At 60.8% G+C, this 57,133-nt stretch carries 54 protein-coding genes (2 of these 54 cut by a window edge); 20 read left to right on the top strand and 34 right to left on the bottom strand.

All coding sequences use genetic code 11. The features are described from left to right. A protein-coding gene (locus EK369_RS05900; RefSeq protein ID WP_127112773.1) for a LysR family transcriptional regulator crosses the window boundary here: on the top strand, positions 1–804 show its 3' portion. It extends 69 nt beyond the left edge of the window; the window shows 804 of its 873 coding nt (coding positions 70–873); its start codon lies beyond the left edge, outside the window; it ends in the stop codon at positions 802–804. Here EK369_RS05900 and deoD read toward each other — a convergent pair. Next, complete coding sequence (gene deoD / locus EK369_RS05895; protein WP_127112772.1) at positions 784–1,488, bottom strand: purine-nucleoside phosphorylase; 705 nt, start codon at positions 1,486–1,488, stop codon at positions 784–786. The genes EK369_RS05900 and deoD overlap by 21 nt on opposite strands. Before the next feature lie 147 nt (positions 1,489–1,635). Beyond that, positions 1,636–3,630 (bottom strand): protein meaA, encoded by a 1,995-nt coding sequence (locus tag EK369_RS05890; protein ID WP_268920606.1) that lies wholly within the window; start codon positions 3,628–3,630, stop codon positions 1,636–1,638. 298 nt (positions 3,631–3,928) lie between these two features. On the opposite strand from EK369_RS05890, the gene EK369_RS05885 reads away from it, so the two are divergent. The 6 genes from EK369_RS05885 (at position 3,929) to EK369_RS05855 (ending at position 10,863) form a co-directional block, all read left to right on the top strand. Then, positions 3,929–5,287, top strand: a complete 1,359-nt coding sequence (locus tag EK369_RS05885; RefSeq protein ID WP_127112770.1) for a 1-acyl-sn-glycerol-3-phosphate acyltransferase — start codon at positions 3,929–3,931, stop codon at positions 5,285–5,287. A gap of 153 nt (positions 5,288–5,440) precedes the next feature. After that, positions 5,441–6,727, top strand: a complete 1,287-nt coding sequence (gene ccrA / locus EK369_RS05880; protein ID WP_127112769.1) for a crotonyl-CoA carboxylase/reductase — start codon at positions 5,441–5,443, stop codon at positions 6,725–6,727. A gap of 386 nt (positions 6,728–7,113) precedes the next feature. Then, positions 7,114–7,833: a helix-turn-helix transcriptional regulator gene (locus tag EK369_RS05870; protein WP_438672157.1), complete on the top strand. Its 720-nt coding sequence runs from the start codon at positions 7,114–7,116 to the stop codon at positions 7,831–7,833. A gap of 88 nt (positions 7,834–7,921) precedes the next feature. Beyond that, entirely contained in the window at positions 7,922–8,572 is a 651-nt protein-coding gene (locus EK369_RS05865; RefSeq protein WP_127112766.1) for an acyl-homoserine-lactone synthase, read from the top strand. A 42-nt stretch (positions 8,573–8,614) separates the two neighbouring features. Continuing rightward, positions 8,615–10,138 (top strand): ATP-dependent DNA helicase, encoded by a 1,524-nt coding sequence (locus EK369_RS05860; RefSeq protein ID WP_127112765.1) that lies wholly within the window; start codon positions 8,615–8,617, stop codon positions 10,136–10,138. Next, positions 10,135–10,863 carry an SDR family oxidoreductase gene (locus EK369_RS05855; protein ID WP_127112764.1) on the top strand — a complete coding sequence of 243 codons (729 nt, stop codon included), beginning with the start codon at positions 10,135–10,137 and terminating at the stop codon, positions 10,861–10,863. The genes EK369_RS05860 and EK369_RS05855 overlap by 4 nt, the downstream gene beginning before the upstream one ends. A 7-nt stretch (positions 10,864–10,870) precedes the next feature. On the opposite strand, the gene EK369_RS05850 is transcribed toward EK369_RS05855, so the two are convergent. From EK369_RS05850 to trpS, 16 genes are all read right to left on the bottom strand, one after another. Continuing rightward, a complete protein-coding gene (locus EK369_RS05850) occupies positions 10,871–11,635 on the bottom strand; it encodes a TIGR02186 family protein (protein WP_127112763.1) in 765 nt (254 codons plus the stop codon). 1 nt (position 11,636) lies between these two features. Next, the gene (locus tag EK369_RS05845) at positions 11,637–12,554 is read right to left on the bottom strand and encodes a sulfite exporter TauE/SafE family protein (protein ID WP_127112762.1); all 918 of its coding nucleotides are present in this window, start codon (positions 12,552–12,554) and stop codon (positions 11,637–11,639) included. Between the two features lie 206 nt (positions 12,555–12,760). Then, on the bottom strand, positions 12,761–13,729 hold the full coding sequence (locus EK369_RS05840) for an ABC transporter permease (protein WP_127112761.1): 969 nt from the start codon (positions 13,727–13,729) through the stop codon (positions 12,761–12,763). Beyond that, on the bottom strand, positions 13,729–14,826 hold the full coding sequence (locus tag EK369_RS05835) for an ABC transporter permease (RefSeq protein ID WP_127112760.1): 1,098 nt from the start codon (positions 14,824–14,826) through the stop codon (positions 13,729–13,731). Before EK369_RS05835 ends, EK369_RS05840 begins: the two co-directional genes overlap by 1 nt. Before the next feature lies 1 nt (position 14,827). Then, positions 14,828–16,420 carry an ABC transporter ATP-binding protein gene (locus EK369_RS05830; RefSeq protein WP_127112759.1) on the bottom strand — a complete coding sequence of 531 codons (1,593 nt, stop codon included), beginning with the start codon at positions 16,418–16,420 and terminating at the stop codon, positions 14,828–14,830. After that, a complete protein-coding gene (locus EK369_RS05825) occupies positions 16,417–16,776 on the bottom strand; it encodes a molecular chaperone GroEL (RefSeq protein WP_127112758.1) in 360 nt (119 codons plus the stop codon). Before EK369_RS05825 ends, EK369_RS05830 begins: the two co-directional genes overlap by 4 nt. 81 nt (positions 16,777–16,857) lie before the next feature. Further along, a complete protein-coding gene (locus tag EK369_RS05820) occupies positions 16,858–17,862 on the bottom strand; it encodes a BMP family lipoprotein (protein ID WP_127112757.1) in 1,005 nt (334 codons plus the stop codon). A gap of 161 nt (positions 17,863–18,023) precedes the next feature. Further along, positions 18,024–18,437, bottom strand: a complete 414-nt coding sequence (locus tag EK369_RS05815; RefSeq protein WP_127112756.1) for a GNAT family N-acetyltransferase — start codon at positions 18,435–18,437, stop codon at positions 18,024–18,026. Next, on the bottom strand, positions 18,434–19,018 hold the full coding sequence (gene tsaB / locus EK369_RS05810; protein ID WP_127112755.1) for a tRNA (adenosine(37)-N6)-threonylcarbamoyltransferase complex dimerization subunit type 1 TsaB: 585 nt from the start codon (positions 19,016–19,018) through the stop codon (positions 18,434–18,436). Before tsaB ends, EK369_RS05815 begins: the two co-directional genes overlap by 4 nt. After that, on the bottom strand, positions 19,015–19,452 hold the full coding sequence (locus EK369_RS05805) for a GFA family protein (protein WP_127112754.1): 438 nt from the start codon (positions 19,450–19,452) through the stop codon (positions 19,015–19,017). The genes tsaB and EK369_RS05805 overlap by 4 nt, the downstream gene beginning before the upstream one ends. 11 nt (positions 19,453–19,463) lie before the next feature. Further along, entirely contained in the window at positions 19,464–20,027 is a 564-nt protein-coding gene (locus EK369_RS05800; RefSeq protein ID WP_127112753.1) for a NifU family protein, read from the bottom strand. Positions 20,028–20,104: 77 nt separating this feature from the next. Beyond that, on the bottom strand, positions 20,105–21,193 hold the full coding sequence (locus EK369_RS05795) for a COG3904 family protein (protein WP_127112752.1): 1,089 nt from the start codon (positions 21,191–21,193) through the stop codon (positions 20,105–20,107). Position 21,194: 1 nt separating this feature from the next. Then, positions 21,195–21,650, bottom strand: a complete 456-nt coding sequence (locus tag EK369_RS05790) for a universal stress protein (RefSeq protein ID WP_127112751.1) — start codon at positions 21,648–21,650, stop codon at positions 21,195–21,197. A gap of 70 nt (positions 21,651–21,720) precedes the next feature. After that, the gene (locus EK369_RS05785) at positions 21,721–22,590 is read right to left on the bottom strand and encodes a branched-chain amino acid aminotransferase (protein WP_127112750.1); all 870 of its coding nucleotides are present in this window, start codon (positions 22,588–22,590) and stop codon (positions 21,721–21,723) included. A 146-nt stretch (positions 22,591–22,736) separates the two neighbouring features. Then, a complete protein-coding gene (locus EK369_RS05780) occupies positions 22,737–24,632 on the bottom strand; it encodes a PhoX family protein (RefSeq protein WP_127112749.1) in 1,896 nt (631 codons plus the stop codon). Positions 24,633–24,916: 284 nt separating this feature from the next. Continuing rightward, entirely contained in the window at positions 24,917–25,954 is a 1,038-nt protein-coding gene (trpS, locus tag EK369_RS05775; protein ID WP_127112748.1) for a tryptophan--tRNA ligase, read from the bottom strand. Positions 25,955–26,028: 74 nt separating this feature from the next. Between trpS and EK369_RS05770 the strand changes: the two genes are divergently transcribed. Continuing rightward, positions 26,029–26,715, top strand: a complete 687-nt coding sequence (locus tag EK369_RS05770) for a rhomboid family intramembrane serine protease (protein WP_127112747.1) — start codon at positions 26,029–26,031, stop codon at positions 26,713–26,715. 54 nt (positions 26,716–26,769) lie between these two features. On the opposite strand, the gene EK369_RS05765 is transcribed toward EK369_RS05770, so the two are convergent. The 4 genes from EK369_RS05765 to EK369_RS05750 all read right to left on the bottom strand — a co-directional run bounded on the left by EK369_RS05765 (position 26,770) and on the right by EK369_RS05750 (position 32,856). Then, complete coding sequence (locus tag EK369_RS05765; protein ID WP_164726892.1) at positions 26,770–27,297, bottom strand: HdeD family acid-resistance protein; 528 nt, start codon at positions 27,295–27,297, stop codon at positions 26,770–26,772. A gap of 87 nt (positions 27,298–27,384) precedes the next feature. Next, entirely contained in the window at positions 27,385–28,929 is a 1,545-nt protein-coding gene (gene murJ, locus EK369_RS05760) for a murein biosynthesis integral membrane protein MurJ (protein WP_127112745.1), read from the bottom strand. Then, positions 28,926–31,685 carry a [protein-PII] uridylyltransferase gene (locus EK369_RS05755; RefSeq protein ID WP_206198039.1) on the bottom strand — a complete coding sequence of 920 codons (2,760 nt, stop codon included), beginning with the start codon at positions 31,683–31,685 and terminating at the stop codon, positions 28,926–28,928. Before EK369_RS05755 ends, murJ begins: the two co-directional genes overlap by 4 nt. A gap of 10 nt (positions 31,686–31,695) precedes the next feature. Next, complete coding sequence (locus tag EK369_RS05750) at positions 31,696–32,856, bottom strand: penicillin-binding protein activator (RefSeq protein WP_127112743.1); 1,161 nt, start codon at positions 32,854–32,856, stop codon at positions 31,696–31,698. 89 nt (positions 32,857–32,945) lie between these two features. Here EK369_RS05750 and rsmI point away from each other — a divergent pair, with 89 nt between their 5' ends. The 3 genes from rsmI to gshB all read left to right on the top strand — a co-directional run bounded on the left by rsmI (position 32,946) and on the right by gshB (position 35,299). After that, on the top strand, positions 32,946–33,806 hold the full coding sequence (gene rsmI, locus EK369_RS05745; protein ID WP_127112742.1) for a 16S rRNA (cytidine(1402)-2'-O)-methyltransferase: 861 nt from the start codon (positions 32,946–32,948) through the stop codon (positions 33,804–33,806). Positions 33,807–33,844: 38 nt separating this feature from the next. After that, positions 33,845–34,237, top strand: a complete 393-nt coding sequence (locus tag EK369_RS05740; RefSeq protein ID WP_127112741.1) for a YraN family protein — start codon at positions 33,845–33,847, stop codon at positions 34,235–34,237. A 126-nt stretch (positions 34,238–34,363) separates the two neighbouring features. Next, a complete protein-coding gene (gene gshB, locus EK369_RS05735) occupies positions 34,364–35,299 on the top strand; it encodes a glutathione synthase (protein ID WP_127112740.1) in 936 nt (311 codons plus the stop codon). Here gshB and EK369_RS05730 read toward each other — a convergent pair. From EK369_RS05730 to cobU, 4 genes are all read right to left on the bottom strand, one after another. Continuing rightward, complete coding sequence (locus EK369_RS05730) at positions 35,296–36,804, bottom strand: YifB family Mg chelatase-like AAA ATPase (protein ID WP_127112739.1); 1,509 nt, start codon at positions 36,802–36,804, stop codon at positions 35,296–35,298. The two genes, gshB and EK369_RS05730, sit on opposite strands and share 4 nt — an antisense overlap. Positions 36,805–37,007: 203 nt before the next feature. Next, complete coding sequence (locus EK369_RS05725; RefSeq protein WP_127112738.1) at positions 37,008–37,880, bottom strand: glutathione S-transferase; 873 nt, start codon at positions 37,878–37,880, stop codon at positions 37,008–37,010. A gap of 59 nt (positions 37,881–37,939) precedes the next feature. Further along, a complete protein-coding gene (locus tag EK369_RS05720) occupies positions 37,940–38,515 on the bottom strand; it encodes a histidine phosphatase family protein (RefSeq protein ID WP_127112737.1) in 576 nt (191 codons plus the stop codon). Beyond that, a complete protein-coding gene (cobU, locus tag EK369_RS05715) occupies positions 38,512–39,033 on the bottom strand; it encodes a bifunctional adenosylcobinamide kinase/adenosylcobinamide-phosphate guanylyltransferase (RefSeq protein ID WP_127112736.1) in 522 nt (173 codons plus the stop codon). The genes EK369_RS05720 and cobU overlap by 4 nt, the downstream gene beginning before the upstream one ends. 96 nt (positions 39,034–39,129) lie before the next feature. Between cobU and EK369_RS05710 the strand changes: the two genes are divergently transcribed. The 5 genes from EK369_RS05710 to EK369_RS05690 all read left to right on the top strand — a co-directional run bounded on the left by EK369_RS05710 (position 39,130) and on the right by EK369_RS05690 (position 43,599). Next, entirely contained in the window at positions 39,130–40,008 is an 879-nt protein-coding gene (locus EK369_RS05710; RefSeq protein ID WP_127112735.1) for an RNA polymerase factor sigma-32, read from the top strand. After that, positions 40,005–40,805: a ChaN family lipoprotein gene (locus EK369_RS05705; RefSeq protein ID WP_127112734.1), complete on the top strand. Its 801-nt coding sequence runs from the start codon at positions 40,005–40,007 to the stop codon at positions 40,803–40,805. Before EK369_RS05710 ends, EK369_RS05705 begins: the two co-directional genes overlap by 4 nt. Before the next feature lie 64 nt (positions 40,806–40,869). Further along, a complete protein-coding gene (coaBC, locus tag EK369_RS05700) occupies positions 40,870–42,063 on the top strand; it encodes a bifunctional phosphopantothenoylcysteine decarboxylase/phosphopantothenate--cysteine ligase CoaBC (RefSeq protein WP_127112733.1) in 1,194 nt (397 codons plus the stop codon). 22 nt (positions 42,064–42,085) lie between these two features. Beyond that, positions 42,086–42,562 carry a dUTP diphosphatase gene (gene dut / locus EK369_RS05695; protein ID WP_127112732.1) on the top strand — a complete coding sequence of 159 codons (477 nt, stop codon included), beginning with the start codon at positions 42,086–42,088 and terminating at the stop codon, positions 42,560–42,562. Further along, a complete protein-coding gene (locus tag EK369_RS05690) occupies positions 42,562–43,599 on the top strand; it encodes a HesA/MoeB/ThiF family protein (protein WP_127112731.1) in 1,038 nt (345 codons plus the stop codon). Before dut ends, EK369_RS05690 begins: the two co-directional genes overlap by 1 nt. Before the next feature lie 55 nt (positions 43,600–43,654). On the opposite strand, the gene EK369_RS05685 is transcribed toward EK369_RS05690, so the two are convergent. Continuing rightward, entirely contained in the window at positions 43,655–44,866 is a 1,212-nt protein-coding gene (locus tag EK369_RS05685) for a trans-sulfuration enzyme family protein (RefSeq protein ID WP_127112730.1), read from the bottom strand. A gap of 129 nt (positions 44,867–44,995) precedes the next feature. Between EK369_RS05685 and EK369_RS05680 the strand changes: the two genes are divergently transcribed. Continuing rightward, complete coding sequence (locus tag EK369_RS05680; RefSeq protein ID WP_127112729.1) at positions 44,996–47,008, top strand: M3 family metallopeptidase; 2,013 nt, start codon at positions 44,996–44,998, stop codon at positions 47,006–47,008. A 225-nt stretch (positions 47,009–47,233) separates the two neighbouring features. On the opposite strand, the gene EK369_RS05675 is transcribed toward EK369_RS05680, so the two are convergent. The 7 genes from EK369_RS05675 to EK369_RS05645 all read right to left on the bottom strand — a co-directional run bounded on the left by EK369_RS05675 (position 47,234) and on the right by EK369_RS05645 (position 54,849). Beyond that, a complete protein-coding gene (locus EK369_RS05675) occupies positions 47,234–48,730 on the bottom strand; it encodes a phosphomannomutase/phosphoglucomutase (RefSeq protein ID WP_127112728.1) in 1,497 nt (498 codons plus the stop codon). Between the two features lie 25 nt (positions 48,731–48,755). Continuing rightward, positions 48,756–49,589 carry a 3-deoxy-8-phosphooctulonate synthase gene (gene kdsA, locus EK369_RS05670; RefSeq protein ID WP_127112727.1) on the bottom strand — a complete coding sequence of 278 codons (834 nt, stop codon included), beginning with the start codon at positions 49,587–49,589 and terminating at the stop codon, positions 48,756–48,758. Between the two features lie 2 nt (positions 49,590–49,591). Continuing rightward, positions 49,592–51,265: a KpsE/RkpR family capsule polysaccharide export protein gene (locus tag EK369_RS05665; protein WP_127112726.1), complete on the bottom strand. Its 1,674-nt coding sequence runs from the start codon at positions 51,263–51,265 to the stop codon at positions 49,592–49,594. Continuing rightward, positions 51,243–51,902, bottom strand: coding sequence for an ABC transporter ATP-binding protein (locus tag EK369_RS05660; RefSeq protein ID WP_127112725.1), 660 nt, complete (start codon positions 51,900–51,902; stop codon positions 51,243–51,245). The genes EK369_RS05665 and EK369_RS05660 overlap by 23 nt, the downstream gene beginning before the upstream one ends. Before the next feature lie 190 nt (positions 51,903–52,092). After that, complete coding sequence (locus EK369_RS05655; protein WP_127112724.1) at positions 52,093–53,340, bottom strand: Na+/H+ antiporter NhaA; 1,248 nt, start codon at positions 53,338–53,340, stop codon at positions 52,093–52,095. A 137-nt stretch (positions 53,341–53,477) separates the two neighbouring features. Further along, a complete protein-coding gene (locus EK369_RS05650) occupies positions 53,478–54,512 on the bottom strand; it encodes a permease (protein WP_127112723.1) in 1,035 nt (344 codons plus the stop codon). Next, complete coding sequence (locus EK369_RS05645; protein WP_127112722.1) at positions 54,505–54,849, bottom strand: ArsR/SmtB family transcription factor; 345 nt, start codon at positions 54,847–54,849, stop codon at positions 54,505–54,507. The genes EK369_RS05650 and EK369_RS05645 overlap by 8 nt, the downstream gene beginning before the upstream one ends. A gap of 104 nt (positions 54,850–54,953) precedes the next feature. Here EK369_RS05645 and EK369_RS05640 point away from each other — a divergent pair, with 104 nt between their 5' ends. The 3 genes from EK369_RS05640 to EK369_RS05630 form a co-directional block, all read left to right on the top strand. Beyond that, positions 54,954–55,535: a uracil-DNA glycosylase family protein gene (locus EK369_RS05640; protein ID WP_127112721.1), complete on the top strand. Its 582-nt coding sequence runs from the start codon at positions 54,954–54,956 to the stop codon at positions 55,533–55,535. Beyond that, complete coding sequence (locus EK369_RS05635) at positions 55,532–56,314, top strand: SseB family protein (RefSeq protein WP_127112720.1); 783 nt, start codon at positions 55,532–55,534, stop codon at positions 56,312–56,314. The genes EK369_RS05640 and EK369_RS05635 overlap by 4 nt, the downstream gene beginning before the upstream one ends. 62 nt (positions 56,315–56,376) lie before the next feature. After that, positions 56,377–57,133, top strand: the 5' portion of a protein-coding gene (locus EK369_RS05630; protein WP_206198037.1) for a benzoate/H(+) symporter BenE family transporter. The gene runs 416 nt beyond the window's last position; the window shows 757 of its 1,173 coding nt (coding positions 1–757); the start codon lies at positions 56,377–56,379; the stop codon falls past the right edge of the window.

The following is a 57,133-nucleotide window of genomic DNA, read 5'->3' as shown; positions in this document are numbered from 1 at the left end:
CGGCTCGGGGGGTTCAAACGCGCAGCCGAGGAACTGTGCGTGACCCCTGGGGCCGTGGCACAGCAGGTCAAGCAACTTGAAGCCTGGGCAGGGGCGCCCCTGTTCGAAAGACGTGTGCATGGGGTCGCGTTGACCAAAGCAGGGCTTGCAACGCTAGCACCATTGACCGAGGCCTTCGATCAGGTGGCGGCATCGGTACAGGTGTTGCGACAGGCAACCGCGCCCAATCAGGTACATATTGCGGCGCTACCGGCGATTGCCCAGCTGTGGCTCGCGCCGCGTATGCCTGCCTTGCGCCAACTATTGCCCGATCTGACGCTCTCCGTCACAGCCATGGAAACGCCACCCAACCTCGCGCGTGAGCCTTATGATCTGGCGATTTTTTATGGGGATGAGGGCGATGTCGTACTGGACGACGATGTGATTTTTCCCGTTTGCACAGCTGAACTCGCCAAGCGTCTATCCACGCCCCATGACCTCGCTAGGGTGCCCTGCATCAGTGATGCGGTTTGGTCCGGCGATTGGCGCTTGTGGCTCGACCATGTCGGTGCTTCTCAGGTGGTGCCACAGGGGCCGGTTCTGTCTCTCTATGCGCTTGCGGTTGAGGATGCGCTAAGTGGGGCAGGCGTGTTGATGGCGCATGCCTCGCTTGTCCGACCGCATCTGGAAAAGGGCACGCTTATCGCGCCCTTTCCACAACACCTCAAACTTGCCCGCCAGATGTACCTGACCGCCCGTTCCGGGCCACAATCGCAGGCCCTGCGCCAGCTTGTTTCGACCCTGTCAGGCGAAAGCAGCCTCTAGCGCGATTTCGACCATGTCCCCAAAGCTGCGCTCACGATCTTCCGAGGGCAGCGCTTCTCCGGTCAACAGATGGTCGCTCACGGTCAATACAGCGAGCGCGCGGCGGTCATAGCGGGCGGCAAGATTGTAAAGTTCGGCGGCTTCCATCTCGACCCCGAGCACACCATGGCGGGTCATTTGTTCGTTGAGGTCGGGGCGTTCATCATAGAACACGTCCCCTGAGTATATACCGCCAACGTGGGTGGGAGTCCCTTTGGCTTCTGCTGCCGCGACCGCTGCCTTCAACAGGCCCCAATCGGCGCAGGGCGCAAAGTTGACTTCTTTGAAAATCCCTAAGGAAGGCGTCGAAATACTGGAGGCGGTCATGGCAATGATCACATCCCGCACTTTGACGCTGTCTTGCATGCCGCCACAGGATCCAATGCGGATCAGGGTCTGTGCGCCATAATCACGGATCAGCTCATTGGCATAGATCGACAGCGACGGCATACCCATGCCTGAACCATGAATGGTTACACGGTTGCCCTTCCACGTGCCGGTAAAGCCCAGCATGCCGCGCACTTCATTGACGCAGACGGCATTCTCAAGAAACGTCTCTGCCGCCCATTTCGCACGATAGGGATCGCCAGGCATAAGGACGGTTTCGGCGATGTCGCCGGGTTTGGCTCCGATATGAACTGTCATGGCTCGCTCCGATTAAACAGAGGGCCAGAATATCACTGCTTTACGCCTGCACAACGCCAAGTCTTCGTATTGCCAAAAATACTCTCGCCGAAGGCAAAAGCCCCGGAGCTCAGGCTTCGGGGCTTTTTCAGTCTCGAGTTGCTTGGATTATTCAGCTGCGACAGCCTTGGGATCCACCAGCGCTACAACGTCCATCATGATCGTGTTCAGCTCGAAATCCTTGGGCGTGTAAACCCGCGCCACACCCATGGCGCGCAGGCGCTCGGCGTCATCGTCGGGAATGATACCACCCACAATCACCGGAACATCGCCAAGCCCGGCTTCGCGCATGCGGTTCATCATGTCTTGGACCAACGGGATATGGCTACCCGACAGGATCGACAGACCTACGACATGCGCCTTGGTCTCGATGGCCGAAGCCACGATTTCTTCCGGGGTCAGGCGAATGCCGTCGTATTCGATGTCCATGCCGCAATCGCGGGCGCGAAAGGCAATCTGCTCTGACCCGTTAGAGTGACCATCAAGGCCGGGTTTACCGATCACAAACTTGAGACGACGGCCCAGACGATCAGACACGGCGTCCACGGCATCACGAATGTCATCAAGGCCTTCGGTCTTGTTCGAGGGCGAAGCCGACACGCCGGTTGGTCCCCGATATTCCCCGTGAATGGTGCGCATCTGCGCGGCCCATTCACCGGTGGTGACTCCGGCCTTGGCTGCCGCGATTGAGGCGGGCATGACATTTTCCCCTGCCTTGGCAGCCGCGCGCAGATGCGCAAGGGCCTTTTCCACCGCATCATTATCGCGCTCGTCGCGCCATGCGTTCAGGCGGTCAATCTGCTCCTGTTCCACGGCAGGGTCCACAACCATGATACCGCCATCGCCCGTCATCAACGGCGAGGCTTCGCCTTGCTGGTACTTGTTCACGCCAACCACAACGGTTTCGCCTGCCTCGATACGGTTCAGACGTTCGGCATTTGATTCCACCAGACGCGCCTTCATATAGTCGATCGCGCCAATGGCGCCGCCCATGGAGCCAAGGTTGGCCAACTCGTGACGCGCACCCTCTTTCAGCTCTTCCACCTTGCGATCAACGGCCGGGTTGCCATCGAACAGGTCGTCATATTCCAAGAGGTCGGTTTCAAAGGCCATGATCTGCTGCATGCGCATGGACCACTGTTGATCCCATGGCCGCGGCAGGCCAAGCGCTTCGTTCCATGCAGGCAGCTGGACAGCGCGCGCGCGAGCCTTTTTCGACAGCGTCACGGCCAGCATCTCGATCAGGATGCGGTAGACGTTGTTCTCCGGCTGCTGTTCGGTCAATCCCAGCGAGTTCACCTGCACGCCATAGCGGAAGCGGCGGTGTTTCGGGTCCGTGACGCCATAGCGTTCCTGACAGATTTCATCCCACAGATCGACAAAAGCGCGCATCTTGCACATCTCGGTGACAAACCGGATGCCCGCGTTCACAAAGAACGAAATCCGCGCCACCATCGGGCCAAAATCTTCGGCAGGAACCCGCGGTTTCAATTCGTCCAGAACCGCAATCCCGGTGGCCAGCGCAAAGGCCAGTTCCTGCTCGGGCGTCGCACCGGCCTCTTGCAGGTGATAGGAACAGACGTTCATCGGGTTCCATTTCGGCACGTTGGTGTAGCAATACTCGGCCACATCCGCGATCATCTTGAGCGAGGGTTTCGGCGGGCAGATATAGGTGCCGCGGCTCAGGTATTCCTTGATCAGGTCGTTCTGAACTGTGCCCTGCAGCTTGGAAACATCCGCGCCCTGTTCCTCGGCTGCCGCAATGTACAGCGACAGCAGCCAGGGGGCCGTGGCGTTGATCGTCATCGAGGTGTTCATCTGATCCAGGGGGATCTGATCGAACAAGGTGCGCATATCACCCAGGTGGCAGACGGGCACACCGACCTTGCCCACTTCACCCCGGCTCAGAACATGATCGCTGTCATAGCCTGTCTGGGTTGGCAGATCGAAAGCCACAGACAGACCCGTCTGACCTTTTTCCAGATTTGACCGATACAGCGCGTTTGAGGCCTTTGCGGTCGAGTGGCCAGCGTAGGTCCGGATCAGCCAGGGGCGGTCTTTCTGCGTCTGCGACATGGGTGTCCTCGTGAATCGGTTGGGCAATTTTGTTGCGTCAGAGCGTAGATATGCGAAATATCATGTGCAAGTCAATTCGCTGCGTCGCGGCGTATTTCTTTTGCAGGCACAGCATATCGCATGGCAACGCTCGAAGAAAAGCCAAAGACGCGCTTCAGCGGTCTCAGGTTTTCGGTCTCACCGGCCACAAAGCTTCGCAACCGCATCAACCTGCTCTGCGGAAAACCCGCGTTCGACCGTTATGGATGTCATACGAAGCCCCGTATTGCGGTGGTCATTACACTTTTATATTTACCCGGCACGCCGCTCCTGCAAGGTTTGCATAATGACATCGACGGTCGAACTCCCTCTGTGGCTCTTTGTGCTGATCCTGCTGTTCGCGGCGGTGACGGCCGCCAGCCACCTGTTGTTCCCTTCGGTGCGCTGGTTCTTCCGTCGGCGCATGGAACGCGCGGTCAAACGGCTCAACCAACGGCTAGAGCGCCCGATTGAGCCGTTCAAGCTGGCCCGACGTCACGACATGATCCAGCGCCTGATGTATTCGCCCGAGGTCACCGCCGCGATTGTGGAACACGCCCGCGAAGAGGGCATCCCCGAAAATGTCGCTTTTGAAGAGGCTAAGTCTTATGCGCGCGAGATCGTGCCGTCGTTCAGCGCCTCAGCTTACTTCGGTTTTGCCATTCGCGCTGCCAAGATGCTCAGCCGTGCGCTGTATCGCGTCCGCCTGGCCCATTTCGATGAACGCGGATTGCAGAATATCCCGCGGGATTCAACCGTCGTCTTTGTCATGAACCACCGCTCGAACATGGACTATGTGTTGGTGACCTATCTTGCGGCTGAGCGCTCTGCGCTGGCTTATGCCGTCGGAGAGTGGGCGCGGGTCTGGCCCTTGTCGCGCCTGATCAAGGCCATGGGGGCCTACTTTATCCGGCGCAAATCCCGCAATGCCCTTTATCGCAAGGTGCTGGCGCGCTACGTCCGCCTGGCCACTGACGGCGGTGTCACGCAGGCGATGTTTCCCGAGGGTGGCTTATCCCTCGACGGATCCCCTCAACCACCCAAACTGGGTTTGCTGAAATACATTACCGACGGATTTGACCCAGAGACCCGCGATGTGGTCTTTGTGCCCGTCGCCCTGAACTATGACCGCGTGCTCGAAGACCGCATTCTGCTTGAGGCTCTGGCTCGGGGTGGGCGTGGGTTTCGTGCACGGATCAACGTCATCGTTGGCTTTCTGACCAAACAGATTTGGCTGCGTCTGCGTGGCCGCTATCACAAGTTTGGGTATGCCGCCGTCAGCTTTGGCCACCCCTTGTCCTTGACCGAGTTCAGCGCTGGGTCCAAGGGCGACGTGACAAAATCTCTGGCTCGTGAACTGATGCGCCGTATCGAAAGCGTCGTTCCAGTGCTGCCAGTGCCCATGATCGCGGCAATAATCGAAGGCGCGGACAAGCCGATTTCCCGTGCCGCCATTGAAGCCCAGTTTGCTACCTGGATTGTGAAGCTCGATCAGGCCCACATCCACCTGCCGCGCGATGATCTGAGCTACGCCACCGAGGTTGGTCTGAGGACTCTGATGGAGCGGCGTATCATTGCCAAAGATATGGGGTATTACGCGCCAAACCCGGAGCAATCCGACGCGTTGGCTTTCTACGCGAATTCGATCCGGCATCTGTTGCGCTGATTTTGCAACTGCAGAAAGTTTTTCTGCGTTTGCAGAGTCATAAAATTACAAAATGCCTCCAATTGTGGTTGCATTATTACAAGGCCGCCAATATCACAACATCAGACGCGCGATTCTGCATCGCGGCAAAACCCGTAACAAAAGGAGACGAAAATGGCTCTGGATACCGAAATTGCCATCGCCCCCTACGAGGCGCCCGAGAAAGACCTGTATGAAGTCGGCGAAATGCCGCCCCTGGGGTATGTGCCCAAGAAAATGTATGCATGGGCGATCCGCCGCGACCGCCATGGCGAGCCCGAGCAGTCGTTCCAACAAGAGGTGGTCGACACCTGGGACATCGACAGCCACGAAGTGTTGGTGCTCGTGATGGCCGCAGGCGTGAACTACAACGGTGTCTGGGCGGGCCTCGGTCAGCCGATCTCGCCGTTTGACGTGCACGGTCAGGATTTCCATATTGCCGGCTCCGATGCCTCGGGCATCGTCTGGAAAGTGGGCGACAAGGTCAAAAACTGGAAAGTGGGCGACGAGGTCGTGATCCACTGTAACCAGGACGATGGTGACGACGAAGAATGTAACGGCGGTGATCCGATGTTCTCGCCGACCCAGCGTATCTGGGGTTACGAGACCGGGGATGGCTCGTTCGCTCAGTTCACCAAGGTACAGGCCCAGCAGCTGATGCCGCGCCCCAAACACCTGACTTGGGAAGAGGCAGCCTGCTACACCCTGACGCTCGCCACCGCATACCGCATGCTGTTTGGCCACCACCCGCATGAACTGCGTCCGGGTCAGAACGTTCTGGTTTGGGGCGCCTCGGGCGGTCTGGGGTCCTACGCGATCCAGCTGGCCAACACCGCAGGCGCCAACGCGATTGGTGTGATCTCGGACGAAAGCAAACGCCAGTTCGTGATGGATCAAGGCGCCAAAGGCGTCATCAACCGCAAGGACTTTGACTGCTGGGGGCAACTGCCCACCGTGAACTCGCCAGAGTATAACGCCTGGCTGAAAGAGGCACGAAAGTTCGGCAAGGCGATCTGGGACATCACCGGCAAAGGCGTCAGCGTTGACATGGTGTTCGAACACCCTGGCGAAGCGACTTTCCCGGTTTCGACCCTGGTCGTGAAAAAGGGCGGCATCGTTGTGATCTGCGCGGGCACCTCGGGATTCAACACCACCTTTGACGTGCGCTACATGTGGATGCACCAAAAGCGTCTGCAGGGGTCGCACTTTGCCAACCTGAAGCAGGCCGCCAGCGCCAATCGCCTGATGTGCGAACGTCGTCTTGATCCCTGCATGTCCGAAGTGTTCGCCTGGGACGAGATTCCCGCCGCGCACACCAAGATGCTGCGCAACGAGCACAAGCCCGGCAACATGGCAGTGCTGGTTCAGGCCCCCAAAACCGGCCTGCGCACCGTCGAGGACGTGCTCGAAGCCGGTAAATGAATCGTTAACGGGCGCTTAACGCTTCCGAAAGGTTAACGACCGAATCACCCGCGAATCCACACCGGATTTGCGGGTGTTTTCTTTGTTTTCAGGTGTTTTCTTGTGTTTCAGACCCTTGCCGGGACACCCCCTCGCTATTTTAGGGGAGGGTAATTGTGCGAATTTATGAATAAAAGACACTCGTGCTATACTTGTATTAACCTTTCATTAACCACTGAAAACGAGAGTTAATATGAAATATGATTGGATACTCGACGTTCTCTCTGATCTGAAGACTTTTGCACAGTCAAACGACCTCAAGGTTCTGGCAGATCAGCTGGAAGAAACCCGACAGGTCGCCGCGATCGAAATCGTCAGTGTCTCCGATATGACGGGTTTGGTGGCTCATGGGGATGATCGCACGGCGGGAAGTTATTCTGGAAGCACTCGGGCAAGCGCACGAGCTTGAGGCGCTTCAGGACTCTATCGTAAGGCTTCGCGATCATTTTCGTGTCGATCACCTTGTCTATCATTGGGTCAGCTCTAACGGAGAGCAATACGGCTGCGGCACCTATCCCGACGCTTGGGTGCAGCGCTATCTCGACAAGGATTATCTGCGCGTCGATCCCGTCATAATTGGCTGTTTTCAAAGGTTTCATCCCGTGGATTGGAAGCGTTTGGACTGGTCGTCCAAGGCCGCCCGCGGGTTTCAGGCCGATGCCATTGCGCATGGTATCGGCAATCAGGGGTTCTCGGTGCCGATCCGCGGTCCTATCGGACAGTTTGCCCTCTTCACGGCGAGCCATCATTGCTCGGACGAAGACTGGGCCCGGTTCACTGCCAGCAATCGCCGTGACCTGATCCTGATCGCCCATGAGTTCAATCAAAAAGCGCTCGAACTCGAACCCGGTCGCAGCCAGGAACAATCCCGCGCGCTATCCCCGCGTGAGATCGATGCAATGACACTCGTGGCCATGGGATACAGCCGGGCGCAGATCGCCGATACCTTGTCGATTTCCGAGCACACTTTGCGGGTCTATATCGAGTCCGCGCGTTCGAAATTGGGGGCGCTCAACACAACCCATGCGGTAGCAAAGGCACTCAGCAGGGGGCTGATCGTGGTCTGAAATGGTTAACGGTCGTACGGGCCGTTAGGAGCCGATTAACTCTGCCTGACTAGCACTTTCCCTGTTTCAAACGGGAAGAGATGCCAGAATGATCCGTTACATTTATGCCAACGACCTCCACCAGTACCCCAAGCTGCGCCGCTCGATGTTTCATGACAGGGCGGATCAGTTCAAAATCCGCCTGGGCTGGGAGGTCCAGGTGGACGACCAGGGTGAAGAGCACGACGAATATGACGCCCTGAATCCGCTGTATGTCATCTGGGAAAAACCCGATGGAACCCATGGCGGGTCCATGCGGCTTTTGCCCACGACTGGCCCCTGCATGGTTAACGACCACTTTCTGGACCTTACCGATGGTGTTCGTATTTCCAGCCCTCTGATTTGGGAGTGCACCCGTTTCTGCCTTGCCCGCGATGCCGAGCCACGCACCGCAGCCGCGCTGATGCTGGCGGGCGGCGAGGTCATGACCGGATTTGGGGTCGAGCACTATGTTGGCGTGTTTGACGCACGCATGGTTCGGATTTACCGCATGATTGGCTCCTCCCCCGAGGTGCTGGGCAGTGTTGGTGAGGGGCGCGACCGGATCAGCGTCGGCCTCTGGAGCTTCTCTGACGAAGCGCGCAAAGCCGTGGGCGAGCGGGCGGGCATCCCGCTGGAAACCTCGCGCCTGTGGTTTGATATGGCCTTTGGTGGCGGGGCTTCCTCGGACGTCACTCCGCAAGTTGCGCAAAGCGCCTAAAAGCACATGGCGCTTCCCTTGGGGCGGTTGTAGGGTCGCCCCATGGACAGCGCGCTCACCCTTTCCCAAGACCAGGCTGCGGCCTTTGATAACATCACCGAGATGCTGCGTGCGGCCGGTGTGAACCTCGAAGACAGCCTTCTGACACCACCGCGTGACGGCAAATCTTCGGTGGCTGCGGTCGTTGGCAAGGCCGGATCAGGCAAAACGCTTTTGCTGGCCGAATTGGTGAAAGACCTCGAAGCCGCGGGTGTGCATATTGTTTCCGGTGATTACGAAGGCAAACGCACCAAGGATCGGCGCACCCTTGCCATCCTCGCCCCCACCAACAAGGCTGCCAGTGTTCTGCGTATGCGCGGCGTGCCCGCCACCACGATCCACCGCATTCTTTACACGCCAGTTTATGACCCCGAGTACGAACGTATCGCCGAGTGGCTTGCAGGGCAGGGGGATCGCCCCGAGATCGAGGGGCTGACAGAAGAGGCGCTGAACCGCGCTTTTGCATTCTATCAGACTCACAAATCCATTCCCGGTGCCCTGGCGGCGGCAGGGCTGCGCGGGTCGGATTTCATCACAGGATGGAAACGCCGTGACGAGCCGTTGGATATTGGCTTTGTCGACGAGGGGTCCATGCTCGATGATCGCCAATACGAGGACCTTAAGGAAATCTTCCCCACGCTCCTGTTGTTCGGTGATCCGGCTCAGCTGGCCCCGGTGAACCAATCCGGCGCCATGATTTTTGACACCATGCCGGAACAGTCCAAGTTCGAACTGCACCGCATCCACCGTCAGGATGCCGACAACCCGATCCTCGATCTCGCCCATGCGCTGGCTGATCCGCAGCTTGATTTTCACAGCTTCGAACAGATGGTTGAAGAAACCGCCAAACGGGATGACCGGGTGATCTGGGGACAGCGGGTCGAGGTCGACCTGATGGCGCGCAGCCCTGTGCTGGTCTGGCGCAATGCCACCCGCATTCGTTTGATCAACGCTTTTCGCGCCGTCTATGACGCGCCCGAAGACAGAATGCTCGAAGGCGAGCCACTGATCTGTGACGGCATCGAATTGCCTCTCAAGCACCGCAAAAAGCGTCTCGACCTCGAGGCGCGCGGTCTGATCAAGGGCGCGCAGGTGATCTACCTTGGCCCCGGCCGCAAACCCGGATTCTCTCGCCTGCATGTGATCGGCGCCGAAGATCCACAGGTCTCGGCGGCCTCTATCGTCAAGATCGAGAAACCGGATGAGGAAGAACCCTTTATCCCCTTTGCCGCCCGCATGGGGGCCACGTTTCTGCATGGTGCTGCCGTGACCATCCACAAGGCCCAGGGCTCCCAGTGGGAGGATGTTCAGGTCTTTGCTCCCGATCTTTATGTCGCGGCCAAAATGGGTCGGGTCGAAGCCGGGCAACCGCTTTGGAAACGATTGGCCTATGTGGCGATCACCCGGGCCCAGGAACGTTTGCATTGGGTGGTGCGCAACCGGCTGTCGCGCCCATCAGGGCCACTGCGTGTCGATGATTTGCAGGTCGCGCCCGCGCCTTTGAAGCTTGAGGAGGAAATTCAGTGACATCCATCATCATCACAGGGGCCAGCTCGGGTATCGGCGAAGCCACTGCGCGCGCTTTTCTGGATGCAGGTTGGACCGTGGGCCTTATTGCGCGCCGTGCGGACAGGCTCCAGGCCGTGGCCGATGGGCACGAACGCGCGATCTGTCTGCCCGGCGATGTCACGGACCCTGCGGCCATGGCCCAAGCCTTTGACCGTTTCGCCGAACACACCGGACGGCTTGATGCCCTGTTCAACAACGCTGGTATGTTTGGGGTGCCGGGGCCGATTGACGAGGTGCCGCTGGACAGCTTCGAAGAGGTGTTGAACGTCAACATCCGGGGCATGTTCATCTGTGCGCAACTGGCCTTTAAACAGATGCGCCATCAGTCGCCTCAGGGCGGCAGGATCATCAACAACGGTTCGCTCTCGGCGCATAATCCGCGTCCGGGGTCGATCAGCTACACCACGTCCAAGCATGCCATCACCGGGATGACGCGGACTTTGTCGCTCGACGGGCGGGCCTTTGACATTGCTTGCGGTCAGATTGACATCGGCAATGCGGAAACCGATATGGTGCGCGATCTCAATGCCCGACTGATCGCAGATGGCAGCCCACCGAACCCGACAATGGATGTACAAGACGCTGCGCGGTCCGTGCTGCACATGGCGCAAATGCCGCTAACGTCGAATGTGCAATTCATGACCGTGATGGCAACAAAAATGCCTTACATCGGGCGCGGATAATCGCGACTTACCCGCCCTGGCGTATGAACTGGAAGGCTGCCGAAGCTCCCCAGCCTGCAATGATTGCAATGGCCAGCGACAAGAAGCCATAGGCCAATGGCTGTTGGCGTGACAGGTTGAAAAGCCAACGCTCCAACCCAACCTTGCGCACGTCGATGGTGGTTTCATAGTGCGACACCACCTCGCCACCTCGGGTGAGGAATATCCGGGTAGAGTAATCGCCTTCGGTCAGGTTCGCAGGCAGCTTGATCGAGGTGCGGAATAGGGTCTGCTGATCCACATCCACGGCGCCTTCCAGCATCTGATACAGCCCGTTGTCAGTGCGAATGCGTACCACCGCGTCCGAGAACCGCTGTGCGTTCTGTACGTCCATCGGAGCACCGACCGAACGGATCAACCGCGAGATAGACACCTTGTGGCGCAGGTCTTCCACATGGCTCATGATCTCGTCAAAGGGACCGCTGGTGGCCACGGCATAAAAGCTGGGGGCAAGATCGACATCGACGCTTTCGGTGTTGACCCAAATGCCCAGCTTTTTGGACTTCTTGCGCACTGTGACCGGCTGAGAGGGGCCGGAAATCGCCACAACAACCTCAAGCGGCGGCGAAGACTGAATCTGTTCTTCGCGTTTGACAGCGCCGAACAACAGGATTTCCGAGCCATCGAAATTCGCGGTGATGGCGATGCGGTTCTGGCTCATGCCCAGCACGACCTCTTCCGCCATCAGCGGGCTGGCGAGGAATAGGATCAGGGCGAACAGACGTGCCATCATCTTAATGCCCTCCTGCCGCGCCAAGCGAATACAGCTCGGTTGGCATCAACAGAAGATCCAGCGCCAGTTTACCGCAAACCACCAGCACCATCAGCGCCAGCAGGACGCGCAACTGTTCGGCCTTGAGACGGGTGCCAATGCGTGTGCCGATCTGTGCGCCGATCACGCCCCCTATCAGCAACAAAACCGCCAGCGCCATGTCCACCGTGTAGTTCGTTGTGGCATGCAACAGCGTGGTAAAGGCGGTGACAAAAATGATCTGGAACAGCGACGTGCCAACCACAACCTTGGTCGGCATGCCCAAGAGATAGATCATCGCGGGCACCATGATAAAACCGCCGCCCACGCCCATGATCGCCGCCAGCACACCGACGCACAGACCAACCAGCAACGGTGGGATGACCGAGATGTAAAGGCCGGAAACCCGGAACCGCATCTTGAACGGCAACCCGTGAATCCAGTTGTGGTTCTTGCGTTTTCCGGTCGGAGCGTTGCGTTTTGCGCGCCGGATGGCGTTCAGGCTCTCGATGAACATCAATCCGCCGATGACGCCCAGGAATACGACATAGCAAAGCTTGACCAACAGATCGACCTGGCCCAGCGATTTCAGGTAGTTGAACAGCAAAACCCCCAGTGCTGCCCCGACGAGTCCCCCGATCAGCAGCACCACGCCCATCTTGAGATCGACGGTCTTTCGCCTGAGATGCGCTAACACGCCGGAGAAGGACGAGGCGACAATCTGGTTGGCTTCGGTCGCAACGGCCACGGCGGGGGGGATGCCGATAAAGAACAAAAGCGGCGTCATCAGAAAGCCGCCGCCGACACCAAACATTCCCGACAGGATCCCCACGATTCCGCCCAGCCCCAGAAGGAGAAAGGCATTCACGGAGACTTCGGCAATCGGGAGGTATATCTGCATGTCCTCCTTTAGCGTGTCGCAATGCAGCATTGCAACCTGTCCGACCGGGCTGGACAGCTGAAAAAGGACCGTTTGGACTTAGAAAGCTCGGAAAACTGGCTTCGGGAGACCATTTAGGAAGTTAAGACACCCCTTGGGCCCGCCTAACCCCATGGGGCTATAGCTCAGAAGGTGCGTTCGGCAACCCGAAGGTTGCCGAAACAGAATCAGCGCTCTTTGACGTAGGGCTCGCCACCTGCGCGGGGCGGGATTGCCTTGCCGACAAACCCGGCGAGGATGACAACCGTCAGTACATAGGGCAACGCGCCCAGCACCTGTACCTGCACCTTGATCCCGATGACGGTCTCGATCAGGTCGGGGCGCAGTTCCAGCGCCTGGAACAGACCGAACAACAATGTTGCCCATAGCGCATACCAGGGTCGCCATTTGGCAAAGATCAGAGCCGCCAGCGCGATATAGCCGCGGCCTGCGGTCATATCCTTGACGAACCCGGCCTGCAGGGCGGTGGCCAGATAGGCACCGGCAAGACCACAGAGTACGCCACAGATCATCACCGCCGCATAGCGCAGGCCCACCACCGAAACACCGGCCGTGTCGACCGAGGCCGGGTTTTCGCCCACGGCGCGCAGCCGCAGCCCGAACCGGGTGCGGAACAGCACCCACCATGTGATCGGCACCAGCGCAAAGGCGATGTAAACCAGGATCGGGTGACCCGAAATCAGCTCGTAATACAGCGGTCCAAAGAATGGCACGCCCTGAAGGCTCTCGGCAAAGGGCAGGGTGATCGGCTCAAAACGTGCAGCACCCACCAACTGTGGCGTTCGGCCACCCTGTTTGAACCAGTCCTGCGCGATCAGCACGGTCATACCGCCCGCGAGCATGGTGATCGCCAACCCCGAGATCAGCTGATTGCCCCGGAACGTGATCGAGGCCAGCCCGTGTATGCCCGACAAAACCAGCGAGACGCCGACCCCTGCCAGCAAACCCAGCCAGACTGACCCGGTGCTATAGGCAAAAGCCGCCGAGAAAAACGCCGCTGCCAGCATCTTGCCTTCCAGGCCGATGTCGAAAATCCCGGCGCGTTCAGAGTATAGCCCCGCCAGACAGGCCAGCAAAAGCGGCGTGGCCAGCCGGACCGTGGTGTCCAAAAGTTGCAGAAGGGTCAGGAAATCCATCAGGCGTCTCCCTTCTTGCGCAACGCGAGGAACAGTTTCTCAAGCGGCATGCGCACCATATTGTCGAGCGCCCCGGTGAACAGGATCACCAGCGCCTGAATGACCACGATCAACTCGCGGGGAATATTCGTCCACAATGCCAGTTCCGCACCGCCCTGATAGAGAAAGCCGAACAGGATCGCGGCGAGGAATACGCCAAACGGATGGCTGCGCCCCATCAGCGCCACGGCAATCCCGATAAAGCCTGCGCCCTCGGTCGAGTTCAGCACCAGCCGCTCGCTTTCGCCCATGGTGGTGTTGACCGACATCAGGCCCGCCAGAGCACCCGAGATCAGCATCGAGATTACGGTGATCCGCACCGGTGAAATACCGGCGTATTTCGCGCCGCTTTCCGAATGCCCAAAGGCGCGGATTTCATAGCCCAGCTTGGTGCGCCAGATCAGGAACCAGACCAGCACGCAGGCCGCCAGCGCGATAAAGAACGTGACGTTCGCAGGCGCGCCGCGGAACATGATGGTCTCAGCGGTCGAGAACATGTCGCGGAACGACGGCAGGTGCGTGGCATCCGGAAAGGTCTTGGTCGCCGGGTCCATGGACCGAGGCGGGCGCAGCACGTTCACCAGGAAATAGTTCAGCACTGCGGCGGCGATAAAGTTGAACATGATCGTGGTGATCACGATATGGCTGCCGCGCTTGGCCTGCAGATAGGCCGGGATCAGCGCCCAGAGCGCCCCGAACATGGCCGCCCCCAGGCTCGCCCCGATCAGCGCCAGCGACCAATGTGGCCACGGGATGAACAGGCACACATAGGCCACGCCCAGTCCCCCCAGCATCGCCTGACCTTCGCCGCCGATGTTGAACATCCGCGCGTGAAACGCCACGGCGACGGCCAGCCCTGTGAACATGAAGTTTGTGGCGTAATAGAGCGTGTACCCCCAGCCGGAGGATCGCATCAGCGCGCCATCCACCATCAGCTTGAACGCCGCCCAGGGGTTCTCTCCGATTGCCAGAATGACCAGCGCTGACAGGATGGCTGCCAGAAACAGCGAGATCAGCGGGATCAGGACGATATCCGCCCAATGTGGCATCTTTTCCATGTTATGCGCCCCCCCGCTCTTCGTCTTGCAAGGCAAATTGTTGGTCCACGACCTTGGCTGCATCCGCCGCAGGTTCCTGCGTCACGCCCGCCATCAGCAGGCCCAGCTCTTTCTCGTTGGTTTGGTCGGGCACGCGTTCACCCATGATGTGCCCATCGAACATCACCGCGATACGGTCGCTCAGCGACAGGATTTCGTCCAGTTCCACACTCACCAACAGGATCGCCTTGCCCTGATCGCGCAGCGCAATGATCTGCTGGTGTATGAATTCGATGGCGCCGATATCGACACCGCGCGTGGGTTGGCCGATCAGCAACAGGTCCGGGTTGCGCTCGATCTCGCGCGCCAGGACGATCTTTTGCTGGTTGCCGCCGGAAAAGTTCTTGGCCGCCAGCTTGGGATGTGGCGGACGCACGTCGAAACGGTCCATCTTTTCCTGCGCAATCGCCTGAATCCCGGCGTTGTCCATCAGGATACCCGACTGGTACTCGGGATCGAGGTGATAGCCAAACACCACGTTCTCCCACGCGGTGTACTCCATGATCAACCCTTCGCGCTGGCGGTCTTCCGGCACATGGGCGATGCCTGCATGACGGCGCGATTGCCCGTCCGCACCCTTGCCCATCAGTGGAAGGGTCACGCCATTCATGCGGATGGTACCGGTGCCGTCGGCAAAGCCGCCCAGCACTTCCAGCAACTCTGACTGGCCATTGCCAGCAACGCCCGCGATGCCCAGTATCTCGCCCTTGCGTACGGTAAGGTCGATGCCCTTGACGCGCTCGACCCCTTTTTCGTCGATGACCCGCAGCCCTTCGACTTCCAGCACGACGTCGCCCGGAGTTGCGGGCTTCTTGTCAACACGCAGCAACACCTTGCGGCCCACCATCAGCTCGGCCAGATGTTCCGGGCTGGTCTCAGAGGTTTTGACCGTCGCGGTCATCTCGCCCCGGCGCATCACACTCACCGTGTTGGTGATTTCCATGATTTCACGCAGCTTGTGGGTGATCAGGATAATGGTTTTGCCTTCTTCCCGCAGGCGATCAAGAATGCGGAACAGCTGATCCGCCTCAGCCGGGGTCAGCACGCCCGTCGGTTCATCCAGGATCAGAATCTCGGCACGCCGATACAGCGCCTTGAGGATTTCGACACGTTGCTGGTGGCCGACGCTCAGGTTTTCGATCACCGCATCCGGATCAATGTTCAGCTCATACTCCTGCGCCAGATGCTTCAGCTCGCTGCGCGCCTTGGCCAGCGACGGGCGCAACAATGCACCGTCCTCGGCCCCAAGGATGATGTTTTCCAGAACCGTAAAGTTTTCGACCAGCTTGAAATGCTGGAATACCATGCCAATCCCGGCGGCAATCGCGGCCTGGCTGTCGGGAATGGCGGTCTTTTGACCTTTGATAAATATCTCGCCTTTGTCGGCCTTGTAGAAACCGTAGAGGATCGACATCAACGTCGACTTCCCGGCGCCGTTTTCTCCGATAATGCCGTGGATCGTACCCGGCTGGACAGAAATCGAGATATCCTTGTTGGCCTGGACAGGGCCAAAAGCCTTGGAGATACCTTTGAGCTCGATGGCAGGTGCGGTCATGCAGAATCTCCCTGATCGACAAAGCCGACCAGCCGCCTCAGGCGGCATTCATCGTCGATTTCAATAAAGTACTGGCCCTGTTGTTCCACCCCTTCCGGTGGCGCGAACGCAACCGTGGCAAGGAACGCGCGGCCTGTCTGGTTCAGGTTTACAACCCGGACAGTGCTTCCCGGCGATCTGTCTAAAAACATCGAAACATAGTCGATCAGTTCACCAACGTCCGACATCGGTCTGGGGAACATGGGGTCGGAATAGGTAAATGTATCGCCAATCGCGTCGCGCAAGGCGGCAGCACGAGCCTCGGCATCAGGTTCACACCAGGCGGCAAAAAACGGTTCTATGTATTTGTCTAGCATGGGCAATCCTGATCAGAGGGCCGAAACAGCAAAGGGCCGCGCCGCAATGGCACGGCCCTCGTTATTCAAACTCGGTTCTGATTAAAACTCGTGAACCGGGCAAGAGTCGTTGGTGTAGTAAGCAGTGACTTCCAGATCGCCTGCGATAATGGCGTCACGTGCTTTGTTCACGTCACGCTTCATCTCGGCCGAAATCAGCGACTCGTTGTGCTCGTCCAGCGCCCAGCCAACACCATCTTCGGCAAGACCCAGGGTGGTGAAGCCACCGGTGTCGAGGTTTTCACCATCCTTCATCGCGTTGTAAACGGCGACGTCCACGCGCTTCAGCATCGAGGTCAGAACCTTGCCCGAATGCAGGTGGTTCTGGTTGCTGTCCACGCCGATCGACAGGATACCTTCGTCGGCTGCGGTCTGCAGAACGCCAACGCCGGTACCACCAGCAGCGGCATAAACAACGTCAGCCCCTTGCGCGATCTGCGCCTTGGTCAGCTCCGAACCTTTCACCGGATCGTTCCAGGCCGCCGGCGTGGTGCCGGTCATGTTGGCAACGATTTTGATGTCCGGGTTCACAGCCTTGGCACCCTGTGCATAGCCACAGCCAAAGTGACGGATCAGCGGAATATCCATACCGCCGATAAAGCCAACGGTGCCGGTTTTTGACGCCATCGCCGCCAGCATACCTACCAGGTACGACCCCTGGTGCTCCTGAAAGTTGATCAGCTGCACGTTTGGCGGCACTTCGGGCATCCAGCCGTCAATGTTGACGAACTTGGTGTCCGGGTAATCCGGGGCCACAGCCTCAACCGGCGTGGCAAAGGCAAAGCCGGTGGTGATCACCGGGTTGGCGCCCGCTTCGGCGAAACGGCGCAGCGCCTGTTCGCGCTGGGCTTCCGACTGCAGTTCGATTTCCAGGAACGACTTGCCAAACTCACCGGCCCAACGTGTGGCACCGTTAAAGGCTGCTTCGTTGAACGATTTGTCGAACTTGCCGCCAAGGTCGAAAATCAGCGCCGGTTCAGCAAAGGCCGTGCCAGCAGTGACAGCCACAGCAGCCGCAGCGCCGAGAAGTTTCTTCATCAGGGTCATGTATCTCTCCCAAGTGGTTTCCGGGCCATTTTTGGTCTTAATGCCGGCCCGTCGGACTCATTGATCCAGTCAGATCATCTGCAAGTAAGGCCGCAGAGAGAGGGTAGGGTCAAGGGAGATTTGACGATTTGGTCAGGATTCTGCGATTTCGGCGCCTGACCCTAGGTCAGTGATTTGTGCATGAGCACCGCATCCACCGGTGGTCCCGAGGGGCGCGCGTAATACCCTTTGCGCAGGCCGGTTCGGTGCCAATCTTCCGACTCGTAAAGGTGGATGGCCAGCCTGTTGTCCGCTGCCACCTCCAGAAAGGCGCTGGTTGCACCGCGCCGACGCGCCTCGCCCTGAAAACCCTGCAGGCATCGACGCCCCAGACCCTGGCCCTGATGGTTCGGATGGGTGGCAATCGTGATCAATTCGACCTCGTCCACAATCACACGACCCAGGGCAAAGGCGTCTTGAAAAGACACCATAAAACAATGGGATGAGGCCAAAAGTGCTGTGAATTCCTCTGCCGACCATCCCCGCGATGCGGGAAAGGCGGCGGCATGGATCACCGCCAGCGCCTCGGGTGTCATGACAGGATCACGGGCGCGGGATCGCGCGGTGGCGCAGCGTCCGCGGCCTTGATGTACAGCGGCGCCGGGCGCGCTGTTTTTTCGCGTCGGGTCGCCGCGACTCGGGCGATATTTACGGCCAACCTGTCAGGGTCCGGCGGCAGAACAAGCCTTGGGCCATCGGTCGGGGCCTCGGGCTCCAGACTGGGCGTGCCACCGGGCGGGCAGGTGTAAACCTGTCCTCGCGGCGCCTCGACCCCGGCGATATGCGGGCCCTCAATATCCAGCGAGGTGGCCTCAAAACTCGATACCCCCACCGCAGGGACATCCAGCGCCAGCGCCAACCCCCGTGCCGCCGAGACCGAAATGCGAATCCCGGTGAAGTTTCCGGGGCCGACCCCTACGCCGATCACATTCAGATCATCCCAGGTCACGCCCGCTTCAGCCAGAACCTCTTCCAGCAGCGGCATCAACCGCTCGGCCTGACCCCGCGCCATCTCTTCGCTGCGCTGCACCAAAACCGTGTCGCCACGCATCAGGGCAGCCGCACAATGACGGGCCGAGGTATCAAACCCCAGTACCAAAAGTCCGGTGTCGCTCATCTGTCCTGTGCCTCGTTCAACTGGTCACGGCCCGAGCGCTCTGCCCGATCCAGCCCGTCTTCAATCCTGAGCCACGAATAACACGATCCCGCGTGGCAATGCAGCTGTGGCGGCAGGTCTTCAGCCTGATCCAGAACCCCCAACGGCACATAAACCTGACCCGGCAGGTAATCAAACCGCGCCATCAGCGGCGACCCGCACTCCGCGCAGTTCCACCGCGAGACTCCGGGGGTATGCGAAACGCCATCACCCTGATCCGGCGTTGCCATCAAGTCGTTTTCGCGAAACGCGGCAAAAGCCCCCACCGGACCGCCGGTCCAGCGGCGACAATCGTCACAATGGCAATAGGCCACAGTCAGCGGCGCAGTCCCGGAACGCAAAGAGACGGCGCCACAATAGCACCGTCCCGTAATCTCTTTGGGTGTGGTCGTCATGGCGCGGTGGCTCAAACGGCGACCGGGCGCACCTCGGTCACTTCCGGAATGTAATGGCGCAGCAGGTTCTCAATGCCCATTTTCAACGTCAGCGTCGACGATGGGCAGCCCGCACAGGCGCCTTGCATGTGCAGATACACAACGCCCCGGTCAAATCCGTGGAACGTGATGTCGCCACCGTCCTGCGCCACGGCAGGACGCACGCGGGTGTCCAGCAGCTCTTTGATCTGGCCGACAATTTCACCGTCTTCACCATGGTGTTCCGCGTGACCCGACGGCGCGCCGCCTTCGCCTGCCATCACCGGTTGGCCCGACTGGAAATGCTCCATGATCGCGCCAAGGATGGCTGGCTTGATGTGGTCCCATTCAACGTCATCGGCCTTGGTCACGGTGACAAAGTCCGTGCCAAAGAACACGCCCTTTACGCCCTTGACAGCGAAGATGCGCGTGGCCAGAGGCGAAGCTTCGGCCCCATCCGCCGTCGGAAAATCCGCAGTACCCATCTCCAGCACGGTCTGACCGGGCAGGAACTTCAGCGTCGCGGGGTTCGGTGTGGATTCGGTTTGAATAAACATTGGCGGACCTTTCTTGTCAGGAATGGATATGCGCCTCTGACCTCAAACTGTCAAGGTTTGGAATGATTCTAAACCTTTCAGTCGATACAGAACTTCCACGCCGCCGCCATGGCCTGCCGGTCTGCGGTGGTCGGCACAAGCTCCAGATCCAGGGGCCCGCCATCCACCGGCGCCACGCCAAAGGACAGGTGAATATCCTCTGCGCTTAACATCGCTGCGGCGATCTCATCGCTCAGTTCGGCCGTCAGGGTATAGTCCACATCCGTTTCCGACACCGTGACCGCGGTTGCGTCGATCTCAAAGTCCTGCTGGAATTCAAAGGCCTCCGGGTCCATGCCCACACCGGTGAAAAAGGACACATAACTCCCGTCCTCAAGGTATAGCTCAGAACTGGACATGCTCACCATCGGCGTGCCTCCACTGCAAAACAGCGTCACCCTCTCGGCAATATCATAGAGCTGGATCGGGCTTTGACGCTCAGACCGGGCAATGACGCCCTCGTCCTTGGCAAAAAGCGCAAAGGCGGCAAAGCCGGACGGGGTCACAAGATCATAGCCCGAGGCCTGCGTGCCATCGAGGTGAAACATCGAATGGCTGTCTTCTGCGCTGGCCACCACGAAGACCCGCGCATCAACGCCCATCTCCAGAATATAGGAAATCAACTGACCGGATATCGCCTGGGCCGAGTCACCGTCGATCACCTTGCCCGGCGCCTGAAAACGGTGGAACCCCAGCAGGCTGCCCTTGCCCATGATCCGGTTGACGCCCCCCATAAAGGCGTAGGCACAGGCGCTTTCACAACGCCCGCCTTGCGGATAGTCATCAGCCCCGTGCATATCCAGAGAGCCGTCCGAGGTGCGGAACCACCCTTCGCTGCTACCGACATGGGTGGTCCATTCCCAATCGCGCAACAGGCGACCCAATTTCAGGGCCTCGGCCAGATTGCCGCCAGGACTGTTGAGGATCAGCCGCGCGCCCTCAACACCTTCTTCCTCGACATAAGCCTCAAACCGCTCGGTCAATCCCTTTTCGATGGGCCCTTCAAACAGCACAAAGCAGGTGGCTGCACTGCCCCGCAAACAGGTGAAATCGAGAAAGGATTGCGCGCTGCCGCGCGTACTCAGCCCCAGCGTACAAAGCACGACAAGAGCAGCCAGGCGCAGCATATCAGGTGATCGCTTCCAGCCGTTCCTTGGACAAATCTCCCGGAACAATCGTGATCGGGATCGGCAGGCTGCCCGAGTTGCGTGACATCTGTGTCACCAGCGGGCCGGGACCCTTCTTGTCGTCACCGGCACCCAGGACCAGAACGCCAATCTCGGCATCTTCCCGGATTTGCGCCAGGATTTCGGTCACGGGTTCGCCCTCGCGGATTGCCAGCTCGGGGTCGACCCCCTGCTTGTCCCGCATCCACTTGGCGAAGACTTCGAAATGCGCCACGATCCTCTCGCGGGCCTCTTCGCGCATGATGTCTCCGACACCAATCCAGTGGTTGAATTCATCTGGTGGGATTACCGACAGGATTTGCACGCCCCCCTGCGTATGCGCCGCCCGCATCGCGGCAAAACGCATGGCATTCAGGCATTCACGGCTATCGTCCAACACGACAAGAAACTTACGCATCAGGGTCCTCCATTGCTTGACGACAATGGCGGGAAGCTGGGGCCAGAGCAAGGGCCGAATTGGGTGCCCCCTACTTTTCCGACAGTGCCCAGTCCCAATACATCTCGCGCGCCCGGCGGGTCACGGGACCCACCTGATACTGACGATCATCAAAGGCCGTGACCGGTGTCACCTTGGCCATATTCCCCGACAGGAACACCTCGTCCGCCGCTGCGAAATCTTCGAAACTCAGCACGGTTTCATGCACGGCCATGCCGTCGTCACGCATGTTTTTCAGGTGTCGCGCGCGGGTGATCCCGGCGAGGAACGTGCCATTCGCGATGGGGGTAAAGACTTCGCCATCCTTGACCATAAACACATTCGCTGTCGCGGTTTCGGCCACGTTGCCCATGGCATCTGCCACCAGCGCGTTGCCAAACCCCTTGCTGCGGGCCTCCACCAACATGCGGGCATTGTTGGGGTACAGGCACCCTGCCTTGGCGTTGACCACCGCATCCTCCAGAACCGGGCGGCGGAACCGCGTGCGCGTCAACGTGGTCGAGGCATCGGACGTCGCCATGGGGATCGCCTCGAGACAAATGGCAAAGCCGGTTTCCTCGCGCGATGGCGCAATGGCGCTCGTCTCCATGTTGGCATCAATGCCCCAGTACATCGGGCGGATATAGACGGCCTCATCAGGAGCAAACATCTTCAACCCTTCGCGGGTGATCTCCAGCATGTCCTCAACCGCCATGGTGGCCCGCATCATCAGCGCTTCGGCCGACCGGTTGACCCGCGCCAGATGCGGCTCGAGATCCGGCGTCATGCCCTCAAAGCAACGCGCCCCGTCAAACACGGTGGTGCCCAGCCAGCTGCCATGATCTGCCGCGCGCATGACCGGTACGTCACCGTCATGCCAAGTGCCGTTGAAATAGGTCTTCACAGTCTTGCTGACAGCCATGTCTTTCCCCTCATACTCGCATACGCCGGGATGCTAGTCCTGCCTTTGGACAAGGTCCATCCCAAATGAACACCCCCGGCTGCGGGGACAACCGGGGGTGTAGGGACAGGGTTTGCAAAGCGACTTGCGGACAAGGCTTTCCAGTTTTAGCCGATCAGGCCGCCATCTTCGCGACGGATCGCAAACACACCGGAACGCGGCACACTGGTACCGCCGCGCGGAAAGTGCGAATTGCCTTTTTCGCCCGGGTGCTGGATGCCCACAAACATGGTGCGACGATCCGGCGACCAGCAGATCCCGGTGACTTCGCACTCTTTCGGACCCACCAGAAAGCGGCGGATTTCGCCGGTCACAGTGTCACCGCAGAGCATCTGGTTGTTGCCCATCCCGGCAAAGTCACCCTCGTTCGAGTATTTGCCATCGGTCTGGATCCACAACAGGCCAGTCTGGTCAAAGGCCATCCCGTCGGGCGCGTTGAACATGTTGCCCGCGTTGATGTTTTCCGACCCGGCATAGGCGTCCGAATGTACCTCGGGGTTTCCGGCCAGCGCAAACAGGTCCCAGGCAAAGCCTGTGGCGGTGTGATCTTCGTTGTCCGGCATCCAGCGGGCGATCTGGCCATAGTTGTTGCCAACCCGCGGGTTTGGTCCGTTGACCGAGGTGTCATCCCCTCCGGCGTTCGGCTTTTTGCCGCGGTTCTTGTTGTTGGTCAGCGCCACATGCACTTCTGCCCGGGTCGGGTTCACCGCCACCCACTCGGGGCGGTCCATGGTGGTTGCGCCCACTTTCGACGCCGCCTGACGGGTGTGGATGCGGATCTCTGCATCGCTCATGCCGGTGGTATCCGGGGTCAGCGCCAGCCACTCGCCGCGCATGTCGTCGTGGAACTTGGCGACAAACAGATCACCCTCGGCCAAAAGGTCCGAGTTATCGCCTGTGGCCGAATAGATGCCCGCCGAGACGAACTTGTACAGGAACTCACCGCGCTCATCGTCACCCAGATAGACAACAGCCTTGCCGTTGGCCGCGATCACCACCGCCGCATTCTCATGCTTGAAACGGCCCAGAGCGGTGCGCTTTTTCGGGGTGGCCGTGGGATCAAACGGGTCGATCTCAACCACGTACCCGGCGCGGTTCGGCTCATTGGGGTTCTTGGCCACGTCAAAGCGGTCATCCACCTTGGCCCAGCCATAGCCCCAGTCCTTCGACGACACGCCATAACGCTTCAACTCGGCGCTGACCTCGTGGGCTTCGTCCGCAGCCGAGAAATACCCGTTAAAGTTCTCTTCGCAGGTCAGGTAAGTGCCCCAGGGGGTCTCGCCGTTGCCGCAGTTGTTCCAGGTGCCAAGAGATTTGGTGCCGGATGGGTCAGCGTCAGTCTTCATCAGGTCGTGACCAGCGGCGGGGCCAGTCAGGTCCATCTCGCTGCGCGGCGTGATGCGGCGGTTCAGATCGCTGTCTTTCACCACCTGCCAGTTGCCCGCATCGTCGCGTGCCACCTCAAAGACCGACACACCATGGGCCATCATACCCTTTTCGATGTCATCGGCTTCCGCAGGTTTGCCTTCAGGCCGGTTGCCCCAGATGATCTTGCGGTTGGTGTATTCGTTGTTGATCGCCATGACGGTGCGGCCGTTCTTGGTAAAGATCGACATGCCGTCATTGTTGTCGCCAAAAGCGCGCGCCTGGCTGGCGGCGGTCCCGCGGGTGGCATCGTCAAACTCCGGCACATCCGACCACAGCGGGTCACCCCATTGCACCACCGGCTCCCAGGTAAAGCCCTCGGGCACGGTGATGGTGTCTTCAACATTGGCCGCCACCTGGGCAAAGCCAAATCGATCAGGCGATATCTGCATGGCTACAGAGTCACGGGTCAGCGCCGTGGTGCCAACCAGGAACGAGCCCAGGCCAAAGGTCATCACCCCACCAAGGAACCCCCGGCGCGACAATGCGCTTTCAACCACACGGTCGAAATCAGTTTCTTCTGCGCGCGGATTGATCCGCTCATCATGTTCGTCAAAGGACAGCTCGTCTTGGCTCATTCTTGGCTCCGAAGGTTCGTGGTCTCAGACCTATTACGTTTCGCCGCAATTGCTAGGGCCACAACGAGTCAGATTCGCGACAACCAGATGAAAGCTGTGTAACAGGTCAAAGACGCCCCCGGCTTCATCTTGCCAGAAATACTCCGGGGTGAATGGGCCTTCAGGCCCAGAGGGGCAGCGCCCCTCAGCAGGCTCAGCTCTGCTGAGCTATGCCCAACGCGGTCAAATCGCGTCAGCGATGTGACCGGGGCGGGAGCGCCACGTCGCCGGGCGCTCCCGGTTTCTCAGGCGCCAACCATTCCGACGATCTCATAGGTCTTCTTCAGAACCGGCGCTGCCACCTCGCGGGCACGCTCTGCACCGCGATCCAGAATACGGTCGATCTCACCGGCATCCTGCGTCAGACGCGCCATCTCGGTCGAGATCGGCGCCAGCTTTTCAACGGCCAGCTCCGACAGCATCGGCTTGAACTCGGAAAACTGCTTGCCGCCCACATCGCGCAGAACCGCGTCCACGCTCATATCCGCCAGCGCGGCATAGATATTGACGAGGTTCGCCGCCTCGGGGCGACCTTCCAGCCCCTTGGCCTCTGAGGGCAGGGCTTCGGGGTCGGTCTTGGCCTTGCGGATCTTCTTGGCGATGGTGTCAGCATCGTCGGTCATGTTGATACGGCTGGCATCCGACGGATCGGATTTCGACATCTTCTTGGATCCATCGCGCAACGACATCACCCGCGTCGCGGCACCTTCGATCACCGGCTCGGTCACCGGAAAGAACTCGGTGTCATAGTCATGGTTGAACTTGATGGCGATGTCGCGGGTCAGCTCCAGATGCTGCTTCTGGTCATCGCCCACCGGTACATGGGTCGCGTGATAGACCAGGATGTCCGCCGCCATCAGCGCCGGATAGGCAAACAAGCCCAGCGAGGCATTCTGCGCATTCTTGCCCGCCTTGTCCTTGAACTGGGTCATGCGCTGCATCCAGCCCATGCGGGCGACGCAGTTGAAAATCCACGCCAGCTGCGCGTGTTCCGGCACGCGGGACTGGTTGAACAGGATCGACTGTTCCGGGTCGATGCCTGCGGCAATGAACCCGGCGCACAGCTCGCGCGTGGCATGGCGCAGCTTTTCGGGGTCCTGCCAGACGGTGATCGCGTGCAGATCGACCATGCAATAGATGGTCTCGAAGTTGCCGACATTCTGCATATCGACAAAGCGCTTCATCGCGCCCAGATAATTGCCGAGCGTCAGCCCACCCGAGGGTTGGATTCCCGAGAAGACGCGCGGGGTGAATTGAGAGGACGTTTGGACCGCCTCGGACATGGTGTTTCTCCGTCTGGATTTATGGGTGAGCTTGCCTTACCCATGACCCCAATCGCCGTCAAGGAGCGCCAGGCATGTCCAATCCCGATCACCAAAGCCCGATCAACCCGCTCCCTCCCGTCGTGGTGGCGCTGTTTTTGGTGATCATCGGGATCGAAGTGATCTTCACCCTGGGCGCGCGGGGCATCATCGGCGGACAAGAGGCGATTGGCTGGCGGCTGGCGGCTTTGCAGAAATATGCCTTTGTAGGCGAGATTTTTGACTGGATGCTGATCGAGGGGCAGTGGCCCTTTGAACATGTCATGCGCACCGCGACCTATCTCTTTGTGCACGGCAACTTCACCCACGCCGCCTTTGCCAGCGTGCTGTTGCTGGCCCTTGGCAAAATGGTGGGCGAGGTGTTCTCGGCGCTCGCCACGCTGACCGTGTTTCTGCTCTCGGGAATGTTCGGCGCCGTGATCTTTGCGCTGATCCTCGACAGCCCCGCGCCGCTGATCGGCGCTTATCCCGGTGTCTATGGCCTTTTGGGGGCCTTTACCTTTTTGCTCTGGACCCGGCTGGGCCAGCTAGGCGAAAATCAGGCCCGAGCCTTTACGCTGATCGGTTTTCTTGTCGGCATCCAGCTACTCTTTGGCCTTATCTTTGGCGGCAACGCAAGCTGGGTGGCCGACGTGGCCGGCTTTGCCTGCGGCTTCCTGATGTCGTTTTTCCTCGTCCCCGGTGGCTGGGCGCGTATCCGGTCCTACATGCGCCGCGATTAAAAAAAAGGCGCGGGACAGACCCGCGCCTTTCGAACCTCTTCCAATGTCGCTGTATCAGGCGTTCTGAACGCCTCCCGCTTTACGCGCCAGCGCCAGCGCCACCATGCTGACCCCGCTCGACAACAGTTCGATACCCAACAGCACGCCCAGCGTCACAACGGCCGATCCCGGAATGTTGCTCAGCACCATAAAGCCCAGCACCGCCGACACCAGCCCCGAGATCACCACGGCCCATTTCAGCTCGGACTTGTGGATGCGCCAGCCGACAATCAGCTTGAACAACCCCGACGCAAGGAACATCGCCCCAACGACGATGGTCAGCGCGATCATGCCTTCCAAGGGTCTTGCCAACAGGTTCACCCCCAGAAAGACCGCCACAACGCCCATCAGGATCGACCATGCCTTGCCGCCCCAGCCTTCTGACCGCAGCCCTTCGTAGATCTGCAACGCGCCCAGGATCAGGAACGACCACCCGGCAATCACCGTGGCCGCCATCGAGGCCCCGAACGGATTGAACAAGGCCATCAACCCGGCGATCACGCCCAGGACGCCCAGTATCATCAAGATCATCCAATTACCCATAACGAACTCCCCTCGTTTTTCTGAATGCCGACAGAAAACGCCGACGCCCTTCATAAAGCAAGGAAAAGGTAACGTCAGCGTAAAGCGTTAGCCGCCACGTCGCGATGCCTTGCGAAAGTCCGAAACGTGGAAGGCGCCGATCAGCTGGCCAATGCCGAAATAGGCCACGATACCCGAGACAATCAGCACCGCCAGCGCCAGATAACGCCAACCGTCTGTGCCCAAGGCCGGGCTCAGGACCAGCGCCACGATCCACAGCACCACGCCCATCAACGCCGAGGCCCAGACAATCCGCGGCAGCCGCTTGCGCAGCCGTGCGTCGAACTTGGCCACATAACCCATGGGCCGTGTGCCCTTGTACAAAAGCGCCACCATGACCCAGGCCGCCAGCGTCGTGGCAATGGCGGGGGCAATCCAGCCGATGAACGGCGACAGCCCCACGGCGACAACCGCATTCACGACCATGGCCCACAGCGCATAGCGAAACGGGCTCTTGGTGTCTTCGCGAGCGAAAAACAGCGGTTGCAGGATTTTCTGGATCACAAAGGCCGGCAGGCCGAGGCCATAGATCGACACCGCCACGGCGATCGCCGCGCTGTCATCTGCCGTCGCCGCGCCGCGTTCGAACAGCACCGAAACCAGCGGCAGCGGGATCACCATCAACGCCACGGCACAAGGGATGGTCAGGGCCAGCGAAATCTCGGTGGCCCGCGAAAAGGCAATGCGCGACCCGGCTTCGTCATGCGCCTTCAGCCGTCGTGACAGGTCCGGCAGCAACACGATACCCACGGCAATGCCGACCACGCCCAACGGCAGCTGATACAAGCGGTCCGCCGCATACAGCCAGCCAACAGCGCGGTCGAAATAGCTTGCCACCTGCTGACCCACCAACAGGTTGATCTGCACCACGCCCCCGGCCAATGCGGCCGGAAAGGCGACGACGATCAGCCGCTTCATGTCCGGCGTCCAGCGCGGGCGCTGCAGGCGGATCGGAAAACCTGCGCGCGCCGCAGCCACCCAGACCAGCGCCAGCTGGGCAACACCCGCCACCGGGATCAGCCAGATCAACGTGCGCGCCACATCACCGCCCATCAGCGCAGCTATCGAGATACCGCCCACCAACAGGATGTTGAGCAGAACCGGCGCCGCCGCCGCCGCCGCAAACCGCCCCGTCGCATTCAGCAGCCCGGAAAGCAGGGCGGCCAGAGAAATGAACAGGATGTAAGGAAAGGCGATACGCGCAAACTCGACCGACAGGTCAAACTGCTCCTGCCCGCTAAAGCCCGAGGCCAGCCCCCAGATCAGCCAGGGCATGATTGCCTGCGCGATCAAGGTCAGCACGATCAGAACCGACGCCAACCCAGCAAAGGCATCGCGGGCAAAGACCTTTGGGTCTTCGCCGCCCTCCAGCTTCTTGGAGAATATCGGCACAAAGGCCATGTTGAACGCGCCCTCGGCAAAAAACCGTCGGAACATGTTGGGCAGGCGGAACGCCACCACAAAGGCTTCGTACAAGGGCCCCGTGCCCAACAGCGCCAGGATCAGCACGTCGCGCACAAATCCCAGGATCCGGCTGGCCATAGTCCAGCCACCGACGGTCAGAAAACCCCGCATGAGCCGGATCGGTTTCACGAATGTGCCCTTTCTGCGCCTTTTTCAATCGCCTCACGCAGCTTCTTTTCCAACGCGCGCTGCTTGCTCGCCGCGTGGAACTTCAGCCCGAACATGTCCTTGACGTAAAAGGCATCGACAACCTGTTCGCCATAGGTCGCGATCACCGCGCTGGCGATATAGACATTGCTGTTGGCCAGCGTCCGCGTGAGATCGAACAGCAACCCCGGTCGGTCCCGCGTATCAACCTCGATGATGGTGTAAATCTCGGAACCTTCATTGTCGAAGGTGATCGTGGTGGGCACCTTAAAGGCACGCTCGCGTTTCTTGATGACGTCCTTGGACTTCATCGCCTCGGTGGTCACAACCTCGCCCTTCAGCGTCTTGTGGATCATCTGTTCCAGGCGTTTCAGGCGTCCGGCTTCAAACGGGCTGCCATCGGCATCCTGAATCCAAAAGGCCGCCGTGGCGTAGCCGTCCTTTGACGTGAATGTCCGTGCGTCCACGATATTGGCCCCGACCAGCGCCAGCGCCCCGCACATGCGGCTGAAGATACCAGGGTGATCCGCCATGGCAAAACAGGCCCGCGTGGCGTCGCGATCCTCGTCCGGGTGCATGTCGATACGGATTTCGTCGTCGCCAATGTCGCGCAGCAACTCGGCAAAGATCTTGTGCGCGGTGAAATGCAGCCCCTGCCAATAGGGATCGTAATGCCGCCCGGTCTCTTTCTTGAGCGCCTTTGCGGGCCAGTCAGACAGCTCCTCGCGCAGCTTTTTCTTGGCCTCGACCCCGCGGTTTTCGCGCGTCAGGGCCTCCATCCCGTCTTCCAGCACCACCTTGGTCTGACGATACAGCGCCCGGATCAGCACGGCTTTCCAGTTGTTCCACGTGTCCGGGCCAACCCCGCGAATGTCGCAGACCGTCAGCACCGTCAACAGGTTCAGCCGATCCACCGTCGACACCAGCTTGGCAAAGTCCCGGATCGTACGCGGGTCGGCAATGTCGCGTTTCTGCGCCGTGTCCGACATCAAGAGGTGATAGCGCACCAACCATTCCACGGTTTCGCACTCTGCCGGTTTCAGCCCCAGCATCGGCGCCACCTTGCGCGCGATCTGCGCGCCAAGGATCGAATGGTCGATGTCCCGCCCCTTGCCGATGTCATGCAGCAACATGGCCACCATCAGGATCTTGCGATTGACCCCGAAACGCAGGATTTCCGAGGACAGAGGCAGCTCTTCCTCCAGCTCCTCACGCTCGATCTCGGCATAGTTCGAGATCACCTGGATCGTGTGCTCATCCACCGTGTACGAGTGATACATGTTGAACTGCATCATCGCCACGATCGGTTCGAAATCCGGGATAAAGGCCGCCAGCACGCCCAGCTCGTTCATCCGTCGCAACGCCCGCTCGGGGTTGCCGTGCTTCAACAACAGGTCGAGGAAAATCCGCCGCGCTTCCTTGTCACGGCGAAAGTCGTCGTCGATCAGGTTCAGGTTCGCCGTCACCAGCCGCATCGCATCCGGGTGGATCAGCAAACCGGTGCGCAGACCCTCTTCGAACAACCGCAAAAGGTTCAGCTTGTCGCTCAGGAATTCCGTGTCATCGACCACCGCCAGCCGGTTGTGAATGACCTTGTATCCCTTTTTGATCCTGCGGCGACGGCGAAACAGCCGCTCCATCAGCGGGGCCGCCTTGGTGTGGTTGGCCTCCAGCTTGGTCAGCAAAATGCGGGTCAGGTCGCCGACACTGGTCGCGTGGCGGAAATAATCCTGCATGAAATGCTCAACCGCGCGGCGCCCGCCCTTGTCGGCGTACCCCATACGGTCCGCCACCTCGACCTGCATGTCAAAGGTCAACTGCTCCACGGGCCGCTTTGCAATCAGGTGCAGATGCGCACGCACCGCCCAGATAAAGTTCTCCGCCTGCTCGAAACGTTTCAACTCGTCTTCGCGGAACAGATCATGTTCCAGAAGATCCTGCGCGCTCTGCACGTGATAGACATACTTGGCGATCCAATACATCGACTGCAAATCGCGCAGGCCGCCCTTGCCCTCTTTCACATTGGGCTCGACCATATACCGCTGGCCCTGCTTTTCATGCCGCAGGTCGCGTTCGGACAGCTTGGCGTCGATGAATTCCCGCTCCGTGCCCTCGAACAGATCCTTGTTCAGCCGCTGGTTCAGCTCTTCGTCCAAGGGGGCGTAGCCCCGCAGGAACCGGTTCTCCAACAGCGCCGTGCGAATGGTGAAATCCTCGCCCCCCAGCCGGACGCAATCCTTGACCGTCCGCGAGGCATGCCCGACCTTCAGGCGCAAATCCCACAGGATGTAGAGCATGGACTCAATCACGCTCTCAGCCCAGGCGGTGATCTTGTAGGGCGTCAGGAACAAGAGATCGACATCCGACTGCGGCGCCATCTCGCCCCGGCCATAGCCCCCCACCGCGAACAACGCGATGCGTTCGCCTTCGGTTGGATTGGGCAGGGGGTGCAGATAGGTGGTCGCCACAAAATGCGCGGTGCCGACAAGGCAATCGGTCAGCCAGGTATAAGCGCGCGTCATCGGACGTGCATCAAACGGCTTTTCAAGATAGGCCGCCTCGATCGCCGCGCGGCCTGCCTTTTGTGCCTCGTTGAGGATCTTGACGACCTCGCCCCGCAAGACACGCTCATCACCATCGGCCCCGGCGGCCTCTGCAACCTTCGCCGCAACGGCCTCGCGGTCAAAGATGTCCTCCGCCGCGCAGATCAGCGCGGCGGGCGGGTTGGGAATTTGCATGGGCTCAGCCTCAGAAGCCGGCGCCACCAAAGCTGGTCGGGGCTGGGTCAAGGGTTACCACCTGTCTGTCGCGGATCGTGACCACGGCCAGACCACGCTCGTTCGTTCCGTCGCTCCGCAGGCGGAAAATTCCGTTCACGCCCTGAAAGCCTGCGCCCTGCGTCAGGCCGCTGGTGGTCAATGCATTGCTTTTGCCCGATTTGACAAGTGCACCGATCGCCGCAATCCCGTCATAGGCCAGCCCACCCAGGGCATGCGGCAACCCGCCATAGGCCGAGGCATAGCGTTGCTGGAACTGCTGGGTCAGCGCCGCGTCGGGGCGTGCGAACCAGCCGCCCTGAACACCCGGCAGCGACAGGGTCTGCGACGGGATATCCCAGCGGGTCAGACCGATATACTGCACGGTGCTGGGGCTCAGACCCGCCTCGGGCAGCATCTGGGTCAACAGGGGCAGCGCCCCCGAGGTGTTGGACGTCAGGAAAATGGCATCTGCACCACCGGTCTCGGCGGCGGATTTGATCTCGCTGACCGCGGCCACCACGCCCTCTTGCGAGAATTCGTAGCCGACGGTGCCCGCCGTGCGCGCCGAGGTGCCGGACAGCGCGTTGTTGATCGCGCGCTGACCCACGTCGCCCGCAACGTTGTTGGCATGGACGACCAAAACGCTGCGCTTGCCCTGCGCGGCGGCGAATCTGGCCAGCCGGTTCGCGGTGTTGTCAAAGGTCGCGCCCAGAACAAAGACGTTGCCCCCGGCAATCGTGGTGTTGTTGGAAAACGACAAGACGTTGATGTTGCGCCCTGCCACGGCCTTGCCCGCAGCATTGGCGGCTTCGCCGTGCAGCGGCCCCAGGATGATCTTGGCACCTTCGTCCACGGCCTTGACCGCCGCCGCCTGCGCCGTCGCCGCATTGCCCGCCGTGCTGTACACCCGCAGGTCAATCTTGACGCCCTGCAGGTCCGCAATCGCCAGCCGCGCAGCGTTCTCAAGGCTCTGCGCAATCACCGCGTCACCGGAATCACTCGACCCCGAGGGCACCAACAGCGCCACCGGCACCGGATCCGAGGTGGAGATCGTGGGGCCCGTCTCGACACAGGCACTTAGGCCCAACAAGGCCAGCGCAACCGCGGCCCCTTTCAGAAAACGACTGGCAGGGTTAATACGGGTCAACATGAAAAATCCTCACTCCCTCTGGCGGGTCCTGAAATGACGGGGTTTGCCTAAGGAGGGGATCATAAACGACACGAGGGTTGGGTCCAGTCTTGAATCATCTCGAAATCAGATTGCAGCCGGGTTTGTACTTTGTCGCCACACCCATCGGCAGTGCCCGCGATATCACCCTTCGCGCACTGGATGTGCTGGCCTCGGCCGATGTGCTGGCGGCAGAGGACACGCGCTCGCTGCGACGGCTGCTGGAAATCCACGGCGTGCCCCTCGGCGATCGTCCGCTGCTCAGCTACCACGACCATTCCGGCGCCAAGGCACGGGCCAAATTGCTGGACCACCTGGCGGCGGGCAAATCCGTCGCCTACGCTTCTGAGGCGGGCACGCCGCTGATCGCCGACCCTGGCTATCACCTCTCCAGGGACGCAGCCGAAGCGGGGTATCTCGTCACCTCTGCCCCCGGCCCCTCGGCCATCATCACAGCACTCACGCTTGCCGGATTGCCCACGGATGCCTTTTTCTTTGCCGGGTTCCTGCCCAACGCCAAGGGGGCCCGCCGCACCGGGCTCGAAGCGGTGCGCGAGGTTCCCGGCACGCTGGTGTTTTACGAAAGCCCCCACCGTATCGGCGAGATGCTGAAAGACGCCGCGCGTGTTCTGGGGCCTGACCGTGAGGCCGTGATCTGCCGGGAATTGACCAAGAAATTCGAAGAGGTGCGCCGTGGCACCCTCTCGGCACTGGCCGAAGAGGTTGCCGGCACGCGGCTCAAGGGGGAAATCGTCGTTCTGGTCGACCGCGCGCCCGCCCAAGAGGCCTCGGAAGGCGACATCGAGGCCGCCCTGCAGGACGCGATGCAAACCATGTCCGTGCGCGACGCCGCCGAAAGTGTCGCCAAGGCCTTTGGCGCCCACAAACGTTCTGTTTACCAGTCCGCGTTAAAACTCTCGGGTAAGCGATAGTCCACTGCTATCCTGTCACCGTATAACGAGGGACGCCCATGTCATTCATCCGCCACAGCGATTTCGACCGGTCAGAACGCGGCCAGCGTGCCTATCACTCTGGTATCAGCGCGGAAAATGCCGTGGAACGTCTCTATCATGACCACGGTCTTGAAACTGCGGCCCGTCGGTGGCGTCGTCGGGGCGTTGGCGAACTCGATCTTGTCATGCGCGATGGCGACGCCCTGGTTTTTGTCGAGGTCAAGAAATCCCGCGATTTTGCCCGCGCCGCCGAATCCCTCACACCGCGCCAGATGGCCCGCCTTTTTGACGGGGCTGCCGCATTCCTTGCCGGGGAACCCCGCGGCGACCTGACCGAATGCCGCTTTGACGTGGCTTTGGTCAACGCCCATGGCGAAATCCAAATTCTGGAAAACGCGCTCGCCGCCTGACCAACCAGCAACGCTCAGGACTTGCTGGAAACCCGCGTTAATCACGAAACGCTTGTGCGGGGCATTGCAAGGCGCCTGTCTCTACGCCATGTAAGGGGCACTGCAAGTTGCTAAGGGACGCGCCCCATGAAAATCGCCTTTCAGATGGACCCGATCCAATCGGTCGACATCAACGCTGACAGCTCTTTCCGCCTCGCCGAAGAGGCGCAGGCGCGCGGGCACGAGTTGTTCTACTACTCCCCCGATCACCTCGCCTACGAAGAGGGTCGCGTCACCGCCAAGGGCCACCATTTCACCGTGCGCCGGGAACAGGGCAACCACGCTGACCTCAGCCCGCTGACCCATGTCGACCTCACCGATTTTGACGTGATCTGGCTGCGTCAGGACCCGCCATTCGACATGCACTACATCACCTCGACCCACATTCTGGACCGTCTGATGCCGGACACGCTGGTGGTCAATGATCCCTTCTGGGTGCGCAACTACCCCGAGAAGCTCCTGGTGCTCGACTTCCCCGACCTCACGCCCCCCACGACCATCGCCCGCGACCTCGACACCATCAAGGCGTTCAAGGAAAAGCATGGCGATGTCATCCTCAAGCCGCTCTACGGCAATGGCGGGGCAGGGGTCTTTCGTCTCGACCGCAACGACCGCAACCTCACTTCGCTGCACGAGCTGTTCACCGGCTTCAGCCGCGAACCCCTGATCGTGCAGAAATTCCTGCCCGACGTCAGCAACGGCGACAAACGTGTCATCCTTGTGGACGGCGAACCGGTCGGCGCCATCAACCGCGTCCCGGCCAAGGGCGAAACCCGCTCCAACATGCACGTCGGTGGCCGCCCCGAAAAGATCGCCCTCAGCGACCGCGACCGCGAAATCTGCGCCCGCATTGGCCCGCTTTTGAAGGAAAAAGGCCAGGTTTTTGTCGGCATTGACGTGATCGGCGACTACCTGACCGAGATCAACGTGACCTCACCCACCGGCATTCAGGAACTCGAGCGGTTCGACGGCGTCAACATTGCCGAGAAAATCTGGCAGGCGATCGAGGCCAAGCGCGCCTAGACCGCCGCCGCGATCCGGAAACTCACCGCCTCGGCCACATGCGGCTTGCGCACCGTGTCGGACCCTTCCAGGTCCGCGATGGTGCGCGCCACCCGCAACACCCGGTGGTACCCCCGCGCAGACAGACCAAAGCGATCCGCCACATTCTGCAGAAACGCGCGCCCGTCTTCGTCCGGCGTCGCGATTTCCTCCAACATCGCGCCCTGCGCGTCCGAGTTCACCCGCAGCCCCGCCATCCCCTCAAACCGCGCACTCTGCACATCCCGCGCCGCCGCGACCCGCGCCGCCACCGTTGCGGACGCGTCCCCATCCGATGGCAGGTCGAGATCACGAAAATCCACCGGCGGCACCTCGAGCCGCAGGTCGATCCGGTCCATCAACGGCCCGGATATCCGCCCCATGTAATCCTCGCCACATTTTGGCGCCCGCGAGCAGGCCTTGGCAGGATCAAACAGCTCGCCACAACGACAGGGGTTCGCCGCCGCCACCAACATGAACTTGCACGGATAGGTCACATGTGCATTGGCCCGCGCCACCATCACCTCGCCCGTTTCAATCGGCTGGCGCAGCGTTTCCAGCACCGCGCGTGCAAACTCCGGCAACTCGTCCAGGAACAGCACACCATTATGGGCCAGGCTGATCTCTCCTGGGCTGGCGCGCCGCCCGCCCCCCACAATCGCCGCCATCGAGGCCGTGTGATGCGGCTCGCGAAAGGGGCGGGCGCGTGAAATCCCACCCTGATCCAGCAATCCCGCGACCGAATGGATCATCGAGGTCTCCAGCGCCTCCTGCGGCGACAAAGATGGCAGGATCGACGGCAACCGCGCCGCCAGCATGGACTTGCCCGAGCCCGGCGACCCGGTCATCAGGAAATGATGCCGCCCCGCAGCGGCAATCTCCAGCGCCCGCTTGGCGCGCTCCTGCCCCTTGATGTCACGCAGATCCCGGTCCGTTGGCGCCGCCGTCACCTCTCCCGGCTCTGACGGGGGCAGGGGGGACTGCCCGTTGTAATGCCGCACGACATCGGCGAGGGTCTGCGCCCCGATCACCTGTGCATTTCCAACCCAGGCCGCCTCACTGCCCGAGGCCGCCGGGCACAACAATGTCCGATTGCTTTCTGCCGCCGACATCGCAGCGGGCAAGGCGCCGGTCACGGGCACCAAAGTCCCGTCCAGCGACAACTCTCCCAGGGACACGCAGCCCTCTGCCGCATCTTCCGGGATAATGTTCAGCGCTGCCAACAGCGCGATCGCCACCGGCAGGTCAAAATGGCTGCCCTCTTTCGGTAGGTCCGCCGGCGACAGGTTCACGGTGATCCGCTTGGACGGCAGCGCTATCGCCATGGCATTCAACGCCGCGCGCACACGTTCGCGGGCCTCGGACACCGCCTTGTCCGGCAATCCGACAATTGAGAACGCAGGCAGCCCGGCCGACACCGCGCATTGGACCTCGACGGTGTGGGCCTCCACCCCCTCAAACGCCACCGTATAAGACCGTGCCGCCATACCAAGAACTCTCCATAACCCCTTGGCAAAACGTTAACGCGACATGGTTATCGAAGGGTTAATCAGCTTCTTATGGCCCCAAGTATCCCGGGGTGAATGGGCCGTCAGGCCCAGAGGGGCAGCGCCCCTTCAACAGGCTCAGCTCTGCTGAGCCACGCCCAACGCGGCCGCATCGCGCCAGCGATGCGACCAAGGCGGGAGAGCTACCCGGTCACCAGCGCCATGAACGCGGGCCAGGCCTCCGGGTCTGCGACGGTCTTGTCCCGACAGAACGGGTTGCAGAACCCAAAGCGTCGCCCGTCCAGCTCCAGCACATCCCGCACCGGCTTGCCCGAATAAGGACAGGCGTCGTTCTCGGCGTCGCCCCCCTCCACGGCCTTTGCGGCCAGTGGCTTCGGTCCGGGCCAGTCGCCCACCTCGTAATCCTGCGCATACCACGGCAGGGTCGCGCCGCTGACCAACCCCATGGCCCGCCACCGCCGGAACGCCGGATCGGCCAGGTGGGCCGCCACATAGGCCGCCGCCTCGGCCTCCACCGGCAGGCTGAACCCGGCAATCCGCGCCGCCACCGGCGCATAAAACGCATCCACCGCCGAATAGGCCCCGCACAGCCATGGACCCTCCCCACCGCACATCTTGCGCGCATGGGCCCACAGCTCTTCAATCCGCGCCAGGTCCGCCAGAACCGGGTCGCTGGGCAGGGTGTTCACATAGGCCGTGCGCACCCCCATCGGACATTCCGAGCGCAAGGCGCCAAAGCCAGAATGCATCTCGGCGGTCAGGCTGCGTGCCGTGGCACGTGCCAGCGGGTCACCGGGCCAGATCCCCGCCTCGGGATGGCGCGAGGCCAGCTCTTCGGCAATGGCCAGCGAATCCGACACCACCGCCCCCTCGGGCGTGATCACCGTCGGCACCGTGCGCGCCGGGGCATAATCCGTCAGCTGCCCCGCCACATCGCGTCCGGAGAAATCCAACATCGTCTGTTTTCGGGCAATGCCAAAACGTTCAAACAACAACCAGCCGCGCAGCGACCACGAAGAATAGGCGTAATCGCCCACAAGCAAATGATAGGTCATGCAGCCAGCCTAGCGGCACAGTTGAACATCACAAAACGAAAATTATTGATGAAAAACCATCACGGATTGTGATTAATGACTGGCGCCGCCCAATCCCCAAAGGCCTCGATCACCGTGACCGAGAGATTGTCGATCTTGTGGCCAAACGCATCCGATCCGCTCAGCCCCATGGCGCGCGCCACCTGGGTCAGGATCGCGCCGAAATGCGCCACCACGATCAGATCCTGCCCGCCATGCGCCGCCAGCAACCGGTCCACCGCCCCATCCACACGGGCGCAAACCGCATTCCAGCTTTCGCCATTCGGGGGGGCGACATCGCCGGGCGTCTCCCAATAGGCGCGGATATGTTCCGGGTCGGTCGCCGCGACCTCGTCAAACCGCTTGAGCTCCCAATCGCCAAAATGAATCTCGCGCAGGTCGGCATCATGCGGCAACCGACGCCGCCCGTTTTCAATGGCGCTTGCCGTGTCCACCGCCCGGCTCAGATCGGAACTGATCACCGGTGCCGCCTCGGGCAGATAGGCGCTCAACCGGGCCAGGGCAGCCGCGTCCGACAGATCCGCCGGGATGTCGCTCCAGCCCACCATGGACCGCGCATGGGTCGGTCCGTGACGCACCATGAACAACCGGCTCAAGGCCTCTCTCCCTTCAACACTAGCGGCAATCCTGCGGCCACCAGAACCACGGTATCCGCCGCAGCGGCCAGGGCCTGATTCACCCGGCCTTGCGCGTTCCGGAACCGCCGCGCCAGCGCGTTGTCCGGCACGATGCCCATCCCAACTTCGTTGGACACCACCACCACGCGCCCCCGACAGACCGCCAAAGCCGTGACCAGATCGCGGGTCATCGCCTCGGTATCCGCGTCATTTAACAGGTGATTGCTCAGCCACATGGTTGCACAATCGACCAGCACCACCTCTTCCGGGCGAATTTCCGCCAACGCTGTGGGCAGGTCATAGGGGCATTCCACCGTGCGCCAATCCGCGCCGCGCTGGACCCGATGCTGGGCGATTTTCTCTTTCATTTCATCGTCATAGGCCTGTGACGTGGCAATGTAGACCCGAGGCGCACCAGTGCCCATGACCAGCCCTTCGGCATAGGCGGATTTGCCTGACGCCGCGGCACCCAAAACAAATGTGAGTTTGAGAATCATATTTTCGTGGTCCAAACTTGACTGAAGTAAAGAGTGATCCGTTTTGCCGCACGTTGCGTAATTCCTTTGATGAGCGCAAGCAGGAAGGAACGCCAGATGACCTTACAAGCCCCGATGACCAGCAGCATCACCCGCCGCTCGATGAAGGCGGAAATGCTGGATGCCGAGACCGAGACCGCTCTGGCCCGGGCCTGGCGTGATGACCGTGATGCCGAGGCCCTGCACCGCCTGATCCGCGCTTACCTGCGCCTCGCGATCTCGATGGCGGGCAAGTTTCGCCGCACCGGCCTGTCGCAAAGTGACCTCATGCAAGAGGCCTCGCTGGGCCTGATGAAGGCCGCCGATCGGTTTGACCCGGACAGGGGCGTTCGGTTTTCGACCTACGCGGTCTGGTGGATTCGGGCGGGTCTTCAGGATCATGTCATGCGCAACTGGTCCATCGTGCGCACCGGCTCGACCACCTCGCAGAAATCGCTGTTCTTCAATCTGCGCCGGGTTCAGGCGCGTCTGGAACGCGAGGCCATGGCGCGGGGCGAGCATCTCGACAGCCACCAGATCTGCGAAAAGATCGCCTCCGAGATCGGCGTATCGCGGGCGGACGCCGAAATGATGATGGGCCGCATGGCGGGCTCAGACATGTCCCTGAACGCGCAACAAAGCTCCGAAGACAGCGGTCGCGAGTGGGTCGACCTTCTGGAAGACGAAGATGCACTGGGTGCTGACACCGTCGAACGCCGCCGCGACCATAATAAGCTGCGCACCCGCCTTGACGAGGCGATGGACACGCTCAGCGACCGGGAACAGTTCATCCTGCGTGAACGCCGCATGCGCGATGAAGGCCGCACGCTGGCCGATCTCGGCAATGAAATGGGCCTGTCCAAGGAACGCGTGCGCCAGCTCGAGGCCGCCGCGCTGACCAAGATGCGCAGCCTGCTTGAACGTCAGGGTGTGGGGGTGCATGACTTGGTGTCATGAGACACCTGATTCCGGCGCTCGCCCTGCTGGCTGCCCCCGTTCTTGCCGAAGAGATCACCGCAGACACCATCGCGGCTCTGCCGCCCGTGGATGTGGTCTTTCTGGGCGAGCTGCACGACAACCCCTGGCACCACGAGACCCAGGCCGCTGCCGTCGCGGCACTGAAACCTGCCGCCGTGGTCTTTGAAATGCTGACCGCTGACAAGGCCGCCGCGATCACGCCCGACCTTGTTGCCGACCCGCAGGCGCTGGAACAGACGCTCGACTGGGCCAACAGCGGCTGGCCCGATTTTTCCATGTACTACCCGATCTTTCAGGCCGCAGGCGGCGCCAAGATCTATGGCGCGCAGGTGCCGCGCAACGCCGTGCACGCCGCCATCATGGGCGGTGACGTGGTTGCCGCCTTTGGCGATGGCGCGGATCAGTTCGGCCTGACCACATCGCTTGCTCCGGACGAACAGGCCACCCGCGAAGACGCACAGTTTGCCGCCCATTGCGATGCCCTGCCGCGCGATATGCTGCCGGGCATGGTGCTGGGCCAGCGTCTGCGCGACGCCACTATGGCGCGCGAAATCACCCGCGCGCTGGACGACACCGGCGGACCCGTCGTGGTCATCACCGGCAACGGTCACGCCCGCACCGATTGGGGGGCACCGCGCCTGCTGTCAGGGGCTATCACTCAGCGCAGCATCGCCCAGTTCGAAAGCGCGCCGGACCAGCCGCAACCCTTTGATCTCTGGATCATCACCCCCGAAGCGACGCGCGAAGACCCCTGCCTGGCGTTTCAGAAAGACTAGCCCTGCTTGAGTCCCGGCCCCACAGCCCCTACTGTCGAACTCGACTCTCTAACCGGGCGCTAAAATGCTGACAGACAAACGCATTCTTCTCATCATCGCCGGCGGCATCGCGGCCTTTAAATCGCTCGACCTGATCCGCCGCCTGCGCGAACGCGGGGCCTGGGTCACGCCGGTTCTGACCGCCGCCGGGGCCGAGTTCGTGACACCGCTCTCGGTCTCTGCCCTCGCCGGGGAAAAGGTCTATACGGACCTCTTCGATCTCACGGACGAGGCGGACATGGGCCATATCCAGCTGTCGCGCTCCGCCGATCTGGTCGTTGTTGCCCCCGCCACCGCGGATCTCATGGCGAAAATGGCCAATGGCCACGCCAATGACCTCGCTTCAACGCTCTTGATGGCCACCGACACGCCGGTGCTGGTCGCCCCTGCCATGAATGTGCGCATGTGGGAACACCCGGCCTGCCGCCGCAACGTGTCGACGCTGCGCGGCGATGGCGTGATGTTTGTCGGCCCAAACGAGGGCGACATGGCCTGCGGCGAATATGGCCCCGGTCGCATGTCCGAGCCGCTGGAAATTGTCGCCGCGATTGAAACGGCCCTGGCCGAAGGCCCGCTGACCGGGCGGCGCATCCTTGTCACCTCCGGCCCCACACATGAGCCCATCGACCCGGTGCGCTACATCGCCAACCGCTCGTCCGGTGCGCAGGGCACAGCCATTGCCCGCGCCCTGACCACGCTGGGCGCAGACGTGGTCTTTGTCACCGGACCGGCAGATGCCGACCGACCCGAAGGCGCCCATGTGGTCGAGGTGGAAACCGCCGCCGAGATGCTCGATGCGGTGCACTCCGTCCTGCCCGTCGATGCCGCCATCTTTGCCGCCGCCGTGGCCGATTGGCGCGTCGCCAGTGCCTCGGGCAGCAAGATCAAGAAACAGGCCGGTGCGATCCCCTCGCTGGATTTTGCCGAGAACCCCGACATTCTCGCCACCGTGAGCCAGATGCAGACGGGCCGCCCGCCGCTGGTCGTGGGCTTTGCCGCCGAAACCGATGACGTCATCGCCAATGCCACCGCCAAACGCCTGCGCAAGCAATGTGACTGGATTGTTGCCAATGATGTCAGCCCGGAAACCGGCATCATGGGGGGAACGGAAAACGCCGTGACGCTGATCTCTGACGACGGCGCCGAACATTGGCCGCGCATGGGCAAGGACGACGTCGCGCATCAACTGGCCGAGCGGATCGCGGCGGCGCTGGCGTAATTTTTTGAGTATTTTTGGCGAAATGAAGGAGCGGACTTTGGTGCAGATCAGGCTCAGCTGGTTGGAAGAGGCTGACCGGGGCATCGCCTTGCCGTCGTACGAGACGTCAGGTGCGGCCGGCGCGGATGTGCGCGCGAATTTCCCCGAAGAGGCGCGCGGCGGCGTGGTGTTGGCCCCCGGTGACCGAGCCCTGATCCCCACAGGATTGCGCGTCGAAATCCCCGCCGGTTACGAGATACAGGTCCGCCCCCGCTCGGGTCTGGCGCTGAAACACGGGATCACCCTCCCGAACAGCCCCGGCACCATCGACAGCGACTATCGCGGGCCTCTTGGCATCATCGTGATGAACGCCGGGTCCGAGCCGTTCCACGTTGAGCATGGCGCGCGCATTGCCCAGCTGGTCGTGGCGCCGGTGGTGCAGGCGGGCTTTGGCATGACCGATGATCTGACAGACACCGCCCGCGGCACCGGCGGCTTTGGCTCGACCGGGGTGGGCTGATGTGGCTGCCGTTTTTCCTCGCCGCGGTGCTTTGGGGGGTGGGGGCCGCGATGAAAGTGCCGCGCGCCACGCGCTGGGCGATCATCATGGTACTGTATCTGGCCGTTCTGCTGGCCAGCTTCTTGCCATCCGACAAGAACCCCATCCGCCTGATGTCCGGAGACACGCCTGACTTCTGGTTGTTGCTGGGCGGATTTGCCATCATGGTGCTGATCTATCGCGCCGGCCTCAATTGGCTCAAGGCGCGTGTTCAGAAACCGGAGGACCCCGTGTCACAAGGCCCCTTTACCGACACCGAACTCAACCGCTACGCCCGCCATATCGTTTTGCGCGAGGTTGGCGGGCTGGGTCAGAAGAAACTGAAAGATGCCAAGGTGTTGGTGGTCGGGGCAGGGGGGCTGGGATCACCCGCGCTGTTGTATCTTGCTGCCGCCGGGGTGGGCACCATCGGCATCGTGGACGATGACGAGGTGGATAATTCGAACCTGCAACGCCAGGTGATCCATCAGGACGCCGGGATCGGCACGCCCAAGGTGTTTTCCGCCGCCGAAGCGATGACCGCGCAGAACCCCTTTGTCACCGTGAAACCCTATCACCGCCGCCTGTCTGAAGAGGACGCCGCCGCGCTGATCGCCGACTATGATCTCGTGCTGGACGGCACCGACAATTTCGACACGCGCTATCTGGTGAACCGCATCTGCGTTGCACAGGGCAAGCCCCTGATCTCGGGCGCGCTGTCGCAATGGGAGGGCCAGCTCAGCGTTTTTGATCCCGCCCAGGGTGCCCCCTGCTACCAATGCGTCTTTCCCGAAGCTCCCGCGCCGGGTCTCGCCCCCAGCTGCGCCGAGGCGGGCGTAATCGGCCCTCTGCCCGGCGTCATCGGATCGATGATGGCAGTCGAAGCGGTCAAGGTCATCGCCGATGCCGGAGCGCCCCTGCGCGGCGAGATGATGATCTATGACGCGCTCTACGGTGAAAGCCGCAAGATCACGCTGAAACGCCGCGCGGATTGCCCGGTCTGTGGGGGCAAAACGTAGTCCACCAAATCTTCTAGAAGATTTGAGAGGCGGAAAACTTTCTAGAAAGTTTTCCTCACAACACCTGCGCCAGATCCGCGATCAGGTCCTCGGAGTCTTCCAGCCCCACCGACAACCGGAACACCCCGTCCCCGGCAAACTCCCGGTAGCTGTCCAGCTGCTTGCCTTCCAGCCGGAACGAGGTCTCCATCAGCGCCTCGGTGCCCATCCAGAAGATCAGGCTGCGGTGATGGCCCAGCGACACGGCATAGTGGATGGTCTCCAGCCGGTCGATCATCTTCTGCGCCACCGCTTCGCTGGTCGCCCTGTCCCCCACCTGGAATGACAACATGCCCGAGAAATTGTCCATCTGCCGCTTGGCCAACCCATGCTGCGGATGCGACTCCAGCCCGGGATAGATCACGCGTGTGACCGAGGGCTGGGCCTCCAGCCATTCCGCCACCGCCATCGCGCTGGCCTCATGCGCCTTCATCCGCAGCGGCAGCGTCGCCACACCCCGCGCAATCAGCCAGGCATTGAACGGCGACATGATCCCGCCATGGTGGATGCTCGCCTCGCCTCGCATCTGCGCGATCAGATCCGCACGCCCCGCGACGGCCCCGCCAACAGCATCGCCATGCCCGCCCAGATACTTGGTCACCGAATGCATGATCAGGTCCACACCCATCTCGGCCGAATTCTGTCCCAAAGGCGAGGCAAAGGTCGCGTCACAGGACACCAGCGCGCCAGCCTCATGCGCCAGCTTCGCCACCGCCGCCAGATCCGTGAGCCGCCCGATCGGGTTCACCGGGCTTTCGGTATGCACCAGCTTGGTATTGGGTCGGATCGCTGCCGCCACGGCCTCAAGGTCGGACATATCGACCAGCGTCACCTCGATGCCCCAGCGCGGCAGCGTATCCCGCGCCAGTTCAGCCACGCCCGCATAGGACACGTCCGACACCACCACATGATCGCCCGCCGACAGAAAGGTAAAGAAAATCGCGCTCGCCGCCGCCATGCCGCTGGCGGTGCACAGGCACGCTTCGACCCCTTCCAATGCGGCAATCTTCTGCTCCAGCATGGCCACCGTCGGGTTGCCCCAGCGCGCATACAAAAACGCACTGTCATCCGCGTCCAGATCATGCGCCGAGAACCCAGCCACCTGATCGGTCACGAAAGTCGACGACATGTGCAACGCAGGCGCCGAGGCCCCGGTGGTCGGATCGGGCGCCTCGCCTGCGTGGATCGCGGTGGTGCGCACCCCTTTCGGGCTGTTGCGGAATGACATGCTACTCTCCTTTAATGCCTGCCCGCAGCCTGCGTCGGCAAATCCAGCCATTCAAGTCCGAAAGCGACAGGATTTCACATCTTGCGCTCGCCCCCCCGCAGCTTACCTTGACCCTCAAAGGAGACCCGCATGACCAATCCGATCCTGTCCGACTGGACCACCGATTTCGAACTGGCCCCGTTCGACACCATCACCGACGATGACTTTGCCCCCGCCTTTGAACAGGCGTTGACGGCCCACGCGGCCGAGATCGAGGCGATCGCGACCAACCCCGACCCCGCCACATTCGCCAACACCATCGAGGCGATGGAGGCCGCGGGCGAGGCACTGGACAAGGTGCTTTCGGTCTTTTTCACCGTCGCAGGCGCCGACTCCAACCCGGCCCGCGAGGCCCTGCAACGCGACTTCTCCCCCAAGCTCGCCGCGCATTCCTCGGCGATTTCGTCGAACAAGGCGCTCTTTGCCCGCGTCGCCGCCATCTGGCAGACGCGCGAGACACTCGACCTCACCGCTGAACAGCACCGTGTCCTGATGCTCACCCACCGGGGCTTTCGCCGCTCAGGGGCCGCGCTTGAAGGTGACGAAGACCAGCGCATGAAACAGATCATGGGACGTCTGGCGGAACTTGGCACCGCCTTCACCCAGAACCTGCTGGCGGATGAACGCGACTGGTTCATGGAACTGACCGAAGACGACTTGACGGGCTTGCCCGACTTCGTGATCGACGCTGCCCGCGCCGCAGGCCGCGAAAAGGGCACGGATGGCCCCGTCGTCACCCTGTCGCGCTCGCTCATCACACCGTTCCTGCAGTTCTCGCCCCGCCGCGACCTGCGCGAGATCGCCTTCAACGCATGGGCCGCGCGCGGTGCCAACGGCGGCGACACCGACAACCGCGCCATCGCTGGCGAAACCCTGCAACTGCGCGAAGAGCGCGCGAAACTCCTCGGCTATCCTTCTTTTGCCGCCTTCAAACTCGAAACCGAAATGGCCCGCACGCCCGAAAAAGTGCGCGACCTCCTGATGGCCGTTTGGGACCCCGCCAAGGCCCGCGCCAACGCGGATGCCGCGGTGCTGACAGAAATGATGCACGCCGATGGCATCAATGGCGATCTCGAACCCTGGGACTGGCGCTACTACGCCGAGAAACGCCGCAAGGCCGAACACGATCTCGACGAGGCCGCGCTGAAACCCTACCTGCAGCTTGACCGCATGATCGAAGCCTCCTTTGCCTGCGCCACCCGTCTCTTTGGACTCGCGTTCCGCGAGATCGACGTGCCGCTCTACCACGACGATTGCCGCGCATGGGAGGTCACCCGCGACGGCGCCCATGTGGCGATCTTCATCGGCGACTATTTCGCCCGTGGCTCAAAACGCTCGGGCGCGTGGTGTTCCGCCATGCGGTCGCAGGCCAGGTTCCCCAAACCTCAGGCCCCTGTGGTCATCAACGTCTGCAACTTTGCCAAGGGCGACCCGGCGCTCCTGTCCTATGACGACGCCCGCACCCTGTTCCACGAATTCGGCCACGCCCTGCACCAGATGCTGTCGAACGTGACTTATGAACGGGTTTCGGGAACCTCCGTCGCCCGCGATTTTGTCGAACTGCCCTCGCAGCTTTACGAACACTGGCTCGAAGTCCCCGAGGTGCTGGCCGAGTTTGCCACCCATGCCGAGACCGGCGAAGCGATGCCCAAGCCGATGCTCGACAAGGTGCTGGGGGCCGCGAATTTCGACATGGGCTTTCAGACCGTGGAATACGTCGCGTCGGCGCTGGTCGATCTGGCGTTCCACGATGGCGACGCGCCCGCCGACCTGATGGCGAAACAGACCGACGTGCTGGACGCGCTCGGCATGCCCCACGCCATCATCATGCGCCACGCCACGCCGCATTTCGCGCATGTGTTTTCCGGCGACGGCTACTCGTCTGGCTACTACAGCTACATGTGGTCCGAGGTCATGGACGCCGACGCCTTTGAGGCCTTTGAAGAGGCGGGCAGCGCATTCGATTCGAGCACCGCGAAATCACTGGAGGATAACATCCTCTCAACCGGCGGATCGGTCGAGGCAGAAGATCTTTACGTTCAGTTCCGTGGCCGCCTGCCGGGGGTCGAAGCCCTGCTCAAGGGCCGCGGCCTCGCCGCCTGATCCGCGCTGTCCCCGTAGGTCGGACAAATTTGTCCGACCTACCTACGCCGACCCGTAGATCGGTTAAGAAAGCGTAAAGATTTCATGGGGTGTCCATGTTGTACAACATGGAGAACCCGCCCGAAAAAAGGTGTACAACTTGGAGAGTCGCCCCAAAAAAAGTTGTACAACATGGAGAAAACCGCGCTTTTCGCGCAGTTTCCCCAAATCCTGACAAACGGTTAATCAGATCGTCTGATCGTAATCCCCGACACCCGGTTCGGTGCGGATGACCGCGTCGATATCGGCAAAAATCGCCCGCATTTCCGCCTCGGACTCCGAGCTTTCGCAGACCACCACAAGGTTTGGCGTATTGGATGACGCCCGCACCAATCCCCAGGATCCATTGTCCAGGATCACACGTGCGCCGTTCACCGTCACAACCTCTTTGATGGGGCGTCCGGCAAAGCTCTCGCCAGCCTCGTGTTTGGTCACCAGTTTCTCGACAAGCCGTTGAAGAATATCGTATTTTTCCGTGTCCGCCGCATAGGGTGACATGGTTGGTGTGGCCCAGGTCTTGGGCAGTGCCTTGCGCAGGTCCGACATCTTCATGTCCGGGTTGCGGTCCATCAGCTTGCAGATTTCCACCGCCACGCGCAGGCCACAGTCATAGCCGCGCCCGACAGGTTCGGCGAGGAAGTAGTGTCCGGATTTTTCAAACCCCGCCAACGCGCCAATTTCTTTCACGCGCCGTTTCATATGGCTGTGGCCGGTTTTCCAGTAATCCGCTGTAATACCTAGCTTTTTCAGCTCAGGATCGCTCGCGAACAGCCCTGTCGATTTGACATCCGCAACAAAGGTCGACCCCGGATAAAGCTTGCCCAGATCGCGCGCCATGATGACGCCCACCTTGTCGGCAAAGATCTCTTCGCCCTCGTCATCCACCACGCCGCAGCGGTCGCCATCGCCGTCAAATCCCAACGCGCAATCAGCGCCCGACGCTTTGACGCTGTCGGACATATCATGAAGCATTTCAAGGGCTTCCGGGTTCGGATTGTAATGCGGAAAGGTGTAATCCAGCGTGTTGTGACTCTCGACAACCTCAACCCCGATCCGTTCAAACACCTCCGGCGCAAAGGCCGAGGCCGTGCCGTTCCCGGTCGCGCAGACCACCTTGAGCGGGCGGGACATTTTGAAGTCACCCACAAGGTCTTGAATATAGGCCTCTTTTACGCCGTCCACGAATTCATACGACCCGCCCGGCGCAGGCGCCCCTTGGCCGGTCAGCACGATGTCGCGCAGCTCGTTCATCTCATCCGGGCCATGTGTCAGCGGCCGTTCAAAGCCCATCTTGACCCCGGTCCAGCCGTTGGGATTGTGGCTGGCCGTGACCATCGCCACGGCTGGAACATCCAGAAAAAACTGGGAAAAATAGGCCATGGGCGACACCGCCGGGCCAATATCCTTGACCTGAATACCGGCCTGCATCAGCCCAAGCATCAGCGCGTTCTTGATCGCCAGAGAGTAGTCCCGATAATCATTACCCACCGCGATCACCGGCTCGATCCCTCGGCGGCGCATCTGTGTTCCCAGACCCAGGCCCAGGGCGGTCATACCAGGCAGGTTGATCTCTTCCGGGTACTTCCAGCGGGCGTCATATTCACGAAACCCAGTGGGTTTTATCATCGCGTCGCGCAGGAATTCCCATGTATTCGGGGTCACATCTGAAATCGGTGTGGTCATAATATTTGACTTTCAAAACAATAGTTTACAGTGAAATTGGATTGGCCTTTGCCAGCCTGTCGAACTGCATCAGCGTCTCAATAAGACCCGGCATGTCGCGCAGGTAGATCATGTTCGGGCCGTCGCAGGGCGCGTTGTCGGGGTCCTGGTGGGTCTCGGTGAAAACAGCACCAATACCGGTCGCCACAGCGGCGCGTGCAAGCACAGGCGCAAACTCTCGCTGGCCGCCAGACGCTCCCCCAAGCCCACCGGGCTGGGCCACGGCGTGTGTGGCATCCATCACCACCGGATACCCGGTGCGCGCCATTTCCGGCAGCGACTGCATGTCGACAACAAGGCGGTTATAGCCAAAGGACGCGCCACGTTCGGTCAGCAAAATGCGTTTGTTTCCAGTGCTTTCGATCTTGGCAACCACGTTCGGCATGTCCCAGGGTGCCAGAAATTGCCCCTTTTTGACGTTGATGACAGCCCCAGTTTCTCCTGCTGCCAGCAACAATGCGGTCTGTCTGCACAGGAAGGCCGGGATCTGCAGAACATCGCAAACCTCGGCCACGGGCGCACATTGCGCGGCGTCGTGAATGTCGGTCAGAACCGGGACACCCAGCGTATCCTTGACGGATTGCAACACCTTAAGCCCGGCATCCAGGCCAAGGGCCGGGGCCGCACTCAGCGAGGTGCGGTTGGCCTTGTCAAATGATCCTTTGAATATGTACTGCGCCCCGGCCTTGTCGCAGGCCTCTTTCAGGGTTCCAGCAATCATCTGGGCATGATCCACGCTTTCAAGCTGGCAAGGCCCGGCGATCAATGTCAGAGGCAGATCATTCCCGGTGGTCAGCCCACCAATCTCAATATGTTTCATACTTAGGACGATACCTGTTCACGGAGGATGGACGCAGTCAGCGAGATCATCAGGTAAATACCTGAAAAGATTAGAAACGCCACCACGGTGTTTTCAAAAGCCCTTGGATAGCTCGGGTCCTGCGACGCCACCGGTTCGACGCTGGTCGTCAGGTAACGCACCTGGCGATTGGCCTCAAGCTCGGTTTGTTTGAGCGTTTGCAGCGCCGTTTGCATCAACAGATCTGCCGTCGCCAAATCCGCCTGCGCGAGCTTGATCTGGGCTGTTTTCTGCGCAAGCGAGGATTCCCCAACCGTTGCCTCGTTCATCTTGGATTCCAAGGAAACCAGCAGGTTTTTCAGGCGCCTCACGTCACCGGTCACCCCATCAACTCTTGCCTTGTTTGGGCGGGGGTTGTCGAGAAGAGCCTGTAGTTGCAGTTCTTTTTCTTGGAGTTGAAGCTGATAACCCGAAATCTGCGACCGCAGGCTGGCAATCAAGCCTTCGGGATCCAAGAGGTCCGAGTCACTTTGCAGCGTCACCAGCGCGGTCTGGGCGTCGCGGCGTTCCTGTTTGGCGCGCTCAAGGCTCCTGCGCGCATCGGCAAGCTGGTCTTCACGTTTGCGCTGGGACAGATCGTCAACACGCGTTTCTGCGTAAGAAATCAGCTTGTTCGAGAACTGCGCTGCGACCAGGGGATCGGCGGCGCTGACCTCCATCCGGATCGAGCCTTCGGTCGGGTCATAGCTGATCTTCACGAACTTCTTGTAGACCTTGTAAGCCTGTTCGTTCGTAGGGTTCTCGGATAGGCGCTGGATCGGATCGATGCTGGGGTTGCTAAAATGGCTCTTAAATCCGATGTCGGAATCCAGGCGCAGCATGGCGTCCTTGGAGGTGAGATAGTCCTGCGTCGCGATGGCATCGAGGTTGGTGTTGAACTGCGATGGCAACAACGATCCCAGACCGCCGGATGCAGTTGCCGTGTCGGCCTGCAAGATCATAAAGGCTGATTTTGACGAATACATCGGCGTTGCCACCGCGTAAAAGTACCACCCAGCAAGGATTGTCGGCAGGAATACAAAGACCGAGAGCCGCGCGACAAGCAGGGCTAGACGGCGACGGCGACGGCGCGCAATGTCCTTTTGAATGCTGCCAATTTCCTGCGCGCGCCGCTCTGCCGGCGATTGCTCGGCAAACTCGGTTGACGGCAGGGTCTTGCCCGGCGCCATCGTTTGCGGCAGTTGAATTTTGCCCTTTTGTGAAACCGCGGGCTGGGTCTGTTCCTGATCCGGCACCACCAGCTCGAGCATATTGGTACGCTGAAACGGATCAATCCCATTGGCGCGCAACAGGCGCACCGCGTCATAGTCCGAGGTCGGCGCAAGACCGTTCTTCTGGGCAACCCGCCGCGCCATGCGCAACTGGCGACCGGTCAGGCCTTCGCGTTTTATGGCGTCAATATCGCGATCCGGACTTGGGGTTGGTTCCAGTCCCATTGCCGGGGCCGGGGTCGCAGGCGCAGTTGCCTGCACAGGGGTTTGTTGGGGTGCGTTGGGCCGGGATGCGGGCTTTTCCGGGCCACGCGGGGCCTGCCCGGCGGGTGCCTGTGCCACAGGTGCCTGTGCCGCGCCACCGGGGCCGGAGCCGGGTGTGTTGCGGCGGATGCGAAACTTTTTAGCCTTGGGTTTGGTAGTCATAGAGCTGCTTTGCCTCTTCCAAGGTGTCAAACATATACAATTTGCCGTTCATCAGAACGGCGGCGGAGCGGGCGAACTTTTCCAGAACTTGCGGTTGGTGCGAAACGATCACGATAGTTGTCGTGCGCAACCGTTCTTTCAGAATATCCCCTGCTTTGCGATTGAATTCGACATCCGTGGACGAAGGCATGCCCTCGTCGATCAGATACATGTCGAAATCCAGCGCCAACATCAGCGCAAAGGTGAACCGCGAGCGCATGCCCGACGAATAGGTGCCAAGCGGCTGGTCGAAGTATTCGCCGAGATTGCAGAGCCAGCGACAGAAGGCTTCCACATAGTCCGGATCCAACCCGTAGAGCCGCGCGATATAACGGCTGTTCTCAACGGCCGAGTGTTTGCCGACCACCCCCCCCATGAACCCCAGGGGAAAGGAGATGCGGCAGGTACGGCGGATGTCGCCTTCGTCCGGCTTTTCAAGACCCGCCATCATGTTGATCAGGGTGGTCTTGCCGGTGCCGTTTGGCGCGAGAATGCCTAGCGAATTGCCCAGCTCCACGCGAAAAGATACACGTTCAAGGATCACCTTGCGCTGGGTACCTGTCCAAAAGGACTTACTCACATTCTCAAATTCGAGCATCAATCGCTCCGGCTCTGCTCTGGCCATCCCTCTTAGCGGGTTTTGGTTAACGCTCTCTGTGGCGCCTTTGACCTCAATATGTCGGATTACTAGGGGAGTTAGCAACTCTATGCGGCAGAATTTTGACCCCCAGACATCAAAAAACCGACGCTGAGGCGCCGGTTTTCTGAATATTTGAACTATTTTGCGCTTAAAGGTTGCGTTTTTCGACCCGGCAGACCTTGCCGGCGATGATCGAAATGGCTGCCGCGCCAAAGCTGAACAGGGCGCCCATCTTGGCCGCATCCTGTACCGGACCGGCCTCAAACGCCACCGAAGCCACGAAAAGAGATACCGTAAACCCGATCGCAGCAACGCAGCCAATGACGATGAGGTCGATGATGCGCATGCCTTCTGGGATGCCCAGCTTCAGTGGCATTGCGGCGACCCAGCCAAAGATCAGGATGCCCACCGGTTTCCCGATGATAAGGCCTGCCAGAACCAGCCAGGTGGCGTCGCCCATGGAAGAGAGTTGAACACCAGCGTTGCAGAGGCCGAAGAAGAACAACACCACCTCGACAGGATACTTCAGTGCGTGCTCCATGACGTTCAAGAGGTCATGCAGATGGGTTTCTGCCTGCGAGAAAATGCCAAAGGCGCGATCGGCATGGGGGATTGCAGGGACGATGGGCAAAAGCCCCAACGCCGGATGCAGACCCGAGCGCATGAAACCATACCAGCTGATGCAGCCGGCAATGATGTAAGGAAGGCCGCCAAACAGTTTGCGCATAGCGGTCGAGTTTGGTCGCGCCTGATTGCCGCGATCCAAGCGACGCGGAAGCCAGTTGGCAAACACGAACACCGCAAGCGCCGCACCAAAGGAGACAAACAACCACTGCGGAGCAAGATCACCCGAGGGGTAAAAAATCGCGAGGATGATCAGGCCAGCGGCATCATCCGCAATCGCCAGAAGCAGCAGGAACCGCACAGCCGGGTGGCCGGCGCCAAACACCAGACGCCCAACCAGGTAGGAAAAGGCGATATCTGTTGCGGTCGGGATCGCCCAACCATTTGCCACGGCGTTGTAAGTGTCGGATCCCATGATCAGGGCCAGACCCAGGTAAACGCCAATCGGGCCAAACATTCCACCTGCCGTTGCAAACAAGGGTGTTGCCGCCTTTTTGCCACGCAGGCTGCCGTTTTTCAGGACGACGGCCTCCCAGACTTCCTTGGCGGCGATGGCAAAGAACAGGGCCATCAGCACGTCGTTCACCAGATAATGCAACGTCAGGGTGCGGTGGCCATCGTGCAGGTGCCCGATCGGGGCGTGATCCCAGATTTTGAATTCAACGAAGTGGTGATAGCTACTATAGTCAATGTTGGCCCAGACAAGCGCAATCAACGCGCCCAAGATCAACAACAACGAGTAGTCGGTCAAAAATCCCCAGACGCGATACATTCGTTTCCACCCTTCTTGTCCTCTGTTGGCGAGGGGACTTAGCGGAATTTCCCTGAGGTCGCAACGGGCGTAGGGGCATTGATTGGATGTTGAGACCAATCAATGCCCCCTTGTGGCAGATTTCTCAGGTGTTGGCCTTACGCGATGGCCTGCCAGGCCAATCCCGCAAGAAACGCACCCACCATTGCATAGCTGATGTAAGCCGCAAAAACGCGGGGTTTGACGAGCGCCCAGACCGCAACTGCTGCGGGGATGCAGCTGACGCCACCGGCAATGACAAAGCTCATGGCCGCGCCGTTTGACATGCCTTGTTGCAGCAGGGCGTCGACCAATGGCACCGCGCCATACCCATTCAGGTAGGCAGGTGCGCCGACCAACGCGCCCAACAGGATTGGTTTGATACCATCGCCACCCAGCACGGATGCAATCATTTCCGCAGGCACATATTGCAGCATTATGGCCTCGATCACATAGGCCAGTGCCAGCCACTTCAGCAGGAACAGGCCGTTATCCAGAGACGCGTCCTTGAAAGTTGCGCGGCGCTCGGGCTCTTTCCAGAACTTCCACACTGGTTTGCCCTGGAACGGCTGTTTCACGCCACAGCATCCACCGACTTGCGGCTTTTCACGCAATGGGTCTCTGAAAACCGGGGATTTTGCAAAGGTCATGGTCACAAAACCACCCATCAGCCCAAGCCCCACGGCTGCCACGGTTTTGGCCAGGGCAAAGTCAAACCCCAAAGTCCCCGAGGTGATGGCAAACATCGCCGGGTCCATCAGCGGTGAGGCCAGCCAAAACGCCATCACCGCACTCAGAGGCGCGCCAACAGCCAGAAGTGCGGCGATAAATGGGATGACTTCACAGGAGCAGAAGGGCGACAGCCCACCCAAAAGCGCTGCGAACAGGATCATTCGCGTTTCGCGCCCTTCAAAGGCCTTGGCCAGGATGGTTTCTGCGCCCGTCGCCTTGAGATAGCCGATTGCGAAGATCGCAAACAGGATAAACGGTGCCGTGTGCCCAAGCGCTCCTAGGGTAAACCCGATTGTGGGCAGCAGTTGGGGCAAGTCCAGCACCGCGACGGCGATGAGAATCAGCACCAACGCCAGCCAAGCCTTGTCGATGCGGGCGAGACGGGTCGTAAAGGGCGACGGGGATTGTGTTGTGTCAGCCATGGTTGTGGTCCTTGTGGGGGGCTGCGCTGTCGGCGCAGCATTCTTTCAGCAGGAAATGCGAGAGCAGGCGGATTTCGTCATAGGCCACGGCGGCACAAATGATCGAGCGCCCCTGCTTCTCCTGTGTCACGAGGCCCGATTGGGCCAGGATTTTCATATGATGGGTCAGGGTCGAGCCGGTCACGCCGCTGCGCTGGCCAAGCTCACCGATGCTCAGGCCCTCTGGGCCGGCGCGCACAAGGCAACGCAGCACCGAAAGCCGCTGTTCCGAGCCAAGCGCCGCAAAGGTGGACGCGGCAATGGCCAGAGAAATGTCGTCTGTTGATTCGTGTTTCATATTTCTAGAAATATCGAAATAATAGCCCTGCGCAAGTTTTATTTCGAGAGTCATCGAAATAAAATCAGGTTTCGCCCAATCGCCACTTATCGCAGTGTTGTCCCATGGACCTAATCGAGGACATCCGCGCCTGCCGTCTGTGTGCTGACCGGTTCGCCGCGACAGCCACGGCACATCAGCCGCGCCCGGTGGCGTGGTTTCAGCCCAGTGCGCGGATATTGATTGTCGGTCAGGCGCCGGGTGCACGTGTGCATGAAAGCGGGCGACCTTTTACCGACCCGTCCGGCGACAGGCTGCGCGCGTGGATGGGAATTGACGAGACAACCTTTTATGACCGGGATCGCGTGGCCATCCTGCCCATGGCGTTCTGTTTTCCCGGCTACAATGCCAAGGGCAGTGACCTGCCTCCCCCGGCGATTTGCGCGCGCACCTGGCGACAGCCGGCTCTCGATAGCCTGTCAGATGTTCGGCTGACCTTGCTCGTGGGCGGCTACGCGCAAAAGTGGCACTTGGGTCACAAAGCCGGTGTCACCGAGACCGTTGCGGCGTGGCGCGACCATGCGCCCGACGCCTTTCCCTTGCCTCATCCGTCGTGGCGCAATACGGCATGGCTGAAGAAACATCCGTGGTTCGAAGCCGAGCTGCTGCCCGTGCTGCGCACCCGGATCAGAGAGGTTCTGGAATGACACCCTTGGATCAGGCCCATGCGGCAATGGAGACCACGCCCCAAGACGACGCGGCGCGCCTGCGGTTTTACGAACGTTTGGCGGATGCCGAATTGTTCCTTTTGCTGGCCAAGGAAGCAGAAGGCGAAAGCATTGCGCCAGAGTTGTTCGACCTCTCGGACCATTCTTTTGTGCTGGTCTTCGACACCGAGGAACGGCTGGCCGAGTTTGTAGGCAAACCAGCGCCCTATGCGGCGCTCTCTGGCCGCGTGATTGCCTCGATGCTGGCCGGGCAAAACATCGGCCTTGGCGTGAACCTCGAGGTTGCGCCCTCGTCGATCCTGATCCCGCCGGACGCTATGATGTGGTTGGACGACACGCTGCAACACGCGCCGGATCAGGTTGAAGCCACGCCAGAGGCTTTCACCGCGCCGACCGGCTTGCCTGAAACATTGATCTCTGCGCTGGACCAAAAGCTTTCAACCGCCGCTGGCCTTGCGAAAATGGCCTACCTCGTGGGCGTGTCCTATGACACCGGCGCCAAGAGCCACATGCTGGGGTTTGTCGAAGCCATTCCAGACGCACAGGGGGCCTTGGCCAAGGCCGTATCCGAGGCGTTGACGTTTTCGGGTGTGGAAGCCGGAGCATTGGATGTGGGGTTCTTTGAAACAACCAACCCGGTGTCTGCACAGCTTGCCCGCGTAGGGCTGCGTTTTGATTTGCCTGAGCCACCAAAACCACAAGAGTATGTGCCCGTGACCCCCGGCAGCGACCCCGACAATCCGCCCAAGCTGCGCTGAGCATTGAACTGGGGTCTGGAATCGACAAAACTCCGCGCAGGTCTGTTTTGGGGGCACATTTGATGTTTCGGGATATCTCGGTGCGGGCAGTGTACATGGGCGCTCTTGCGGCTTTTGTTGGCTATGCGGCGTCCTTCGCGATTGTGCTGGCCGGGTTGACGGCCGTTGGCGCGTCACAGGCCGAAGCTGCGACAGGCTTGTTCTTTGCGACGCTTGGCATGGGCGTTTGCAGCATCTGGTTGCCGGGTTTGACACGCACACCCGCGGCGGTGGCCTGGTCCACACCCGGTGCGGCGTTTCTCGCGGCGTCTGCAGCGCTGCCCGGCGGGTTTGCCGAGGCTGTGGGGGCCATGATCTGTTGTGCGGCGCTGATTCTGATCACCGGTGTGATCCCGGCGCTGGGACGTATCGTCGCCGCGATCCCCAAACCTGTTGCAAATGCACTGCTGGCTGGGGTGATCCTGAAGCTGTGTTTTGCACCTGCCTTGGGGTTGGGGGCCGTGCCTTTGCTTGTTCTGCCAGTGATCCTGGCCTGGTTGATCGGGCTGACATGGAACCGGCTGGCGGCGATGCCCTTGGCCGTCGTGGCCTTTCTGATTGTGATGTTTGTCGGCGTGGATCTGCCCGAGGCGAGCCCTGCCACATCACAGGCTCTGTTACCTGATTTCGCCTTTGTAACCCCTGTGTTTTCGCTGCAATCCCTGATCTCGATCGCCGTACCACTCTATCTTGTGACGATGGCGGGACAGAATATCCCCGGGTTCGCGGTGTTGGAGTTGAACGGCTATGCCATCGACCGGCAATCGGCATTGCGCAAGA

Origin of the sequence: Shimia sediminis, from assembly GCF_003990645.1 — a bacterium.
Classification (GTDB): Bacteria; Pseudomonadota; Alphaproteobacteria; order Rhodobacterales; family Rhodobacteraceae; genus Shimia; species Shimia sediminis.
The sequence above is the reverse complement of the archived record's forward strand: the minus strand, read 5'-3'. Positions and strand labels throughout refer to the sequence as shown.

What these genes read in the sequence shown, in the direction of transcription:
- deoD (WP_127112772.1), bottom strand. Translation starts at nt 1,488, where the DNA reads ATGACAGTTCATATCGGAGCCAAACCCGGCGACATCGCCGAAACCGTC.
- EK369_RS05885 (WP_127112770.1), top strand. Translation starts at nt 3,929, where the DNA reads ATGACATCGACGGTCGAACTCCCTCTGTGGCTCTTTGTGCTGATCCTG.
- ccrA (WP_127112769.1), top strand. Translation starts at nt 5,441, where the DNA reads ATGGCTCTGGATACCGAAATTGCCATCGCCCCCTACGAGGCGCCCGAG.
- EK369_RS05870 (WP_438672157.1), top strand. Translation starts at nt 7,114, where the DNA reads ATGGGGATGATCGCACGGCGGGAAGTTATTCTGGAAGCACTCGGGCAA.
- EK369_RS05865 (WP_127112766.1), top strand. Translation starts at nt 7,922, where the DNA reads ATGATCCGTTACATTTATGCCAACGACCTCCACCAGTACCCCAAGCTG.
- EK369_RS05860 (WP_127112765.1), top strand. Translation starts at nt 8,615, where the DNA reads ATGGACAGCGCGCTCACCCTTTCCCAAGACCAGGCTGCGGCCTTTGAT.
- EK369_RS05850 (WP_127112763.1), bottom strand. Translation starts at nt 11,635, where the DNA reads ATGATGGCACGTCTGTTCGCCCTGATCCTATTCCTCGCCAGCCCGCTG.
- EK369_RS05845 (WP_127112762.1), bottom strand. Translation starts at nt 12,554, where the DNA reads ATGCAGATATACCTCCCGATTGCCGAAGTCTCCGTGAATGCCTTTCTC.
- EK369_RS05840 (WP_127112761.1), bottom strand. Translation starts at nt 13,729, where the DNA reads ATGGATTTCCTGACCCTTCTGCAACTTTTGGACACCACGGTCCGGCTG.
- EK369_RS05835 (WP_127112760.1), bottom strand. Translation starts at nt 14,826, where the DNA reads ATGGAAAAGATGCCACATTGGGCGGATATCGTCCTGATCCCGCTGATC.
- EK369_RS05830 (WP_127112759.1), bottom strand. Translation starts at nt 16,420, where the DNA reads ATGACCGCACCTGCCATCGAGCTCAAAGGTATCTCCAAGGCTTTTGGC.
- EK369_RS05825 (WP_127112758.1), bottom strand. Translation starts at nt 16,776, where the DNA reads ATGCTAGACAAATACATAGAACCGTTTTTTGCCGCCTGGTGTGAACCT.
- EK369_RS05820 (WP_127112757.1), bottom strand. Translation starts at nt 17,862, where the DNA reads ATGACCCTGATGAAGAAACTTCTCGGCGCTGCGGCTGCTGTGGCTGTC.
- EK369_RS05815 (WP_127112756.1), bottom strand. Translation starts at nt 18,437, where the DNA reads ATGACACCCGAGGCGCTGGCGGTGATCCATGCCGCCGCCTTTCCCGCA.
- tsaB (WP_127112755.1), bottom strand. Translation starts at nt 19,018, where the DNA reads ATGAGCGACACCGGACTTTTGGTACTGGGGTTTGATACCTCGGCCCGT.
- EK369_RS05805 (WP_127112754.1), bottom strand. Translation starts at nt 19,452, where the DNA reads ATGACGACCACACCCAAAGAGATTACGGGACGGTGCTATTGTGGCGCC.
- EK369_RS05800 (WP_127112753.1), bottom strand. Translation starts at nt 20,027, where the DNA reads ATGTTTATTCAAACCGAATCCACACCGAACCCCGCGACGCTGAAGTTC.
- EK369_RS05795 (WP_127112752.1), bottom strand. Translation starts at nt 21,193, where the DNA reads ATGCTGCGCCTGGCTGCTCTTGTCGTGCTTTGTACGCTGGGGCTGAGT.
- EK369_RS05790 (WP_127112751.1), bottom strand. Translation starts at nt 21,650, where the DNA reads ATGCGTAAGTTTCTTGTCGTGTTGGACGATAGCCGTGAATGCCTGAAT.
- EK369_RS05785 (WP_127112750.1), bottom strand. Translation starts at nt 22,590, where the DNA reads ATGGCTGTCAGCAAGACTGTGAAGACCTATTTCAACGGCACTTGGCAT.
- EK369_RS05780 (WP_127112749.1), bottom strand. Translation starts at nt 24,632, where the DNA reads ATGAGCCAAGACGAGCTGTCCTTTGACGAACATGATGAGCGGATCAAT.
- trpS (WP_127112748.1), bottom strand. Translation starts at nt 25,954, where the DNA reads ATGTCCGAGGCGGTCCAAACGTCCTCTCAATTCACCCCGCGCGTCTTC.
- EK369_RS05770 (WP_127112747.1), top strand. Translation starts at nt 26,029, where the DNA reads ATGTCCAATCCCGATCACCAAAGCCCGATCAACCCGCTCCCTCCCGTC.
- EK369_RS05765 (WP_164726892.1), bottom strand. Translation starts at nt 27,297, where the DNA reads ATGGGTAATTGGATGATCTTGATGATACTGGGCGTCCTGGGCGTGATC.
- EK369_RS05755 (WP_206198039.1), bottom strand. Translation starts at nt 31,685, where the DNA reads ATGCAAATTCCCAACCCGCCCGCCGCGCTGATCTGCGCGGCGGAGGAC.
- EK369_RS05750 (WP_127112743.1), bottom strand. Translation starts at nt 32,856, where the DNA reads ATGTTGACCCGTATTAACCCTGCCAGTCGTTTTCTGAAAGGGGCCGCG.
- EK369_RS05740 (WP_127112741.1), top strand. Translation starts at nt 33,845, where the DNA reads ATGTCATTCATCCGCCACAGCGATTTCGACCGGTCAGAACGCGGCCAG.
- gshB (WP_127112740.1), top strand. Translation starts at nt 34,364, where the DNA reads ATGAAAATCGCCTTTCAGATGGACCCGATCCAATCGGTCGACATCAAC.
- EK369_RS05730 (WP_127112739.1), bottom strand. Translation starts at nt 36,804, where the DNA reads ATGGCGGCACGGTCTTATACGGTGGCGTTTGAGGGGGTGGAGGCCCAC.
- EK369_RS05725 (WP_127112738.1), bottom strand. Translation starts at nt 37,880, where the DNA reads ATGACCTATCATTTGCTTGTGGGCGATTACGCCTATTCTTCGTGGTCG.
- cobU (WP_127112736.1), bottom strand. Translation starts at nt 39,033, where the DNA reads ATGATTCTCAAACTCACATTTGTTTTGGGTGCCGCGGCGTCAGGCAAA.
- EK369_RS05710 (WP_127112735.1), top strand. Translation starts at nt 39,130, where the DNA reads ATGACCTTACAAGCCCCGATGACCAGCAGCATCACCCGCCGCTCGATG.
- EK369_RS05705 (WP_127112734.1), top strand. Translation starts at nt 40,005, where the DNA reads ATGAGACACCTGATTCCGGCGCTCGCCCTGCTGGCTGCCCCCGTTCTT.
- coaBC (WP_127112733.1), top strand. Translation starts at nt 40,870, where the DNA reads ATGCTGACAGACAAACGCATTCTTCTCATCATCGCCGGCGGCATCGCG.
- dut (WP_127112732.1), top strand. Translation starts at nt 42,086, where the DNA reads ATGAAGGAGCGGACTTTGGTGCAGATCAGGCTCAGCTGGTTGGAAGAG.
- EK369_RS05690 (WP_127112731.1), top strand. Translation starts at nt 42,562, where the DNA reads ATGTGGCTGCCGTTTTTCCTCGCCGCGGTGCTTTGGGGGGTGGGGGCC.
- EK369_RS05685 (WP_127112730.1), bottom strand. Translation starts at nt 44,866, where the DNA reads ATGTCATTCCGCAACAGCCCGAAAGGGGTGCGCACCACCGCGATCCAC.
- EK369_RS05680 (WP_127112729.1), top strand. Translation starts at nt 44,996, where the DNA reads ATGACCAATCCGATCCTGTCCGACTGGACCACCGATTTCGAACTGGCC.
- EK369_RS05675 (WP_127112728.1), bottom strand. Translation starts at nt 48,730, where the DNA reads ATGACCACACCGATTTCAGATGTGACCCCGAATACATGGGAATTCCTG.
- kdsA (WP_127112727.1), bottom strand. Translation starts at nt 49,589, where the DNA reads ATGAAACATATTGAGATTGGTGGGCTGACCACCGGGAATGATCTGCCT.
- EK369_RS05665 (WP_127112726.1), bottom strand. Translation starts at nt 51,265, where the DNA reads ATGACTACCAAACCCAAGGCTAAAAAGTTTCGCATCCGCCGCAACACA.
- EK369_RS05660 (WP_127112725.1), bottom strand. Translation starts at nt 51,902, where the DNA reads ATGCTCGAATTTGAGAATGTGAGTAAGTCCTTTTGGACAGGTACCCAG.
- EK369_RS05655 (WP_127112724.1), bottom strand. Translation starts at nt 53,340, where the DNA reads ATGTATCGCGTCTGGGGATTTTTGACCGACTACTCGTTGTTGTTGATC.
- EK369_RS05650 (WP_127112723.1), bottom strand. Translation starts at nt 54,512, where the DNA reads ATGGCTGACACAACACAATCCCCGTCGCCCTTTACGACCCGTCTCGCC.
- EK369_RS05645 (WP_127112722.1), bottom strand. Translation starts at nt 54,849, where the DNA reads ATGAAACACGAATCAACAGACGACATTTCTCTGGCCATTGCCGCGTCC.
- EK369_RS05640 (WP_127112721.1), top strand. Translation starts at nt 54,954, where the DNA reads ATGGACCTAATCGAGGACATCCGCGCCTGCCGTCTGTGTGCTGACCGG.
- EK369_RS05635 (WP_127112720.1), top strand. Translation starts at nt 55,532, where the DNA reads ATGACACCCTTGGATCAGGCCCATGCGGCAATGGAGACCACGCCCCAA.